Origin of the sequence: Arcobacter vandammei, from assembly GCF_016106035.1 — a bacterium.
GTDB lineage: Bacteria > Campylobacterota > Campylobacteria > Campylobacterales > Arcobacteraceae > Aliarcobacter > Aliarcobacter vandammei.
The window spans coordinates 1-57,671 of the sequence record NZ_JADKPZ010000011.1; the positions used below are offsets into that span (position 1 = coordinate 1).

Annotated in this window: 54 protein-coding genes, 8 tRNA genes and 1 pseudogene (1 of these 63 running past the window's edge); 27 read left to right on the top strand and 36 right to left on the bottom strand. The window is 28.8% G+C overall.

The annotated features are described in order from the left end of the window. Window positions 1-647: IS630 family transposase (locus tag IQC44_RS07135; protein WP_198305661.1), on the top strand; the 647-nt coding region annotated here is incomplete at its 5' end. Between the two features lie 179 nt (window positions 648-826). Here the strand turns inward: IQC44_RS07135 and lepA are convergent. Then, window positions 827-2,614: a translation elongation factor 4 gene (lepA, locus tag IQC44_RS07140; protein ID WP_198305662.1), complete on the bottom strand. Its 1,788-nt coding sequence runs from the start codon at window positions 2,612-2,614 to the stop codon at window positions 827-829. 140 nt (window positions 2,615-2,754) lie between these two features. Here lepA and IQC44_RS07145 point away from each other — a divergent pair, with 140 nt between their 5' ends. From IQC44_RS07145 to IQC44_RS07185, 9 genes are all read left to right on the top strand, one after another. Further along, a complete protein-coding gene (locus IQC44_RS07145) occupies window positions 2,755-5,277 on the top strand; it encodes a heavy metal translocating P-type ATPase (RefSeq protein ID WP_198305663.1) in 2,523 nt (840 codons plus the stop codon). 74 nt (window positions 5,278-5,351) lie between these two features. Then, complete coding sequence (locus IQC44_RS07150; protein ID WP_198305664.1) at window positions 5,352-7,934, top strand: ATP-dependent Clp protease ATP-binding subunit; 2,583 nt, start codon at window positions 5,352-5,354, stop codon at window positions 7,932-7,934. 73 nt (window positions 7,935-8,007) lie between these two features. Beyond that, a complete protein-coding gene (gene rpmH, locus IQC44_RS07155) occupies window positions 8,008-8,142 on the top strand; it encodes a 50S ribosomal protein L34 (RefSeq protein WP_024775877.1) in 135 nt (44 codons plus the stop codon). Next, the gene (gene rnpA, locus IQC44_RS11770) at window positions 8,130-8,465 is read left to right on the top strand and encodes a ribonuclease P protein component (RefSeq protein ID WP_198305747.1); all 336 of its coding nucleotides are present in this window, start codon (window positions 8,130-8,132) and stop codon (window positions 8,463-8,465) included. Before rpmH ends, rnpA begins: the two co-directional genes overlap by 13 nt. Next, the gene (gene yidD, locus IQC44_RS07165) at window positions 8,462-8,788 is read left to right on the top strand and encodes a membrane protein insertion efficiency factor YidD (RefSeq protein ID WP_198305665.1); all 327 of its coding nucleotides are present in this window, start codon (window positions 8,462-8,464) and stop codon (window positions 8,786-8,788) included. The genes rnpA and yidD overlap by 4 nt, the downstream gene beginning before the upstream one ends. Beyond that, window positions 8,785-10,365, top strand: a complete 1,581-nt coding sequence (gene yidC, locus IQC44_RS07170) for a membrane protein insertase YidC (protein WP_198305666.1) — start codon at window positions 8,785-8,787, stop codon at window positions 10,363-10,365. Before yidD ends, yidC begins: the two co-directional genes overlap by 4 nt. 18 nt (window positions 10,366-10,383) lie before the next feature. Then, a complete protein-coding gene (locus tag IQC44_RS07175; RefSeq protein ID WP_198305667.1) occupies window positions 10,384-11,253 on the top strand; it encodes a Jag N-terminal domain-containing protein in 870 nt (289 codons plus the stop codon). Further along, entirely contained in the window at window positions 11,228-12,598 is a 1,371-nt protein-coding gene (mnmE, locus tag IQC44_RS07180; protein WP_420837847.1) for a tRNA uridine-5-carboxymethylaminomethyl(34) synthesis GTPase MnmE, read from the top strand. Before IQC44_RS07175 ends, mnmE begins: the two co-directional genes overlap by 26 nt. Window positions 12,599-12,623: 25 nt before the next feature. Continuing rightward, window positions 12,624-13,034: a hypothetical protein gene (locus IQC44_RS07185; RefSeq protein WP_198305668.1), complete on the top strand. Its 411-nt coding sequence runs from the start codon at window positions 12,624-12,626 to the stop codon at window positions 13,032-13,034. A gap of 1 nt (window position 13,035) precedes the next feature. On the opposite strand, the gene IQC44_RS07190 is transcribed toward IQC44_RS07185, so the two are convergent. The 4 genes from IQC44_RS07190 to IQC44_RS07205 form a co-directional block, all read right to left on the bottom strand. Beyond that, a complete protein-coding gene (locus tag IQC44_RS07190) occupies window positions 13,036-13,521 on the bottom strand; it encodes a SixA phosphatase family protein (RefSeq protein ID WP_198305669.1) in 486 nt (161 codons plus the stop codon). 128 nt (window positions 13,522-13,649) lie between these two features. Then, on the bottom strand, window positions 13,650-14,711 hold the full coding sequence (locus IQC44_RS07195) for an OmpA family protein (RefSeq protein WP_198305670.1): 1,062 nt from the start codon (window positions 14,709-14,711) through the stop codon (window positions 13,650-13,652). Between the two features lie 144 nt (window positions 14,712-14,855). Beyond that, complete coding sequence (locus IQC44_RS07200; protein ID WP_198305671.1) at window positions 14,856-15,881, bottom strand: OmpA family protein; 1,026 nt, start codon at window positions 15,879-15,881, stop codon at window positions 14,856-14,858. A gap of 77 nt (window positions 15,882-15,958) precedes the next feature. Then, window positions 15,959-16,891 carry a ribose-phosphate pyrophosphokinase gene (locus IQC44_RS07205; protein ID WP_198305672.1) on the bottom strand — a complete coding sequence of 311 codons (933 nt, stop codon included), beginning with the start codon at window positions 16,889-16,891 and terminating at the stop codon, window positions 15,959-15,961. Between the two features lie 184 nt (window positions 16,892-17,075). Here IQC44_RS07205 and IQC44_RS07210 point away from each other — a divergent pair, with 184 nt between their 5' ends. Next, entirely contained in the window at window positions 17,076-18,221 is a 1,146-nt protein-coding gene (locus IQC44_RS07210) for an Opr family porin (protein ID WP_198305673.1), read from the top strand. A gap of 29 nt (window positions 18,222-18,250) precedes the next feature. Here IQC44_RS07210 and mnmA (IQC44_RS07215) read toward each other — a convergent pair whose 3' ends face one another. Genes mnmA (IQC44_RS07215) through IQC44_RS07230 form a run of 4 tightly spaced genes read right to left on the bottom strand, consistent with a single transcriptional unit; the run spans window position 18,251 to window position 21,984 of the window. Then, the gene (gene mnmA, locus IQC44_RS07215; RefSeq protein WP_198305674.1) at window positions 18,251-19,288 is read right to left on the bottom strand and encodes a tRNA 2-thiouridine(34) synthase MnmA; all 1,038 of its coding nucleotides are present in this window, start codon (window positions 19,286-19,288) and stop codon (window positions 18,251-18,253) included. An 8-nt stretch (window positions 19,289-19,296) separates the two neighbouring features. After that, on the bottom strand, window positions 19,297-20,436 hold the full coding sequence (gene mnmA / locus IQC44_RS07220; protein ID WP_228286286.1) for a tRNA 2-thiouridine(34) synthase MnmA: 1,140 nt from the start codon (window positions 20,434-20,436) through the stop codon (window positions 19,297-19,299). Beyond that, a complete protein-coding gene (folK, locus tag IQC44_RS07225; protein WP_198305676.1) occupies window positions 20,433-20,939 on the bottom strand; it encodes a 2-amino-4-hydroxy-6-hydroxymethyldihydropteridine diphosphokinase in 507 nt (168 codons plus the stop codon). The genes mnmA (IQC44_RS07220) and folK overlap by 4 nt, the downstream gene beginning before the upstream one ends. 19 nt (window positions 20,940-20,958) lie before the next feature. After that, the gene (locus IQC44_RS07230) at window positions 20,959-21,984 is read right to left on the bottom strand and encodes a M24 family metallopeptidase (protein WP_198305677.1); all 1,026 of its coding nucleotides are present in this window, start codon (window positions 21,982-21,984) and stop codon (window positions 20,959-20,961) included. A 76-nt stretch (window positions 21,985-22,060) separates the two neighbouring features. Between IQC44_RS07230 and aroQ the strand changes: the two genes are divergently transcribed. The 4 genes from aroQ to IQC44_RS07250 are packed head-to-tail and all read left to right on the top strand — an operon-like array spanning window position 22,061 to window position 24,909. Next, a complete protein-coding gene (gene aroQ, locus IQC44_RS07235) occupies window positions 22,061-22,537 on the top strand; it encodes a type II 3-dehydroquinate dehydratase (protein WP_198305678.1) in 477 nt (158 codons plus the stop codon). Window positions 22,538-22,539: 2 nt separating this feature from the next. Continuing rightward, entirely contained in the window at window positions 22,540-23,769 is a 1,230-nt protein-coding gene (gene mqnF, locus IQC44_RS07240; RefSeq protein ID WP_198305679.1) for an aminofutalosine deaminase family hydrolase, read from the top strand. Continuing rightward, window positions 23,762-24,646 (top strand): signal peptide peptidase SppA, encoded by an 885-nt coding sequence (gene sppA / locus IQC44_RS07245; RefSeq protein ID WP_198305680.1) that lies wholly within the window; start codon window positions 23,762-23,764, stop codon window positions 24,644-24,646. Before mqnF ends, sppA begins: the two co-directional genes overlap by 8 nt. Window positions 24,647-24,663: 17 nt before the next feature. Continuing rightward, window positions 24,664-24,909 carry a hypothetical protein gene (locus IQC44_RS07250; protein WP_198305681.1) on the top strand — a complete coding sequence of 82 codons (246 nt, stop codon included), beginning with the start codon at window positions 24,664-24,666 and terminating at the stop codon, window positions 24,907-24,909. A 35-nt stretch (window positions 24,910-24,944) separates the two neighbouring features. On the opposite strand, the gene IQC44_RS07255 is transcribed toward IQC44_RS07250, so the two are convergent. The 25 genes from IQC44_RS07255 to IQC44_RS07375 all read right to left on the bottom strand — a co-directional run bounded on the left by IQC44_RS07255 (window position 24,945) and on the right by IQC44_RS07375 (window position 45,093). Beyond that, window positions 24,945-26,153: an acetate/propionate family kinase gene (locus IQC44_RS07255; protein ID WP_198305682.1), complete on the bottom strand. Its 1,209-nt coding sequence runs from the start codon at window positions 26,151-26,153 to the stop codon at window positions 24,945-24,947. Between the two features lie 25 nt (window positions 26,154-26,178). After that, window positions 26,179-27,174 carry a phosphate acetyltransferase gene (pta, locus tag IQC44_RS07260; protein ID WP_198305683.1) on the bottom strand — a complete coding sequence of 332 codons (996 nt, stop codon included), beginning with the start codon at window positions 27,172-27,174 and terminating at the stop codon, window positions 26,179-26,181. Between the two features lie 250 nt (window positions 27,175-27,424). Then, window positions 27,425-28,615, bottom strand: coding sequence for an acetate/propionate family kinase (locus IQC44_RS07265; protein WP_198305684.1), 1,191 nt, complete (start codon window positions 28,613-28,615; stop codon window positions 27,425-27,427). Window positions 28,616-28,692: 77 nt separating this feature from the next. Beyond that, window positions 28,693-29,316 carry a 3'-5' exonuclease gene (locus tag IQC44_RS07270; RefSeq protein WP_198305685.1) on the bottom strand — a complete coding sequence of 208 codons (624 nt, stop codon included), beginning with the start codon at window positions 29,314-29,316 and terminating at the stop codon, window positions 28,693-28,695. After that, window positions 29,309-31,150: a putative nucleotidyltransferase substrate binding domain-containing protein gene (locus tag IQC44_RS07275; protein WP_198305686.1), complete on the bottom strand. Its 1,842-nt coding sequence runs from the start codon at window positions 31,148-31,150 to the stop codon at window positions 29,309-29,311. Before IQC44_RS07275 ends, IQC44_RS07270 begins: the two co-directional genes overlap by 8 nt. A 51-nt stretch (window positions 31,151-31,201) precedes the next feature. Next, the gene (locus tag IQC44_RS07280; protein WP_198305687.1) at window positions 31,202-32,869 is read right to left on the bottom strand and encodes a cation acetate symporter; all 1,668 of its coding nucleotides are present in this window, start codon (window positions 32,867-32,869) and stop codon (window positions 31,202-31,204) included. Then, window positions 32,869-33,186 (bottom strand): DUF485 domain-containing protein, encoded by a 318-nt coding sequence (locus IQC44_RS07285; protein WP_198305688.1) that lies wholly within the window; start codon window positions 33,184-33,186, stop codon window positions 32,869-32,871. Before IQC44_RS07285 ends, IQC44_RS07280 begins: the two co-directional genes overlap by 1 nt. Before the next feature lie 234 nt (window positions 33,187-33,420). Beyond that, on the bottom strand, window positions 33,421-35,064 hold the full coding sequence (locus tag IQC44_RS07290) for a cation acetate symporter (protein WP_198305689.1): 1,644 nt from the start codon (window positions 35,062-35,064) through the stop codon (window positions 33,421-33,423). Further along, window positions 35,064-35,375, bottom strand: coding sequence for a DUF485 domain-containing protein (locus tag IQC44_RS07295; RefSeq protein ID WP_228286287.1), 312 nt, complete (start codon window positions 35,373-35,375; stop codon window positions 35,064-35,066). Before IQC44_RS07295 ends, IQC44_RS07290 begins: the two co-directional genes overlap by 1 nt. 138 nt (window positions 35,376-35,513) lie before the next feature. Further along, the gene (locus IQC44_RS07300; protein ID WP_198305691.1) at window positions 35,514-36,122 is read right to left on the bottom strand and encodes a 3'-5' exonuclease; all 609 of its coding nucleotides are present in this window, start codon (window positions 36,120-36,122) and stop codon (window positions 35,514-35,516) included. Continuing rightward, the gene (locus IQC44_RS07305; protein ID WP_198305692.1) at window positions 36,122-37,939 is read right to left on the bottom strand and encodes a DUF294 nucleotidyltransferase-like domain-containing protein; all 1,818 of its coding nucleotides are present in this window, start codon (window positions 37,937-37,939) and stop codon (window positions 36,122-36,124) included. The genes IQC44_RS07300 and IQC44_RS07305 overlap by 1 nt, the downstream gene beginning before the upstream one ends. Next, entirely contained in the window at window positions 37,936-39,672 is a 1,737-nt protein-coding gene (locus tag IQC44_RS07310; RefSeq protein WP_198305693.1) for a VC_2705 family sodium/solute symporter, read from the bottom strand. The genes IQC44_RS07305 and IQC44_RS07310 overlap by 4 nt, the downstream gene beginning before the upstream one ends. 2 nt (window positions 39,673-39,674) lie before the next feature. Further along, window positions 39,675-39,935, bottom strand: a complete 261-nt coding sequence (locus IQC44_RS07315) for a sodium/substrate symporter small subunit (RefSeq protein ID WP_198305694.1) — start codon at window positions 39,933-39,935, stop codon at window positions 39,675-39,677. A 75-nt stretch (window positions 39,936-40,010) separates the two neighbouring features. Continuing rightward, the gene (locus IQC44_RS07320) at window positions 40,011-40,673 is read right to left on the bottom strand and encodes a response regulator transcription factor (RefSeq protein WP_198305695.1); all 663 of its coding nucleotides are present in this window, start codon (window positions 40,671-40,673) and stop codon (window positions 40,011-40,013) included. Then, window positions 40,654-42,237: a sensor histidine kinase gene (locus IQC44_RS07325; protein WP_198305696.1), complete on the bottom strand. Its 1,584-nt coding sequence runs from the start codon at window positions 42,235-42,237 to the stop codon at window positions 40,654-40,656. Before IQC44_RS07325 ends, IQC44_RS07320 begins: the two co-directional genes overlap by 20 nt. A 73-nt stretch (window positions 42,238-42,310) precedes the next feature. After that, window positions 42,311-42,387, bottom strand: a tRNA-Asp gene (locus tag IQC44_RS07330). Window positions 42,388-42,400: 13 nt separating this feature from the next. After that, window positions 42,401-42,476: transfer RNA gene (locus tag IQC44_RS07335), tRNA-Val, on the bottom strand. Window positions 42,477-42,502: 26 nt separating this feature from the next. Beyond that, window positions 42,503-42,577, bottom strand: a tRNA-Glu gene (locus IQC44_RS07340). Window positions 42,578-42,597: 20 nt separating this feature from the next. Continuing rightward, window positions 42,598-42,673 (bottom strand) — tRNA-Lys (locus tag IQC44_RS07345). An 18-nt stretch (window positions 42,674-42,691) separates the two neighbouring features. Further along, window positions 42,692-42,768 (bottom strand) — tRNA-Asp (locus tag IQC44_RS07350). A gap of 13 nt (window positions 42,769-42,781) precedes the next feature. Continuing rightward, window positions 42,782-42,857 (bottom strand) — tRNA-Val (locus IQC44_RS07355). Between the two features lie 22 nt (window positions 42,858-42,879). Next, a tRNA-Glu gene (locus tag IQC44_RS07360) sits at window positions 42,880-42,954 on the bottom strand. Between the two features lie 19 nt (window positions 42,955-42,973). Beyond that, window positions 42,974-43,049 (bottom strand) — tRNA-Lys (locus tag IQC44_RS07365). 55 nt (window positions 43,050-43,104) lie between these two features. Next, on the bottom strand, window positions 43,105-43,611 hold the full coding sequence (locus IQC44_RS07370) for a CinA family protein (protein ID WP_198305697.1): 507 nt from the start codon (window positions 43,609-43,611) through the stop codon (window positions 43,105-43,107). A 123-nt stretch (window positions 43,612-43,734) separates the two neighbouring features. Further along, entirely contained in the window at window positions 43,735-45,093 is a 1,359-nt protein-coding gene (locus IQC44_RS07375) for an FAD-dependent oxidoreductase (RefSeq protein ID WP_198305698.1), read from the bottom strand. A 181-nt stretch (window positions 45,094-45,274) separates the two neighbouring features. Here IQC44_RS07375 and ileS point away from each other — a divergent pair, with 181 nt between their 5' ends. The 5 genes from ileS to IQC44_RS07400 all read left to right on the top strand — a co-directional run bounded on the left by ileS (window position 45,275) and on the right by IQC44_RS07400 (window position 50,806). Next, window positions 45,275-48,004, top strand: coding sequence for an isoleucine--tRNA ligase (gene ileS, locus IQC44_RS07380; protein ID WP_198305699.1), 2,730 nt, complete (start codon window positions 45,275-45,277; stop codon window positions 48,002-48,004). A gap of 115 nt (window positions 48,005-48,119) precedes the next feature. Continuing rightward, window positions 48,120-48,395, top strand: a complete 276-nt coding sequence (locus IQC44_RS07385) for a NifU family protein (protein WP_198305700.1) — start codon at window positions 48,120-48,122, stop codon at window positions 48,393-48,395. Window position 48,396: 1 nt separating this feature from the next. After that, window positions 48,397-48,993, top strand: a complete 597-nt coding sequence (locus IQC44_RS07390) for a hypothetical protein (protein WP_198305701.1) — start codon at window positions 48,397-48,399, stop codon at window positions 48,991-48,993. Next, on the top strand, window positions 48,971-50,263 hold the full coding sequence (locus IQC44_RS07395) for a UDP-N-acetylmuramoyl-L-alanyl-D-glutamate--2,6-diaminopimelate ligase (protein WP_198305702.1): 1,293 nt from the start codon (window positions 48,971-48,973) through the stop codon (window positions 50,261-50,263). Before IQC44_RS07390 ends, IQC44_RS07395 begins: the two co-directional genes overlap by 23 nt. An 87-nt stretch (window positions 50,264-50,350) precedes the next feature. Beyond that, a complete protein-coding gene (locus IQC44_RS07400) occupies window positions 50,351-50,806 on the top strand; it encodes a DsrE family protein (RefSeq protein ID WP_198305703.1) in 456 nt (151 codons plus the stop codon). Between the two features lie 16 nt (window positions 50,807-50,822). Here IQC44_RS07400 and IQC44_RS07405 read toward each other — a convergent pair whose 3' ends face one another. Together IQC44_RS07405 and IQC44_RS07410 are read right to left on the bottom strand one after the other, a co-directional pair. Further along, window positions 50,823-51,449, bottom strand: a complete 627-nt coding sequence (locus tag IQC44_RS07405) for a Crp/Fnr family transcriptional regulator (protein ID WP_198305704.1) — start codon at window positions 51,447-51,449, stop codon at window positions 50,823-50,825. Continuing rightward, window positions 51,415-51,888, bottom strand: coding sequence for a cupin domain-containing protein (locus tag IQC44_RS07410; protein ID WP_198305705.1), 474 nt, complete (start codon window positions 51,886-51,888; stop codon window positions 51,415-51,417). Before IQC44_RS07410 ends, IQC44_RS07405 begins: the two co-directional genes overlap by 35 nt. 125 nt (window positions 51,889-52,013) lie before the next feature. Here IQC44_RS07410 and IQC44_RS07415 point away from each other — a divergent pair. From IQC44_RS07415 to IQC44_RS07445, 7 genes and pseudogenes are all read left to right on the top strand, one after another. After that, window positions 52,014-52,861, top strand: a pseudogene (locus IQC44_RS07415) (biotin synthase). A 234-nt stretch (window positions 52,862-53,095) separates the two neighbouring features. Next, window positions 53,096-53,398, top strand: a complete 303-nt coding sequence (locus tag IQC44_RS07420) for a hypothetical protein (RefSeq protein ID WP_198305706.1) — start codon at window positions 53,096-53,098, stop codon at window positions 53,396-53,398. Between the two features lie 27 nt (window positions 53,399-53,425). Continuing rightward, window positions 53,426-54,292 carry a DMT family transporter gene (locus IQC44_RS07425; RefSeq protein WP_198305707.1) on the top strand — a complete coding sequence of 289 codons (867 nt, stop codon included), beginning with the start codon at window positions 53,426-53,428 and terminating at the stop codon, window positions 54,290-54,292. 196 nt (window positions 54,293-54,488) lie between these two features. Next, the gene (rpsB, locus tag IQC44_RS07430; protein ID WP_198305708.1) at window positions 54,489-55,286 is read left to right on the top strand and encodes a 30S ribosomal protein S2; all 798 of its coding nucleotides are present in this window, start codon (window positions 54,489-54,491) and stop codon (window positions 55,284-55,286) included. Beyond that, window positions 55,286-56,329 (top strand): translation elongation factor Ts, encoded by a 1,044-nt coding sequence (tsf, locus tag IQC44_RS07435; RefSeq protein ID WP_198305709.1) that lies wholly within the window; start codon window positions 55,286-55,288, stop codon window positions 56,327-56,329. Before rpsB ends, tsf begins: the two co-directional genes overlap by 1 nt. Before the next feature lie 39 nt (window positions 56,330-56,368). Continuing rightward, complete coding sequence (locus IQC44_RS07440; RefSeq protein ID WP_198305710.1) at window positions 56,369-57,052, top strand: ABC transporter ATP-binding protein; 684 nt, start codon at window positions 56,369-56,371, stop codon at window positions 57,050-57,052. Continuing rightward, on the top strand, window positions 57,046-57,671 hold the 5' portion of the coding sequence (locus IQC44_RS07445) for a hypothetical protein (RefSeq protein ID WP_198305711.1). It continues 211 nt past the right edge of the window; only the first 626 of its 837 coding nucleotides appear in the window; it begins with the start codon at window positions 57,046-57,048; its stop codon lies off the right edge, out of view. The genes IQC44_RS07440 and IQC44_RS07445 overlap by 7 nt, the downstream gene beginning before the upstream one ends.

The window sequence follows — 57,671 nt, forward strand, 5'->3', positions numbered from 1 at the left end:
TTACTTCAAAGAAACCAATTAAAAGAGCATATGAAAGAAAAGATAGTGTTACAAAAACTTGGCTAGAGAATGAGTATCCCAAAATTAAAAAAGAAGCTAAAACTGAAAATGCTGATATTTGGTGGGCAGATGAGACAGCTTGTCAATCTTTACCAAATAATCTTACAGGATATGCACCAATAGGAACTCATAATAAACCAATTCTTGAACATACTGCTAAAAAGTTTAAAGTAAATATGATTAGTGCTATTACAAATACTGGTAAATCAATGTTTAGCTTGTATGATGAATCTATCAATATTGATAGATTTATAGACTTTTGTAAGAAAATAATAGAGTCGAATAATGGTAAAAAAGTATATCTTATAGTTGATAACCTAAGAGTACATCATGCAAAACTTGTAAAAGCTTGGGAAGAAGAGAATGCAAAATATATTAGACTCTTTTATCTTCCAGCATACTCACCAGATTATAACCCAGATGAATATTTGAATCAAGATTATAAACAAACTACAAACAGAAATAATGTTCCAAAAGATAAAGAACACTTGCGAAGAAATACAGAAAAGTATATGTTATCTTTACAAAATAATCCACAAAAAGTAGCTAATTTTTTTAAACATCCAAAGGTTAAATATGCAAGTTAAAATTCAGATTATTTATTAGGGGAGTAATAATATCGTAAAAAATGAGATAGAAAATAGAGTAATTGATGAAAAATATATTGATAAAGTAGAGATACTAAAAAAACTATTAGATATTTTAAACAAATAAAAACAAATCCCACTTTGCTTTATGGGATTTGTATCAAAATTTAAGAATAAAGTTAGATTTTCAATACAGCCATAAAAGCCTCTTGTGGAACATTTACTTTTCCAATAGCTTTCATTCTTTTTTTACCAGCTTTTTGTTTTTCAAGAAGTTTTCTTTTTCTTGTAATATCTCCACCATAACATTTTGCAGTTACATTTTTTCCCATAGATTTTACAGTTTCTCTTGCAATTATTGTGCTTCCAATACTAGCTTGTACTGCAACTTCAAAAAGTTGTCGTGGAATTAGTTCTTTTAGGGCTTTTACAAACTCTCTACCTCTTGAAACAGCCCTATCTTCAGGCACTATGATTGATAAAGCATCAACTATATCTCCTGCAACTCTAACATCAAGTTTTTTTAAATTCCCTGGTCTAAATCCCACAGGTTCATAATCAAAAGAGGCATAACCTTTTGTTGTAGATTTTAACTTATCATAAAAATCCATTACAATTTCATTCATAGGAATATCATATTCAAGAAGAACTCTTGCCCCTAAATAATCCATTTTTAACTGAATTCCTCTTTTGTCGTTTAGAAGTTTTATAACATTTCCTAAAAACTCATCAGGCACTAAAATTGTAGCTTTTACATAAGGCTCAAAAATCGTATCTATATAGTTTGGTTCTGGAAGCTCACTTGGATTTTGGATTATAATTTGTTCGCCATCTCTTTTTAAAACTTCATAAACAACAGTTGGTGCAGTTGCAATTAAATCTAAATCAAACTCTCTTTCTAGTCTTTCTTTTATAACTTCCATATGAAGCATTCCTAAAAAACCAGTTCTAAATCCACTTCCAAGAGCTAAAGAGCTTTCAGGCTCAAAAGAGATAGATGAGTCATTTAATTTTAATTTATTTAAAGCTTCTCTTAAATCTTCAAATTTATCTGTTTCTATTGGATAAAGTCCTGCAAAAACAAATGGTTTTGCAGGTTCAAAACCATCTATTACTTCACTTGTTGGATTTTTTGCATCTGTCATTGTATCTCCAACGGCTATTCCATCAAGAGTTTTTAATCCAAGAACTACTATTCCTATCTCTCCTGTTTTTATTTCAAGAGTATCTTGCCTTTTTATTGGGTGTGGGTACATTAAGCTTAAAACTTGATGTTCCACTTTTGTATTCATCATTCTTAAAGTTTGACCTTTTTTTATACTTCCGTCATAAACTCGCACAAGTGCCAAAGCACCTAAGTAGTTATCAAACCACGAGTCATAAATAAGTGCTTTTGTTGGAGCAGTTTCATCTCCAATGGGTGCTGGAACTCTTTTTATAATTGATTCTATTAAATCTTTTACACCCAAACCTGTTTTTGCAGAGATTAAATTGTGTTCTGTACAATCAAGCCCTATAGCCTCTTCAACTTCTCCTAAAACTCGCATAGGATCTGCACTTGGTAAATCTATTTTATTTACAACTGGAAGAAGTTCTAAGTCATTATCCATTGCAATATAAACATTTGCAATAGTTTGTGCTTCAACCCCTTGAGTTGAATCAACTATAAGCAAAGCTCCTTCAGATGATGCTAAAGAACGGCTAACTTCATAAGAAAAATCTACGTGACCTGGAGTATCAATAAGATTTAAAACATATTTTTCCCCATCTAAAGTGTAGTTTAATCTTACACTTTGAGCCTTTATTGTAATTCCTCGCTCTTTTTCTATATCCATATTATCCATAACTTGTGAAGTCATTTCTCTATCACTTATTGCTCCACACTCTTGAATAATTCTATCTGCTAAAGTTGATTTTCCGTGATCAATATGTGCAATAATACTAAAGTTTCTAATATTTTTTTGCAAGTTGTTTTCCTAATTTTTGTTTGTTGTTTTTCTAAAATAGTGCGATTATATCTAAAAAAGTGTAATTTTTGATTAAAGGTTTATTTGTAATTAATTTAGCTAGGTTATGATTTCAAATATTTTATATTTAGGAATATTTTATGAAAGCCCAAAAATTTGATATAAAAGGTATGACTTGTAGTGCTTGTTCAAATGCTGTTGATAGGACTATAAAAAAGCTTGAAGGTGTAAGTGAAGTCAATGTAAATTTATTAAACAATAGTATGAGTATAAAGTACGATGAGAACTTATTAAATGATGAAAATATTATAGAAGCTGTACAAAATGCTGGTTATGTTGCCTCTTTGCAAGAAGAGAAAAAATCTAAAGTAGAGAAAAAAGAAAATATCGCACTTTTAGAGATAAATGAGTTAAAACAAAGGTTATTTGTATCTTTAATCTTTGCTTTGCCACTTTTTTATATCTCTATGGGACATATGCTAAATTGGGCTATGCCACACTTTTTCTTAGGGGCAAAAAATGGTATGACTTTTGCTTTTACTCAATTTTTACTAGCTCTTCCAATAGTTTTTATAAATAGAAAGTTTTATACTATTGGTTTTAAAACACTATTTAAAGGCTCTCCAAATATGGACTCTTTAATAGCTATTGGTACAGGTGCTGCCATGCTTTATGGAGTTTACTCAATTTATAAAATCTCTTACGGTTTTTCAATAGAAGATTTAGAGCTAGTAAATAGTTTTGCTATGGATTTGTATTTTGAGAGTGCTACTATTGTTTTAACTTTAATCACATTTGGAAAATATCTTGAAGCAAAAGCAAAAGGAAAAACAAGTGAAGCTATAAATAAGCTTTTAGATTTAAGCCCAAAAAAAGCAACATTAATCAAAGATGGAAAAGAGCTTGAAGTAGCTATTGAAGATTTAAAAGTAGGGGATATTATAAATGTTCGCCCAGGGGAGAGTATTGCAACTGATGGAGTTATAGTAAAAGGTTCTACAAATATAGATGAATCAATGCTCACAGGTGAGAGTTTGCCAGTTAGTAAAACTATAAATGATAGTGTAATTGGTGCAAGTATAAATAAAAATGGCTCAATAGAGTTTAAAGTTACAAAAGTTGGAAGCGATACTGTTATTTCTCAAATTATTAAGCTAGTTGAAGAGGCAAGTTCATCTAAAGCTCCTATATCAAAACTTGCAGATAAGATTAGCTCTATTTTTGTGCCAACAGTTATAGTTATAGCTATTATTAGTGCTATTGTTTGGCTATCTTTGGGAGCAACCTTTGAGTTTGCCTTAAGTATTGCAATTGCTGTTTTAGTAATATCTTGTCCGTGTGCTTTAGGACTTGCAACTCCAACTGCTATTATGGTAGCAACAGGAAGAGGAGCAGCAAATGGAATTTTGATAAAAAATGCACAAGTTTTAGAAAATAGCCATAAAATAGATACAGTTGTACTTGATAAAACGGGAACTATAACAAAAGGAGAACCAGAGCTAACAAATATTGTGCCAGAGAGTGAAATCTCAAAAGATGATTTACTTCAAATTGCCTTTTCTTTGGAGAAAAACTCTGAACACCCACTTGCAAATGCGATTATAAAAAAAGCAGAAGAGCTAGGATTAAAAAGATTAGAAATTGAAGATTTCAAAGCTTTAAATGGACTAGGAATTGAAGCAAAAATAGATAATAAAATCTACTATATAGGAAATAAAAAGCTACTAGATAGTAAAAATATAGATTTAAAAGAGTTTGAAAAAGAGTCTATAAATTTTGCAAATAGTGGAAAAACTCCAATTTTTGTAGCTTCAAGTGAGAAAATTTTGGGACTTATTGCAATTAGTGATAGTATAAAACCTACAAGCCAAAGAGCTATAAGAGAGCTTGAAAAAAAAGGCTTAGAAGTAATTATGCTAACAGGAGATAATACAAAAACAGCAAATGCTATTGCAAAAGAGCTAAATATTAAAAAAGTTTTTGCAGAAGTTTTACCACAAGATAAAGATAGAGTGATACTTGAACTTCAACAAAGTGGCAAAAAAGTTGCTTTTGTAGGAGATGGAATAAATGATGCAGCAGCATTGGTAAGGGCTGATGTTGGAATTGCAATTGGAGCTGGAACTGATATTGCAATAGAAAGTGCAAATATAGTTTTAGTAAAGAGTGATTTACTAGATGTTTTAACAGCAATTGAGCTAAGTAGTGCAACTATAAAAAATATAAAACAGAACCTATTTTGGGCATTTTTCTATAATATTTTAGGAATACCACTTGCTGCTGGTATTTTTTATAGCTTTTTAGGATGGAAACTAAGCCCTATGTTTGCTGGAGCTGCTATGAGTTTAAGTAGTGTAACAGTAGTTTTAAATGCCTTAAGATTGAGATTTTTTAAACCCTCTATAGTTAAAGTAAATAAAGATTTAAATATAATTGAAGGCAAAATTATAAAGGATAAGAATATGACAAAAAATTTAAAAGTAGATGGAATGAGTTGCGGACATTGTAGTGGAAGAGTTGAAAAAGCTTTAAAAACTATTGAAGGTATAACAAATGTAGAGATTGATTTAGCTACAAAAGATGTAAAAATCGAGATGTCAAAAGAGATTGATGAGCAAGTTTTAGTTGATGCTATAACTAATGCTGGATATGATGTAATATAAAAATATTTTTAGACTTGACAAAGGATGACTAAAGTTATATAATTTCATTAGCAGTTAAATATAAGGAGTGCTAAATGAATGATAATAATATTTTTGAACAGATGACAAACCAGCTAAGAGAGACTATTGATTCAAGTCTGAACTTAGCCTTACATAATAAAAACCAAGAAGTTGAAGTAGTTCACCTTCTTTGGGCAATGCTTACAAATACAAATTCAGTTTTAAACCAACTACTAAATAAAATGAGTGTAAACAAAGCAGCCATTGAGCTTGAAGCAAAATCAAAAGCACAAAGTCTGCCAACTGTTAGCAGTGTTACAAAAGAGAATATAAAAGTATCAAGAAATCTTTATGAGAGTTTTCAAAAAGCAGCTGGTCAGATGGCTAGTTTAGGAGATAAATTTATTGCAATTGACTCTTGGCTTATTGCAAATTTTGATAATCCTACAATTAAAGAGATTTTAGGAAAATATATAGATTTAAATGAAGCAAAAAAAGAGCTTGAAGCTTTAAGAGCTGGAAAAACTATAGATAATCAAAGTGCAGATGATAATCTTGAAGCTTTAAATAAATATGGAATTGATTTAAATAAATCTGCAATTGATGGAAAGCTAGATCCCGTTATTGGAAGAGATGAGCAGATAAATAGAATGATGCAAATTCTAATAAGAAAAACAAAAAATAATCCAATACTTCTAGGAGAACCAGGGACTGGAAAAACTGCAATTGCTGAAGGACTAGCTCAAAGAATTGTAAATAAAGATGTGCCTCTAAGTCTTCAAAACAAAAGAGTAATTGCACTTGATATGAGTGCATTAATTGCTGGTGCAAAGTATAGAGGAGAGTTTGAAGATAGATTAAAATCTGTAATTGATGAGGTAAAACAAGCTGGAAATATAATTTTATTTATAGATGAGATTCATACAATAATAGGTGCAGGTGCAAGTGAAGGTTCTATGGATGCTGCGAATATATTAAAACCAAGTCTGGCACGTGGTGAACTTCATACAATTGGAGCAACAACTTTAAAAGAGTATAGAAAATACTTTGAAAAAGATACTGCAATGCAAAGAAGATTTCAGCCTGTAAATGTAAATGAACCATCAGTAAATGAAGCTTTACAAATTTTACGAGGAATAAAAGAGAAACTAGAGACTCACCACAATGTAACAATAAATGATAGTGCATTAATTGCTGCTGCAAAACTATCAAATAGATATATAAGTGATAGATTTTTACCAGATAAAGCAATAGATTTAATAGATGAAGCAGCTGCTGAACTAAAAATGCAAATAGAGAGCGAACCAACAGCACTTTCAACAATAAAAAGAGAGATACAGACTTTGCAAGTGGAAAAAGAGGCTTTAAAAATGGAGAAAAACCAAAAAAATGAAGCAAGAATTGGTGAAATTGAAAAAGAGTTAGCAAATAAAAATGAAGAGAAACAAAATCTTGAAGCACAGTTTGAGAATGAAAAAGAGACATTTAATAAAGAGAGCATCTTAAAAGCAAAAATTGATGAGCTAAAAACAAAAGCAAATATAGCAAAACGAGAATCAAAATTTGAAGAAGCTGCAAAAATAGAGTATGGAGAAATTCCAGAAATTGAAAAACAAATAAGTGAAAATGCAGCAAAATGGGCACTTATGCAAAAAGAGGGAACACTTTTAAGAAATAGTGTTGATGAAGATAGTATTGCTTCAATTGTAAGCAGATGGACAGGAATTCCAGTAAACAAAATGCTTGATAGTGAAAAACAAAAAGTTTTAAAAGTTGAAGAGGTTTTAAAACAAGATGTTATAGGACAGGATGAAGCAATAAAAGCTATAAGTAGAGCCATCAAAAGAAATAAAGCAGGACTTAGTGAAACAAACCGACCAATAGGAAGTTTTCTATTTTTAGGACCAACTGGAGTTGGAAAGACTGAGAGTGCTAAAACTTTAGCAAAGTTTTTGTTTGATGATGAAAAAAGCTTGATTAGATTTGATATGAGTGAATATATGGAAAAACATTCAGTTTCAAGACTTGTAGGTGCAGCTCCTGGGTATGTAGGATATGAAGAGGGTGGACAATTAACAGAAGCAGTGCGAAGAAAACCATATAGTGTAATACTATTTGATGAAGTTGAAAAAGCACACACAGATGTATTTAATATTCTTTTGCAAGTGCTTGATGATGGAAGATTAACAGATAACAAAGGTGTAACAGTTGATTTCAAAAACACTATTATAATACTTACTTCAAATATTGGAAGTAGTAAAATAATTGAAATAAGTGACAAAGAACAAAGAAGAAAAGCAGTTCTTGATGACTTAAAAGGACATTTTAGACCTGAATTTTTAAATAGACTTGATGATATTATCATCTTTGAACAGTTAAATCTTGAAGCTATTACAAATATTGTAGATATTTTATTTAACAATATTAAGAAAAAACTAATAGATAAAGGAATTGAAATATCTTTAACAAAAGAGGCAAAAGAGTATATAGCAAAAGTTGGGTTTGACCCAGTTTATGGAGCAAGACCACTAAAAAGAGCTATATATGAAGAGATTGAAGATAGATTAGCAATTTTAATTCTTGAAGATAAAATAAAAGAAAATAGCAAAGTAGAGTTTTATTTAGATGATAATGAGATAAATGTAAGAATTTCTTAAAAATATAAAGAGAGTTTAAGTAAGATTTTTATACAATCCACAACTTATTTAGAAATTTTGAGGAAAAATTAAGATGAAAAGAACGTATCAACCACACAACACTCCTAAAAAAAGAACTCACGGGTTCAGAGTAAGAATGGCTACTAAAAACGGTAGAAGAGTAATCAATGCAAGAAGAGCTAAAGGTAGAAAAAGATTAGCTGTTTAAGTAAAGACTATAGACTTAATAGTCAAAAAGATTTTAGTAGGATATATAAAAGCGGCAAAAATTGGCATACTGCTAGTTTTGTCGCTTTTTTTATTCCAAATTCTACACTTAAAATTGCATTTGTTGCATCTAAGAAATTAGGTAATGCAGTAGATAGAAATAGAGCAAAAAGAAGATTAAGAGCAGGGCTTTTAGGATTTGAAGATAAATTTATTTCTGGACATTATGTTTTTGTAGCAAAGCAAACTCTTGAAAATAGAAATTTTTTAGAATTACAAAAAGATTTCAATTTCGCACTAAAAAGACTAGAGCTTCTTAAATGAAGCAAATAATAAAAAAAATAATCAGATTTTATCAAAAATATTTATCAGTTATCTCTTATGGTTCTTGTAGATATTATCCAACTTGTTCGCAATATGCTTTATGGCAATTTGATAATAATGGAGTTTTTAAGGCTTTTTATTTTACAATATTACGCATTTTAAAGTGTAATCAACTTTTTGCTGGTGGATTTGATTATCCTCTTATTAAAAAGCTTGAAAAAAGAAATATCAATTATAAAAAAATTAAAATAATATATTGGTATATCCCAGTAGAAAATGGGAAGTATTTAGTAGTAAAAAACAGGGAGTGGAAAGATAAATGAGCAACTACAATCAAAATAATGGTTTACAAAAACGAATGATATTAATGACCGTATTGGTTTTTGTATTTTTTATAGCTTATGAATTTTTGGTATTAAAGCCAAAACAACAGGAGAAAATGGCACTTGCAAAAATAGAGCAAGAGGCAAAACAAAATGCTGCACCAGAAGTTAATACAACTGTTACAACAAGTAATGAAACGTCTTTAAATGCACCAGTTGTTAGTAATAGTGCAATTATTGCAAAAATCAAAACTCAAAGTAATATTATTGAGATAGATAACTTAGGAAGAGTTTCTCAAGTTACTCTGCTTGAAGAGAAATATAAAAATGATAAAGGTGAGCAGATTAAGCTTTTTGACCCAAATCAGCTAAGACCTTTAGAGACAAGATTTGCTGATACTTCAGTAAATGAAGAGGCATTTAAAGTAAATGTAGTTGCAAGTAGTAGTGAAGTTGATGCTAGTGGTTCTGCTCAAGAGTTAGTTTTAACACAAACTTTAACAAATACAGTTTTAACTAAAAAATTCACTTTTTATCCAGATGGACATTATGATTTAAGTGTAAGTTCTACAAATAACAAACAATTTTTTATAACAAATGGATTTAGACCAAATGTTCTTGCTGATATGTATGCAGTTCACGGATTTATTGCGAAATTAAATGATGGAACATTAGAAACAATTGAAGATAGCGATTTAAAAAATAACAAAGATTTTGTAGGTTTAAAATTTATTTCAAATTTTGATAGATATTATACAACTACTATCTATAATTTTGAGAAATCTTTGGCAGTTACTTTAATGCCAGATAATTCAAACAATCCTCAAGCATTTATTCATGGAAATTCAGATATTAATTTTAGTGGATTTATGGGACCAAAAAATCATAATGATTTAAAAGCTTTAAATCCTGAATTAATTGATGTTATTGATTATGGTTGGTTTACATTTATTGCTAAACCTATGTTCTCTTTATTACAATTTATCCAAGGCTATGTTGGAAACTGGGGTTGGACTATTGTTATTCTTACAATTTTAATTAAACTTGTACTTTATCCATTGTCATACAAAGGTATGATGAGTATGCAAAAGCTTAAAGAACTTGCACCAAAAATGAAAGAGATTCAAGCAAAATATAAAGATGACAAGCAAAAACAATCTATGCATATGATGGAACTTTATAAAAAACATGGTGCTAATCCAATGGGTGGATGTTTACCACTTCTTTTACAAATTCCAGTTTTCTTTGCTATATATAGAGTTTTAATTAATGCAATTGAGTTAAAAGGTGCAGAGTGGATTTTATGGATTCAAGATTTAGCTGAGATGGATCCATGGTTTGTATTACCTATTTTAATGGGTGCAACAATGTTTATTCAACAAAAAATTACACCAAATGCAATGCAAGATGAATTACAAAAGAAAATTTTCCAATTATTACCAATTATTTTCACATTCTTCTTCTTGTGGTTCCCTGCAGGTCTTACTTTATACTGGTTTGTAAATAATGTATTTACTATTGCTCAACAATATGTTATAAATAAAATGTTTGAGAAAAAAAGAGTTGCAAAAAACTAATCAAAATAGGAAGAGTTTATGAAAAAGTTTGAAGCAGATAGTTTAGAATTAGTTTATGATTTGGCAAAAAAAGAGTTTGAATGCTCGATTACAGAACTTGTAATCGAGGTAATTCAACAACCAACAAATGGATTTTTAGGTTTTGGGAAAAAGAAAGCCATTATTTGTGCATACAAACAGGAAAAATCTAATTCAAGTCAAAAAGATAGTGAAACTAGAACTTATAAAAATAAAGATGTAAAAATAGAAGATGTAACATCAAAAATAGAAAATTCTAAAATTGATGATAAAGTTTCTATTGAAGAAGAGCCTAAAGAAACATTAGTAAATGTTCCAAAAGTTGAATCAAAAGAGCAAATTTTTGATAATTTTTATGGCGAAGAAAAAAATGAAGTATCAAAAATTTTTATCAAAAAAGATAAAGATATAGTTTTAAAAGAGGTAAAAGAGGGATTAAATCTTCTTTTTGACAAATCTTGTTTTAATCTTGAAGATATAAAAGTTAGCTTTTATGATGACGAGACACTTTTTATAGAGTTTTTAGGAGAAGACTCAGCTCTTTTAATAGGGAAAGAGGGATATAGATATAAAGCACTATCATATATCTTATTTAATTGGATAAATGATAAATATGGCTTAATGTTAAGACTTGAAGTTGCAGAGTTTTTGAAAAATCAGGAGTTAGCAGTTTCTTCTTATTTAGAGCCTGTAATAGAACTTATTAAAGAAAAAGGCACTTTTAAAACAAAGCCTTTAGATGGTATTTTAGTTCATATTGCACTAAAAAGATTAAGAGAAGAGTTCCCTTTGAAATATGTTGCTGTTAAAACAAATATAAAAGGTGAAAAATATGTACTTGTAAATGAGTACAAAACAAGAGAAAATTAACTTGAATTTTGATGATACTATTGTTGCAATTGCAACAGCAAATGGAATAGGTTCAGTTTCAATAGTAAGAGTTTCAGGAGCAAAAGCTCTTGAAATTGCTCAAAAAATATCAAAAAAATCTACAATAAACCCAAGATATGTAACACTTTCATATTTACATAATATAAATGATGAATTAATTGATGAGGCTTTAGTAATCTATTATAAATCACCATTTTCATTTACAGGTGAAGATGTTGTTGAATTTCAAGTTCATGGTGGAGTTGCGATTTCAAATATGATAGTTGATGTTGCTTTATCTTATGGTGCAAGGATGGCAACAGCTGGAGAGTTTTCAAAAAGAGCTTTTTTAAATAATAAAATGGATTTAAGTAAAGCAGAAGCAATTTCAAAAATAATTGAAGCAAGAAGTGAAGATAGTGTGAAATTACTAGCACGTCAGTTAAAAGGTGAGTTAAAAGATTTTGTAGAAGATATTAGAGAAGATTTACTTTTTATGTTGGCTTATACAGAAGTTTCTATTGATTATGCAGAAGAAGATTTACCAACAGATATATTTGAAAAAATTGAAGAAAAAATAAATAAAATAGAAGAAAAACTGGAAAATACTCTAAGTGCAAGTAAAAGAAGAGAAGGTATGATAGAAGGCTTTAAAGTTGCTATTGTTGGAAAGCCAAATGTTGGAAAATCAAGTCTTCTAAATAAGCTTTTAAACTATGATAGAGCAATTATCTCTGATATTGCAGGAACTACTAGAGATACTATTGAAGAGAGTATTAAAATAGGAACTCATATAATCAAAATAGTTGATACAGCAGGAATTAGAGAAGATACAAGTGATGTTATTGAACAAATTGGAATTGAGAAATCTATAAAAGCTATTTCTGAAGCTGATATTATAGTAGCTTTATTTGATAATAGTAAGAAACTTGATAGTGAAGATAGAAAAATACTAGAGCTTTTAAATAGTGCTGAAAATAAAAAAATAATCAAAGTTTTAAATAAATGTGATTTAGAAAATAGCTTTGAAAAAGATATTTTAGAAGATTTTATTGAATTATCAACAAAAGATAATATAAATCTGCTTATAAGAAAAATAGAAAATATTTTAGATGAAAATACAAGTAGTGATGAGCTAACTTTGGTTTCAAAAAGACAAGTTTTAAGTGTAAAAGAGTGTTTAGAAAACATAAAAATGGCAAAAAATCCACTATATAGTGGTGAATTAGAGTTCTTTGCACACCATATAAGAGAAGCTTTATATGAAATTTCACAAATTACACGACCTTATGAAAATGATGAAATGCTTGATGTTATGTTTGGCGAATTTTGTCTAGGAAAATAAAATAGGTAAATAAGAGGAAATAGAGATGAAAAAAATTTTAGTTTTAGTTCTACTTTTAGTATCTACAAATCTTTTTGCAGATAAATGGGATGAATTTTTAAAAGATAGTGGTTTTCCAAAAAAAGTAGTTGATGATGGAAGCTTAGTTACTGGAAAAATACTAGATGCAACAGTAAGCTATCAAATAAAAAACGTTGATGGAATAAAAGGAAACTTTGAAAACAGTGATAGTGCAAAAGTAATTATTAAAAATAAAAAAGGTGAAATACTAAGCACGGATAAGTTTCTGAATGTAGCAGAACTTAGAACTTGGGGAAGAGAAAACTTTTTTGAGATTTTTTCTTTTGTAATTGGAGATAGAAAACTTGATGCAAAAACTATAAATGAACTTACAGCTTTGGCTCAAGTTGCCTTAACTAACAAAAATATAAGATAGGCTATATATCACTAGATTTTATATAGCTTACCATTTTTGCATTTGACTTATCAATATCAATCCAGCTATTACAATCAAAATCTATTTGCATAACAGCCCCTTCTTCAAATTTCTCTTTAAATCCAACAAGAGTAACAGCAAGAGCAGTTAATGAAGGGTTATGTCCAACTATAAGCATAGTATCAACAGTATCATAAGTATATGTAATAGTCTCTATTAACTCATTTACAAAAGCCATATATAAAACTTCATTTAACATAATAGTTTTATTGTAGTTTAGCTCTTTTGCAAAAATTTCAGCAGTATGTTTTGTTCTTACAGCTGGACTTGCAACAATTAAATCTATTTGATGTTTATTATTTGATAAATGCTTTGCCATTTTATTTGCTTTTTCTATGCCATCTTGTGTTAATTCAATGTCATAATCATATTCGTTCAAAGCTTCTCTATCTTTTGTTGTGTGCCTTACTATGAAAACTCTTTTCATTTTTTCCCTACTTTTAAAGAATTTAGAATTGTTCTTGATTATTATATATAATTTTTGTGAATTTTATTATTAATTATTTATTGAGAGTGTATAAAATAACTGTATATATACAGTTATTTTATAAAAAGTTATTGATTTATATAACCAACAACTCTTCTATTTTGTGCTCTTCCTTCTTCTGTATCATTTGAAGCAATAGGTTGCGATTCTCCAAATCCTACAGATTCTAAAGAGTATTTATCAACACCTTTAGCAACTAAAGCTTTTACAACAGAAGCAGCTCTTTTTTCAGATAATTTTTGGTTATAAGAATCGCTACCTTTTGAATCTGTATGAGCTTCAATTCTAGCTTCAAAAGCTCTATTTTGATTCATAATATTAGCAAAATTTGTAATAATTGAATCATATTGTGATTTTACATCAGATTTATTATAATCAAAATTGATTTTTAAATCTATAGTTTCAACACAACCATCACTATTAACTTTAACACCTGGGCTTGTATTTGGGCATTTGTCTAAATTATTTGGAACTCCATCTCTATCATCATCATTTGACCAATCTTTTTCTTGAATAGGTTCTTGAACTTCAATTACTTCTTTAGCAGGAGTATTCTCTATTACAGGAACTTTTGCTTCAATTGGCTCATAAGATTTTTTACCTAAAGGCATACCTAGACCTAAAGTATACATAAAGTCATTTTGACCTTCTCTAGTTGCATAAATATGTCTTACATCACCTTTAATTGCCATTCCATAATTAGGAATATCATATCTTAAACCAACTCCATAATTAAGTAATGCAGAGTCTTTATGTTTTAAAATAGGATTTGTAACATCTTGATAACCAGCACCAACAAATCCATATGCAGCAAAGTTTTCAGTAATATCAAATCTCTTAATAGCATTTAAAAGAAATTTATTAACATGAGTTGTTTTACTTGAGTCTAAATATTTAAGAATATCACTTCTTATGTACATTAACTCTATTTGATTTATAAAATCTGTATCAAAGTTTTTAGCTAATGATATACCAAGATTAGCATAGTGGTCATTTTTTACTCCAGCCTTACTATCAGTTAATATACCAGAGGCAAAAGGTGTAACTTCATAGCTATATGTTTTACTTGGATCATGTGCCGCAAATAGTGAAGCTACACATAAAACAGTTGAAAGTGCTATTTTTTTCATAAATTTTCCTTACATAAAATAATTTAGATAATTATAACTTAAAAATAATATAAATAATATTAAATATTAAATAAATTTGATAAAAAAAAAGGTTTGAGAATATTTCTCAAACCTTTTTAGAAGAAATTATAGATAAAACTATAATTATTTAACCATTACAGCCTGTACTCTTCTATTTTCAGCTCTACCTTCAGCTGTTTCATTAGAAGCAACTGGTTTAGATTTACCATAACCAACAGCTTTTAATCTATCTTTTTCAACACCTAAACCATTTAAAGCTTTAACAACAGAAGCTGCTCTTCTTTCAGATAGTTTTTGGTTGTAAGCAACACTTCCAACAGAGTCAGTGTGTCCTTCAATATCAGCTTTTAATCTTTTATCTACATTCATAACTTTTGCAAATTCGTGAATTCTTGTGCTATAAATATCTTTAATATCAGATTTATTTGTATCGAAATTAACATTTAAGTTAATTAAAGTAATACATCCAACAGAGTCTACTTTTGCACCTCTTGGAGTATCTGGACATTGGTCTAATCTATCAATAACACCATCACCATCTGTATCTTTATCAACAGGAGCTGGAACTACAGGAGCTGGAGTTTCTTGAACAGGAGCAACAACTGGAGCAGCTTTTGTTCTTTCACCAAATGGAACAGCAAGACCTAAAGTATATAATAAAGTGTTATCTCCATAGTTGAAGTTAATTAAATGTCTAACATCAAATTTAACTGCTAAACTATCAATTAATTGGTATTTAAGACCAAGACCATAGTTACCGAATCCACCATCTTTTTGGTGTTTACTAATTTCGCTATCAAAGAATTCAACTCCAAGACCTGCTAAAGCATAAGCTGTTAAATCATCAGTTAAAGCATAATTTTTAACAAAGTTTCCAAATACTCTTGTAATTGAAGTATCACCTGAATAACCATTTTTTGCATCAAGGTCTTTAATTGATCTTAAGAAACCTAATTCAAATTGATCAATAATTGAATCTTCTTGGTTGAAACCTAAAGCTAAACCAGCATTTACATAATTTTTTTCTAAATTATGGTTACCTTCACCTAAACCACCACCAATTAATGGAGTAATTTCGTATTTATAATCACTATTAGCAGCTAATACTAAAGAAGCACAAGCAAGTGTTGATAATAATATTTTTTTCATTTGTTTTCCTTTTTAGAAATATAATCGGCAAAATTATATCATATATTTATTAATCTTTTATTAATTAAATTATAAATTTAACTATTAAATATTGAATTTACAGATTCGTTATTATGAATTCTTCTAATAGCTTCACCTATAATAGTTGAAGCTGTTAGCACAGTAATTTTTTTAGCATCTTTTTTTGTAGGAATAGTATCTGAAATTACTAATTCATCTAAAACTCCATTTGCAACTCTATCATAAGCAGGTCCACTTAAAACACCGTGAGTACAACATGCCATTACACTTGAAGCTCCTTTTTCTTTTAAAACTTCAGCAGCTTTTACTAAAGTTCCAGCAGTATCAACCATATCATCAACTAAAATTACATCTTTACCTTTTACATCTCCAATTATATTCATAACTTGAGACTCATTTGCTTTTTCTCTTTTTTTATCAACTATTACTAAATCATATCCAAGTTTATCGGCATATTGTCTAGCACGTGCTACTCCTCCAATGTCTGGACTTGCAATAATTGGATTTTTTAAGTTTTTACTTTTTATATAGTTTACAAATAAAATAGAACCAAAAAGGTTATCAGCAGGAATATTGAAAAATCCTTGAATTTGAGCAGCATGTAAATCTATAGTTACAACTCTATTAATTCCAGCTTTTTCAAGTAAATCAGCAACTAATTTTGCAGAAATAGGCACTCTAGGAGCTGCTTTTCTATCTTGTCTTGCGTATCCGTAATATGGAATAACTGCATTTATTGATTTTGCACTTGATCGTTTAAGTGCATCTACCATTATTAAAAGTTCCATTAAATTGTCATTTGTTGGAGCACAAGTTGGTTGGATTATATAAACATCTTGACCTCTTACACTTTGAGTAATTTGAACAGATATTTCTCCATCACTAAATTTATTTAATGTAGCATCTGATACACCCATACCTAAATAATCACCAACTTTTTTTGCAAATTGGGGATTTGCACTTCCACTAAAGAGTTTAAAAGTAGACATAAAAATTCCTCTAAATTTATTGATTTTTTTAATCTAAAATTCTAGCAAAAAAGAGCTTAATAAAAATTTCTGAATATTAACGAAATATTAACAGAAATTAATAAGTATTTAAGAAAATTATGAATAAAATTTTGTTCAAAATTAAAAATGATGATATTTATTATCATTATCTACAAGGATTAAAATGAAAAAATTAAGTATAACAGTTTGTACTTTAATGCTATCAAGTACACTATTTGCTGATTCTTTAACTATTGATGATGCTTTTAAAAATGGTTCAGTTGAAGGAACTATTGCTCTTTATGGTCAAAAAGTAAAGTTAAAAGAGCAAGACCCAGCTAATGGAATAAGAAATTCAGCTTATGGAAATGGACATTTAGGTATTGCTTATTCAACAGACTCTTTTTATGGCTTTAATGCAAAAGTTGAAGCAAAAGGAAATGTAAAACTTGGTGAACAGCATAAACATGATTGGAAAGAGAATGCCCCTTTTGAAAATAGTGCTTTAATTACTCAAGCATATTTACAATATGAACTAGATAATGTTATTTCTATTAAAGCTGGAAGATATGAAGGTGAATATGAGTGGCTAACTGATTATCAACAAGGAGCAGTTGTGGAAATTTTACCAATTCCTGATACTACTGTATCTTTAGCATTTTCAAATAGAAAAGCTGAATCAGGAATTGATACAAGTGAAGACTTTCATAAACCAAATGATTTAAATAAAGGTATTTATGTAGTTGATATTAAAAATGAGAGTTTAGAGGGATTGGAAATAAATCCTTACTACTACCAAATTCCAGATGCAGTAAAATTCTATGGTTTAAAAACTTCTTACAATTTAGAACATTTTGGAGCTATTGCACAATATGCAAAAAGTAGCTTAACTAATGAATATAAAACTAATAATAGTTTAGAAAATGGTTATATAGCACACTTTGAGTTAAATGGTAATTTTGAAGATTTGACTTCAGCAGTTGGTTTAATAAAAACAAGTAAAAAAGGTGGAGCTGATATTATAACTTCTTATGGAGATAATATTTCACCATTTGAAGATGGAAACTATGTTTATGATGTAGATGCTAGAACATATTATATAGGAGCAAGTTACTCTATTGCGGGAGTTGATTTAGGTGCTTTATATGGTGTTACAAAATATAGTGATGGAACTGATAAATTTAAAGAAAAAGAGCTTAATTTAAGTGTTTCTTATGGAATTACTGATAGTTTAAGTACTTCTTTGGTGTGGGTAAATGTAAATGCTGATGAAAATATTGGCGATACAGACTATAATAAATATTTAGCAGCTGTTGAATATAGCTTTTAATTTTAAGAAAGAGATTTTCTCTTTCTTAACTATTTTGAACTCTCTATAAATGCACTTCCTATAACTTTATCGTCATCATAAAAAACTGCTAACTGCCCACAAGCAACTCCAAAAGCTGGTTCTTTTAGGTTAATAAAGGCTTTGTTATCTACTATTTTAACATCACATGGTATTGTAGAACTTCTATATCTTAGTTTCACTCCACATGAAAACTCTTTGTTGTCAATATACATATTTAAGCTATTAGCTAAAACTTCATTTATCTCTAAAGCTTGTTTTTTACCTACAACAATAGTGTTGTTTTTTGGATTTAATTTTGTTACAAAGTGTGGTTCTTGAGCCCCTTTTACTGTAAATCCTCTTCTTTTTCCTATTGTATAGTGTGCATAACCTTTATGCTTTCCTACAATATTTCCATCTTCATCTAAAACATCACCTTCAATATCAATGTTTGAGTGTTTTTTAATAACATCTGTATAAACAGTCTCTACAAAGCATATCTCTTGCGACTCATTTTTTTCTGTGATTCTTTTATATGCTACATCAATTTTTTCACCCATTTTTATAATGTCCTCTTTTTTAAATGAGTTTAAAGGAAACATCATAAAAGGAAGGGCTTCTTTTGGAACTTGAGAGAGAAAATAGCTTTGATCTTTTGTAATATCATCTGCAACATAAAAAAAGTTTCCATCAGTTTTTACATAGTGTCCAGTTGCTAAAAAACTAGCACCTTGGCTTTTTGCAAAATCCATCATAGCCCCAAATTTTATATTTTTGTTACATTTTACACAAGGATTTGGAGTAGAGCCTTCTAAATATGAGTTTACAAAATAGTTATAAATCTCTTTTGTAAATTTTTCTGTTAAATCTAAAATATGGTATTTTATATCCAAAAATTTTGAAATATCTTCAATATATTTTAGATTATTTTCGTGGTATCCATCTGTTCTGTTATGAAGTTTTAGATAAACACCTTCAACTTGAAACCCCTGTTGTTGTAGCATATATGCCGTAACTGAAGAGTCAATTCCACCACTTAAGCCAACCATTACTTTTGTTTTTTTCATTTTAAACCTTATTTATAGTAAGAGATAAATCCACCACCAAGGCAATAATCACCTGAATATAAAACTAAACTTTGACCTAAAGTTACAGCTCTTTGAGGAACATCAAATTCAACTACAATTTTTTCATCATTTACTTCAATTACTGTACAAGCTTGTTTTTGTTGCCTATATCTTACTTGTGCCATTAATTTATCGCCAACTTTAGGCAGAGTTCCTAATACAAAGTGCATCTGTTTTGCTTCAACAATTTTACTCATAAGTAATGGATGATTTGTATCTTGAACTATTGTTAAAGTATTATTTACTACATCTTTTGCTGCTACAAACCAAGGTTTGTGAGTATTGTTTTCACTTTCATTGTTTTTAATTCCACCAAGCCCAATACCTTTTCTTTGACCCAGTGTATAGCAAACTAAGCCCTTATGTTTTCCTAAAATTTTTCCGTTTTCATCTATAATATCGCCTGGAATTGCTTTTAAGTGTTGAGTGATAAACTCATCAAATTTTTGATTACCAATAAAACAAATTCCTGTACTATCTTTTTTATCGCTAACTGGAAGATTATTAGCTCTTGCAATTTCTCTAACCTCTTTTTTTGTTAAATCCCCAAGAGGAAACATAGCATGTGAAAGCTGTTCGCTTGAAAGTGCATGTAAAAAATAGCTTTGATCTTTTGAACTATCTTTTGGAGTATCTAGCACAAAATGGTCATTGTATTTTGCAATTTTTGCATAATGTCCAGTTGCAATCATATCTGCACCCATATTTTTTGCTTCATTTAAAAATACATTAAATTTTATTTCTCTATTACATAAAATATCTGGATTTGGTGTTAAACCTTTTTCTAGCCCTTCCAAAAATACATCAAAAACTTTATTTCTATACTCTTTTACAAAATCTTTTCCAATTACTTCAATTCCAATTAAAGCACCAACTTTTTTTGCATCTTCAAACTCTATACGATTTGGACACTGGCTTCCTTTTATACCATATTCCCAATTTCGCATAAATAACCCAACAACATCGTAACCTTGTTGTTTTAACAATAGTGCTGTAACAGATGAATCAACTCCACCTGACATACCTACAACTACTTTTTTATTTTTATTCATTTCTTTTACCTTTAAAAACTTTAAAACTTTTTTCAAAACTGTACTTGCATCAATTTAGTTTTTTGCATATATTTTAAAGGAATAATCACGGACTCTCTGTTTGCCCAGTTTTTATGTGGAATAATTAAGTTTTGTTTATTGATTTTTCTATTATCAAAAAAAATAATATCTATATCCAAGGTTCTAGGCGCATCTTGAAAGGATCGCTTTCTTCCGAATTTTTTTTCATAACTTTGCATTGCTCTTAGAAGTGAACAAGGGCAAAGATCTGTTTTGAATGCTATTATACCATTTAAAAAATCACTTTGTTCTAAAAAACCAAAGGGTGGATTTTTTAATAGTGGTGATGACATAAGCAAAGAAAATCTTTTATCTTTACTCAAAGATAAGATTAATTTATCAAAGATTTTTTCTGTATTTCCTACATTGCCCCCAATTCCAATAGTTATAGTGTGTTTATAATTTGAGTTATCATTAAACTTTTTTGGAAAATTGCTAGTATAAAAAAGTGTTAAATCTTTGGATAGTTTTTTTTTCAAATTTCTCTCTTCTTTATATTTAAAGTATTACAGCTTTACCATTTTGTATTGCAACTGTATCCTCAATTCTAACACCAAACTCATCTGGCAGATAAATACCTGGTTCTATAGTAAAAACCATATTCTCTTCAATAATTAACTCATTTTTTGTATTTATATTTGGAAACTCATGAATATCAAGCCCAACACCATGACCTGTGCTATGTACAAAATATTTTCCATATCCAGCTTTGTCTATATAATCTCTAGCAATTTTATCAACTTCAAGTGCTCTCATACCAGCTCTTGCTTCTTTTATAGCTTTTTCTTGTGCTTTTAAAACTATATCGTAGATTTTTTGATGCTTCTTATTTTTAAATTTTTGCTCTCTTTTGAAAGTGAAATTGTCAAAATCAGCCACACTTGTACAAGTTCTATCAGAGCAATATCTTTTATATTTAATTCCAGCATCAACTAAAAGTAAATTATTTTTATTTAATTTTTTATTTGTTGGAAGTGCATGAGGTTTTGCTGCATTTTCATTTATTGCCACAATTGCTTCAAAAGATATACTATATTTTGCTTTTTGGCTCATGGCTTTGTAGTTTTGGAAAAATAGCTCTTTTTCGCTCTTTTTTTCTCCAAATTTTTTGATATATTTTGCAAAATTATCAAATCCATCACGACCAAGCTGGGCTGCTTTTTTTAGTAGTTTAATCTCATCATCACTTTTTATAATTCGTTTTGTTTTTGAAAAATTTGGCTCTTCTACAAATTCGGTTTCTAAATTTTCAACAAGATTTTTAAAGTTTGCATAAGAGAAATCAAAAGGATCAAAAACAAGTTTTTTGATTTTATTGCTTAGAAGCAACTCTTTTGCACTTACTATTAAATCAGAGCTTTCTAGCACTGTGCAGTTTTTTGCATACTCTTTTGCTTCAATTGTATATCTTGCATCGGTTATAAAAAACTTTTCACTTCCTAGACTCAAAAAAATAACATTATCACAAGAGAAATTTGCCTCATAATATACTGCATTTTCATTTTTTAAAATATAATTTTCCACTTAAATTGCCTTTTTTTAGATGCTTTAACAAAAATTTTAATATAATCTTACCAAAATTAATTAAAAGGAAAATAATATGAAAATAGCAGTTATCCAAGGACCAAACTTAAATATGCTTGGAATTAGAGAACAACATATATATGGTGGTATAACTTTGGAGCAAATTCATGCTCAACTTCAAAATGCAGCTGAGCAAAATGGAGTTGAATTAGAGATTTTTCAATCAAACTTTGAGGGTGAAATAGTTGATAGAATTCAAGAGTGTTTAGGAACAGTTGATGGAATTATGATAAATCCAGCAGCTTATTCACACACTTCAATAGCAATTAGAGATGCTTTAGCAGCTGTTAATATGCCAGTTGTTGAAGTTCATATTTCAAATATTTATAGAAGAGAAGATTTTAGACAAAAAAGTGTTACAGCAGGTGCTAGTACAGGTGTAATTACTGGATTTGGTGGATTTGGTTATCATATGGGGTTAATTGCTTTAATGCAAATGATTGGTGAGTTAAGAGCTTTGAATGAAGCAAGAAATGCTCAAACTGCTGAATAAAAATGAAAATAATTACTGCATCTTATGTTTTAACATTTGATGAAGACTTTAGCATCATAGAAAATGGTGCTATTGTTTTTAATGAAAAAATTATCGAAGTTGCAACTTTAGAATATATCAAAGAAAAATACCCAAATATTGAAATCTTGGAGTTAGAAGAAAACTCTGTTTTAATGCCAGGATTGATAAACTCACACATTCACCTAGAGTTTAGTGCAAACAAAACCTCTTTAAAATATGCAAACTTCTACTCGTGGTTAAACTCTGTTATAAAACATAGAGAAAATTTAATCGAAAAAGCTACAAGTTCTTTGATAGAACAAGAGTTAAAAAAGATTTTAAAAACAGGAACTACAACTATTGGAGCAATTTCGTCATACTCTTTTGATTTAGATGCACTTGTAAAAAGCCCTATAAACAAACTATTTTTTTGTGAAGTAATAGGTTCAAAAGCTGATATGATAGATACACTTTTTACTGATTTTAAATCAAGACTTGATCAAGCTAAAAAACATAATAGTAAAAACTTTGAAGTTGGTATTGCTATTCATTCACCATATTCTGTGCATCCATTTTTAATAAGAGAAGTTTTAAATATTGCAAAAAGTGAAAACTTAAGCGTTAGTTCACACTTTATGGAGTCAAAAGAGGAAAAAGAGTGGCTAAATAAAGATGAGGGAAGTTTTGTAGAGTTTTTTAAAAACTTTTTAAATCAAACAAAAGCTACGGCTAAACCGCTAGAGTTTTTAAATCTTTTTAAAAATGTAGAAAAGCTATCATTTACTCACTGTGTAGAAGCCAATAGTGAAGAGTTTGAAAAAATAAAAGAGCTAAATGCCACGATAAACCACTGTGCTGTTTCAAATAGGTTTTTAAATAATACAAGGCTAGATATAGAAAAACTTTCGGATATTTCGTTTAGTATTGGAACAGATGGGCTTAGTTCAAATAACTCTTTATCGATGTTTGATGAGTTAAGAAGTGCTTTAAATATTCATTATGAGAAAAATATTATAAAGTTCTCAAAAACTTTATTAAATGCTGCAACTAATGGTGGAGCGAAAGCTTTGGGATATGAAAAAAGTAAAGGAAAAATATCTAGTGGATTTGATGCTGATTTGATTTGTTTTAAACTTCCAGCAAAAATTGAAGATATAGAAGATATTTATATGCATATAATTTTACATACGAAATATGTAGATAAAAGCATAATAGGAGGAGAGTTTGTTTGAGTTTTTTAGAAAACTATTTTCGCCAATTACAGCTATTTTGGATTTTATTACAAAATATTTTAAAACTATAGTTTTTTTAACAATAGTCTATTTTGTTTTTTTTAGTTCTCCAAATGAAGATGGTTTAACAAAAGAGTTTGCCAATCTTCAAAAAATTGAACTAAATGGTGCAATTATGGATGTAAGCAAGGTTTTAAGTGATATTGAAAAAGCAAAAAAAGATGAAAATATAAAAGGTGTTTTATTTGTAGTTGATAGCCCAGGTGGTGCTGTTTCACCTTCAGTTGAAGTTGCATACGCAATTAAAGAGCTAAAAGAGCTTAAACCAGTTGTTACATATGCAAGTGGAACGATTGCAAGTGGAAGCTACTATGCTTCAATTTGGTCAGATAAGATTATAGCAAATCCTGGAAGTATGGTTGGGTCTATTGGGGTTATTATGCAAGGATTTGAAGCTAGTGAACTAATGGAAAAAATAGGTCTTAGTGTACAAACCGTAAAAGCTGGAAAATATAAAGAAAGTGGAACTCCTACAAGAAAATGGACAGCTTACGAAGAAGAGCAGTTAAAAAGTGTGATAAATGATACATATAATATGTTTGTAAACGATGTAGCAAGTGCTAGAAAACTAAAAGTTGAAAATCACACAAGTTTTGCAGATGCAAGAATATTTACTTCAAAACAGGCAAAAGAAGTAGGGCTTATTGATGAGGTTGCAACTTTAAGCTATGCAAAACAAACTATTATAGAACTATCAAAAGTTGAAAAAGCTGTTTGGAAAAAAGAGGATAAGTTTGAGAAATTTATGGATAAATTTTTAAGTGAAGTAATCTCAAAAGTTGTTATAAATTTTTCAAGTAGCTTAAAAGCAATATAATTTTAAAGGAGTATAAAATGAAAGATTTAATTTTAAATATAGGTGAAAAAGTATTAAATATTTTTGTAATTATTGGAATAATAGCTGTAGTTATTAGTGGGTTATCTATGGGGTTTAGTGGTATTTTTGTAATATTAATAGGTATAGTTTCTATTATTATGACTACATTTTTACTATATTTACTAATTGATATAAGAGATAAAAGTGCAAAAACAAATGAACTACTAAGTAAGATTTTAGAAGAGAAAAATAAAGATTTATAATTTTAAAAGGCAAGAAGCCTTTTAAAATTTGAAGATTATTTTCTTCTGCTTCCACCTGAAACTATATTATAAGTATCATTTGCTATTACATACTCTTCTTGAGTAGGAATTACAAAAATTCTAGCTGGTGAAGCATTTGTAGAGATGTCTCTTGGTTCACTTGATCTTTTGTTATTTTTAGTTGGATCTATTACTAGTCCCATTGCATCAAGTCCTGCACAAACTTTCTCTCTAATAAGTGAAGCATTTTCACCAATTCCACCTGTAAAACAAAGTGCATCAATACCATTTAGTGCTGCAACATAAGCTCCAACATAAGATTTGATTTTATATGCAACCATATCAACAGCAAGTCTGCATCTATCATCACCTTGATTCATACCATCTAAAACTTCTCTTAAATCTGATGATTTTCCAGAAACACCTAAAATACCTGATTTTTTATTCATTAAATCAAGAGCTTCATCAATAGTAATATCCTCTTGTTTCATCATATATTGAATAGCTCCAGCTCCAATATCTCCAACTCTAGTTCCCATCATAAGCCCTTGAACAGGAGTTAATCCCATAGAAGTATCTATACATTTTCCGTCAAATACAGCTGAAACTGAAGATCCATTTCCTAAGTGGCAAACTATAATTCTAGTATTGTGTTTTTTCTCTAACATTGCTCTTGCTTCATTTGAAACAAAGTAGTGGCTTGTTCCGTGGAAACCATATTTTCTAATACCATGTTTTACATATTGGTCATATGGCAATGCATACATATAAGCATAATCAGGCATTGTTTGGTGGAATGCTGTATCAAATACACCAACATTTGGTTTTCCAGGCATTAATTTTTGGCAAATCTCAATTCCTAAGATATTTGCAGGATTATGTAGTGGTGCTAGAGGAGATAATCTTTTCATAGCATCTACAACTTCAGGTGTGATTAAAACTGAACTAGCAAACTCTTCTCCACCGTGAACAGTTCTATGTCCAATAGCTTCAATATCATTTACAGAATCAATAACTTTTCCTTCTCCACTTGTAAGTGTAGTTAAAACAGCTTCAATAGCCTCTGTATGAGTTGGCATTGGAATATTCATAACAAGTTTTTTCCCATCACCATATTCATGTTTTAAAACACCGTCTATTCCAATTCTTTCACAAAGACCACTTGCAAAAACTTTTTTAATAACTGGATTCATTAATTGATATTTTACTGAAGAACTTCCTGCATTTAATACGAAAACTAACATATTTTTCCCTTTTATTTAGATTTAATTATTTTATTTGTGTTGCTGTAATAGCTACTAAGTTTGAAATATCTTCAACTGAACAACCTCTTGAAAGGTCATTTACTGGTTTATTTAAACCTTGGATAATTGGTCCATGAGCTTCTGCATTTGCAAATCTTTGAACAAGTTTATATCCAATATTTCCTGCTTGTAAATCAGGGAATACTAAAATATTTGCTTTTCCAGCCACTTTTGAGTTCGGTGCTTTTTTTACACCAATAGATTCAACGATTGCTGCATCTGCTTGAAGTTCTCCATCAAATTGGAAATCTACATTTCTTGAAGTTAATATTTCACAAGCTTTTGTAACTTTATCAACTAATGGATGAGCAGCACTCCCTTTTGTTGAGAAACTAAGCATTGCAACTCTAGGTTCAAGTCCTACTACACTAGCTGCTGTTGCTGCTGTTGCACTTGCAATATCAGCTAATTGTTCACTTGTTGGTTCAGGAATTACTGCACAATCTGCAAATAAAATTAGACCATTGTCTCCAAATTTACCATCAGCTGTTTCCATAACAAAAGCTGAAGAAACTGTATTTATTCCAGGAGCTGTTTTAATTACTTGAATAGCAGCTCTTAAAACATCAGAAGTTGGAGAGTTAGAACCAGCAACTAAACCGTCAGCATCTCCTAGTCTAACCATCATACAACCAAAAAATCTTGGCTCATTTAACATAATTTCTTTAGCTTCTTCTCTTGAAAGATTTTTACTTTTTCTAAGTTCAACTAATTCATCAATATATTTTTCGATATTATCAAATTTTTTTGGATCTATAATTGTTGCACCATCTATTTTTGCACCACATTTTGCTGCATCTGCCTTAATTGTATCTTCATTTCCAATTAAGATAACCTTTGCTGTTTTATCATTTAAAACTTGCTCAGTAGCTTTTAAAACTCTTTCATCCTCAGATTCAGGAAGAACGATTGCTCTTAAATTTTCTTTAGCTTTACTTTTTATACTATCAATTAAACCCATTTTGGTAAATTTTCCTTTCTAAAATTAAACTTTCAGCAAGGATTATAATTAAGAACAGTAGCAACAAAGTAGCAAGAAAAAAGTGATTTTTTAACTAAAAGAACTATTTTTTGGGATTTAATTAGGAAAAATATAAATATTCAATGATTTAATTAAGTATTTAAGACATAAATTGAATATAAATTGCAATATGTACATTTTTTGTACATATTGCTCAATTTTTAAAAAGATTTATTTTTGTAACAGTTTACTATTTTCTTACAAGTCTATCTGTATCATTTGCAATAACAAGCTCTTCATTTGTAGGAATTACATAGATTTTTGTTTTAGAGTTTTTACTATTTATTTCTCTATTTCCTTTTGCTCTTGTAGCATTTTTAGTTTTATCTATTTCAATTCCCATAAACTCTAAACCTTCACAAACTTTTTCTCTAATTAAATCAGAGTTTTCTCCAATTCCAGCAGTAAAACAAATAGCATCAACGCCGTGCATAAGACCTGCATAAGAACATAGATATTTTTTAATTCTATCACATAGCATAGTTATTGCTATTTGTGATCTTTTATCCCCATCATTTGAAGCTTTTATAACTTCTCTTAAATCAGAACTAATTCCAGAAACACCTAATATTCCAGATTTTTTGTTTAAATAATCTAAAATTTGAGTATGGCTTAAATTCTTTTTCTCCATTAAATATGGAATAACACCTGCATCTATATCTCCACTTCTAGTACCCATTACAAGCCCTTCAAGTGGTGTTAATCCCATAGATGTAGCAATTGATTGTCCATCTTTAACAGCACAAACAGATGAACCATTTCCTAAGTGACAAACTATAACTTTGCTATCTTTTTTATTTAAAATTTTTATAGCTTCTTGTGAAACATAGTAGTGGCTTGTTCCGTGAAATCCATATTTTCTTAAGTGATGCTCTGTGTAGTCTGCATAAGGAACTGCATATAAAAAGTTTTCTATTGGCATTGTTTGGTGAAATGCTGTATCAAAAGTTACAACATTTGGAACTTTTGGCATTAGCTCTTTACAAATTTTTACACCCATAATATTTGCAGGGTTATGAAGTGGTGCAAGTGGAATTAAATCTTCAATTTTTTTGATAACTTCATCATCAACTAAAACAGACTCTTTAAAATGTTCTCCACCATGAACAACTCTATGTCCAATAGCTTTAATTTCATCAATAGAGTTGATAACCTTTGTTTCATCGTTTGTAAGAATTCTTAAAACTAACTCAATAGCCTCTTTATGTGTAGGAATTGGTAGTTCAAAAGTTATTTTTTTATTTTCACCAATTTCATGTTTTAAAATTCCATCTATTCCAATTCTTTCAACTAAACCACTAGCTTTTAGCTCTTTTGATTTTGTATCTATTAGTTGATATTTTAGTGAAGATGAACCAGCATTTAGTACGAAAACTAACATTCTTATCCTTTAGCTTAATTTGATATTAAAATTTTTAATTAATTTTTTGAAATAATATCAAATTAATACTTAAGAGATTACTTAATTTTTACATTTGGTGTATTTTTTAGCTTTAGAAAAATCATAGAAGTCATTAAAGCATCGTTAAAAGAGTCATGAATTCCAAAAGCAGGAATCTCAAGTTCTTGTAAAATAGTATTAAATCTTAAATCAATAAAGCCTTGAGGAATTAACTCTATTTTAAAATCATGGTAAATTTCAGATACTTCAAGAGTTTTATTTGGAAGATTTATTCCAATTTTTGGTTTTAGATATTTATTTACCATTTTTATATCAAAATCTAAAAAATATCCAACTAAAGTTCTATTTCCTATAAAATCTAAAAATTCTAAAATAACATCATCTATATCTAAAGCATCTTCTAAATCGCACTCTCTTATATGATGAACTTTAATAGAGTTCTCATTTAAAGAGCAAAATTTTGGTTTTACATATCGTACAAATCTTTTACTTGAAACTATTGTATTGTTTTTTATTAAAACAGCACCAATAGAAACTATATCATCAATCTCAGGATTAAGCCCTGTTGTTTCACAATCAAAACAGATAAACTCATCTTTTATTGGCTCATCAAAAAGATAAGAGTAATTTTCATCTTTTAATGATTTTTTATTAAAATAGTTTTTTATATTTCTAAACATAGTTAAGCTTAAAGTGGAATTCTAGCTGTTTTTTAAGTCTATTTACAATTTTAAAAGAGTCTTTTAATAAATCTTTTTCCATTGTATTTAACTTATTTGGATTTATATAGTTATCTATTTTTTCATTTATATCAAGTTTTTCTAAATTTGATTTTAATTTTAAACTAGTCAAAAAATTAAATGCCATAATAAGCTCTTTTGCAGTCTCTTTCTCAAAAAAACCTAAGTCAGCCATAGCATTTATTCTTTTTATTGTATTTGTATTTAAAATTTTATTTTGTAGGCTCAAAGCTCTTATTCCTTGAACTAATATAAAAATTCCACCTCTTTTTATATCTATCTCATCTTTATGATTTTCATCTTTGTTGTTAAATACAAAACCATCAAAGAAACCTAAAGGAACATCAAAACTATTAATTACTTTTGCAAAATTTGAATAAAAACTTTGTGAATTTGAAGAGATTTTAAATAAATAAGCTTTTAATTCTTTTATCATATTTATATCTCCTGATACACAAAGTGCATCATAAAATATTGCAATATTCATAAAATGATCTCCACTTGGTTCATTTATCCATTTATAAATCAAATCTTTAAAATCTTTCTGTTTTCTACACCAATAAGGATTTGAAACCATAATATTTCCTTCACATCTAGGAAAGCCAAAATCTACCAAAGTTTCAGTGAAATTATGTGTAAATTCTCTTAATTTTTCATCACTAATTGTGCAATCATCAGAGATTATTAAAGCATTATCTTGATCTGTTCTTAAAATTTGTTCAGCTCTTCCTTCGCTTCCCATAACAACTAAACAAGATTTATCAATTAATTCTGTTGGTGCTAAAAGTTTGTAAAGTTTATCAAGAAGTTTTTTGTTTAATTGATTTATTAATTTTGAGATAAACTCAATTTTTACACCTTTTGCATTTAGTGATTTTATAATTTTTATAAATGAGTGTGAAGCCTCTTTTAACTCTTCTAGTGTTTCAGCTTTTATTATTTGATTTGAAACGGCAAAAGTATTTGTAGCAAAGAAAGATGATAATGATATTTGGTCTAGTATTCCACAAATTTTTCCTTCATCATTATTTACAACAACTCTTTTTAAGCCATATTTTGCCATTTGAAGTTGAGCATTAAATAAAAAATCATCTTCATTTATATAAATTAGTCCCTTAGATGCAATTTTTACAACCTCTTCATCAAAACTCATTCTGTTTAAAATAACCTTTTGTCTAAAATCTGAATCAGTTACAATATACATCTCTCCATCTTCATCTTTTAGAAGTAAAGTTGGGATTTTTTCTTGCTTTATTACTTTTGCAGCTTCATAAATAGAAGTTTTACTATCAACTATTACAGCTTTATGAACTGTTGCATCTTTTACTTTTGCAATCATAATATTTGCCATATCTTTGTTTTTTTCGTGCAAGATATTGTTGTTTAACTTATCAGAAATTGATTGAAAGAAGTAGTTTTCAAGCTGTTGATTTTGGCTTAAAATAGACATAAATAGCTCTCTTGGAAGAGTATAACATATACTTTCTTGAGCAGTAACAAAGCTATTTTTAGAGAAATTTTTAATTAAAGAAGCTGAGTCAAAAATCTCATTTTTTGAATAAACAGCTAAAACTTCATCTTCACTTTTTTCTTGAATTAATCCTTTTAGAATAAAATATAAATATTGTGGTTCAGTATGTGAATTTTGAACTACAGTACCCTCTTTGAAATATACAATATCTAAGGCTTCAGCAATATCATCTAATTCATTTAATGTAAGATTTTCAAAAGGATGAATAGAAGATATAAATTTTTTTTGTTCTTGTAAGCTCATATTTTCTCCTAAAAAGATTATAAAATAAAGGACTTTAAGCCCTTTATTTTGTTAGTGTGAAACAGCTCCAGCTGATCCAATTCCTGTATTTGCTCTAATATTTTGAGCTCTAAATTTAGCTCTATCATTTTTTGCTCTTTGTGAGTTATCAGTAATACTAAATAACCAAATACCAACAAATGCAACTGTAACAGAGAATAGTGCAGGGTGTGCATATGGGAAAATAGCTTCTTTATTTCCTAAAATTTGTACCCAAACATTTGGTCCTAGAATTACAAGTGCAACAGCAGTAAATAATCCCATAAATCCACCAATAAATGCCCCTCTTGTTGTAAGTTTAGACCAATAAATTGATAAGAATAGAATAGGGAAGTTAGCAGATGCTGCAATTCCAAATGCCAATCCAACCATATATGCAATATTTTGTGATTCAAATGCAATTCCTAAAACTACACCTATAATTCCAATTATAATAACAGTAATTTTAGATATTTTAACAACTTTTTCATCACTTGCATTTGGATTTATAACATTTGCATAAATATCGTGAGAAATAGCACTAGCACCTGCAAGTGTAAGACCTGATACAACTGCTAAAATTGTAGCAAAAGCAACAGCAGATATAAATCCTAAGAAAGCATTTCCACCTAACATATGTGATAAGTGAACAGATGCCATATTAGATCCACCAAATAAAGCTCCACCAGCCATATATGCTTTTGCATCAACAAAGTATTGAGCACCTGCATCTGTATTTAAAAAGGCAATTGCTCCAAATCCAACAATAGTAATAATTACCCAGAAATATGCTACAAATCCAGTTGCATAAACTACAGATTTTCTAGCTTCTTTTGCATTTCCAACTGTAAAGAATCTCATAAGAACGTGAGGTAAACCAGCAGTTCCAAGCATTAAAGCCATTCCAAGAGAAATAGCAGAGATAGGATCAGATAAGAATCCACCTGGTTTTAAAATATCTTCACCTTTATTATGATTCTCAACAGCTTGAACAGCAAGTGCTTCAAAGTTAAAGTTAAAGTGCCATAAAACCATAATAGCCATAAATGAAACTCCAGATAGAAGTAATACAGCTTTAATAATTTGTACCCAAGTTGTTGCTAACATTCCACCAAAAGTTACATAAATAATCATTAAAGCTCCAACTAAGAATACAGCATAGATATACTCCATTCCAAAAAGAATTTGAATTAGTTTTCCAGCTCCAACCATTTGAGCAATTAGATATAAAACAACAACTGAAAGTGAACCAAATGCAGCTAAAGTTCTAATCTCTTTTTGACCTAATCTATATGCAGCAATATCAGCAAAAGTAAATTTACCTAAGTTTCTTAATTTTTCTGCCATAAAGAATAGAATAATTGGCCAACCAACTAAAAATGAAACGGCATAGATAACTCCATCATAACCATTCATATAAATAAGTCCAGAAACTCCAAGGAATGCAGCAGCACTCATATAATCTCCAGCAATTGCTAAACCATTTTGAAAACCTGTAATTCCTCCACCAGCAGTATAGAAATCATTTGCAGATTTTGTTTTTCTTGCAGCCCAAAAAGTAATTCCTAAAGTACCAGCAATAAATACAAAAAACATAATAATTGCAGGTAAATTTAAATCTCTTTTCCCTTCAAAAGTTGCATCACCTGCAGCAAATGCCCATAATGCAAAAATAGATAATAGTGCTAAAACTCTTAACATTATAATAAATCCTTTACATCTCTTTTTATTTGGTTAGTTAAATCTTCAAACTCTGTATTTGCTCTTCTTACATAGATTAAAGTTGTAATAAAACTAATAACCAAAATAGCTAATGCAATTGGAAATGCAATTGTTGTAACATATCCTTCTGCAACTTTTGCTGAAAATAGCTCTTTGTTAAAAGCAATAATAGTTATGTAAGAATAAAACATAACTAAAACAAAAATTCCAAGTTTCAATGAAAAGCTATTTCTTTTTGAAACTAACTCTTTATATTTTGGATTTTCTTCAATCCTATCAACTAATTTCTCGTTCATTCTCCGACCTTTTTTTGACTTTTTGTAATTAAAAAAATAATTAACAAAAGATAAACAATTATACTTAGTTATTGGAATTTTACGAAGAATTAAACAAAAAATGGATTTAAAAATTGTAGAAAAATTGTAGAATAGTAACAGAAAAATAATATTTTAATTATTAAAATTAATTATATTTCTTAAGATTAAATTTATAAAAAATTACTAAAGAGATTTCTCTCTTTAGTAAAGGTTTTAGTGATCAACAGCTCCGTCAGCTCCGATACCAGTTTCAGCTCTAATTCTTTGAGCTTCAAATCCTGATTTGTCTTCAGTTGCTCTTGCTGAACTATCAGTAATCGAGAAGAACCAGATACTAATAAATGCAGCAGTAATCGAGAATAATGCAGGTTGTGTATAAGGGAATATTGCCGCTTCAAAGTGGAATATATCAACCCATACAGTTTTACTTAATACAACTAGAACGATAGCTGTAAGAAGACCAATGAATCCACCAATAAATGCTCCTCTAGTAGTCAATTTAGACCAGTAGATTGAAAGAATTAAGATTGGGAAGTTAGCAGATGCTGCAATAGCGAATGCTAGACCAACCATGAATGCAATGTTTTGGTTTTCAAATGCAAATCCTAAAAGAATAGCAACAATACCAATAACTAAAACAGTTCTTTTTGAAACTTTCATCTCTTCAGCATCTGTAGCTTGACCTTTTCTAATAACGATTGCATATAAATCGTGTGCAATAGAGTTAGAAGCAGCAAGTGTAAGACCAGCAACAACCGCTAAGATTGTAGCAAATGAAACAGCTGCAATAAATCCTAAGAAAATATCTCCACCAACAGCTTGTGATAAGTGAACAGCTGCCATATTAGCTCCACCAATGATACCTTTAAAGTCAATTACACCATCTTTAAAGTAAACAGCACCTTCGCTTAATAAGAAAACAACAGCACCTAAACCAACAACTCCAATGATTAAGTAGAAGTAACCAATGAATGCAGTTGCCCAAACAACAGATTTTCTAGCTTCTCTTGCATTTCCAACTGTAAAGAATCTCATAAGAATATGAGGTAAACCAGCAGTTCCTAGCATTAAAGCAAGTCCTAAAGAAACAGCAGAAACTGGATCAGATACGAATGGACCTGGTTTTAAAATAGCATCACCTTTTGGGTGCATACTTACAGCTTCAGCTGCTAAGTTACCAAATGAGAAACCATAGTGAGAAAGTACCATTATAGCAATGAATGTTACTCCTGATAAAAGTAATACAGCTTTAATAATTTGTACCCATGTAGTAGCAAGCATTCCACCAAATGTTACGTAAACAATCATTAATGCACCAACTATTACAACAGACCAAGCGTAAGGAATATGGAATAATAATTCAATTAATTTTCCAGCTCCAACCATTTGAGCAATTAAGTAGAAAGTAACAACTGTTAAAGAACCAAATGCAGCAAGAATTCTGATTTTTTGCTCATCTAATCTATATGCAGCAATATCTGTAAAGTTGAATTTACCTAAATTTCTTAATTTTTCAGCCATTAAGAAAAGAATAATTGGCCAACCAACAAGGAAACCAATAGCATAAATCATACCATCAAATCCGTGTAAGAAAATCATTCCAGAAATACCTAAGAATGAAGCAGCACTCATATAATCTCCAGCAATTGCTAGACCATTTTGGAATCCTGAAATTCCTCCACCTGCTGTATAGAAATCTTGTGCAGATTTTGTTTTACTAGCAGCCCATTTTGTAATACCCATAGTAGCAACTATGAATACAAAGAACATAATAACAGCAGGAATATTCACTGCTCCACCATCAGATGCAAATAGTGCTAATGATGATAATCCTAATAAAGATAGTATTTTTAACATTATAAAATATCCTTTACATCATTTTTAATAGAAGTTTCTAAGTCTTCAAACTCACCATTTGCTCTTACAACATAAATTACAGTTGTAATAAAAGCAATTAAGATGATTGTTACAGCAATAGGCCATGCAACAGTCATAACTTCACCAACTTTTGTAGCGAAAAACTCTTTATTAAATGCGATAGTTAATACGAAACCGTAGTAAATTACCAACATAAAGATTGCTAATTTAATAGCAAAAGAACTTCTTTTTGAAATAAGTTCTTTGTATTTAGGATTAGCTTTAATCCTTTCTACTAATTCTTTATTCATTTTTTCTCCTAAAATAAGATTCATTGAAATAGTAAAATATCTTAGTTGCAAAAACATAGCATTTTAAAAAATAATGAAAAAAAAGTGAAATAATTGTAGAAATAGCGATAAAATCGCTATTTTAAGTGAGAAAAATATTTATTTTGAAATCTCTTTTAGCTTTAAAAACATCATAGCAGTCATAATTGCATCATTTAAAGCATCATGTTTTCCTAAAAAAGGAATATTTAAATATTTCATAATAGTATCAAATTTAAGGTCTAAGAAACCATTGTTTGCTATTTTTTTTCTATGGTCATAATATATTCCAGATACTTCAATAGCTTGATTTGGAAGTTTTACACCAATAATTTTTTTTGTATATTTAGAAATCATTGCCATATCAAAATCTATATAGTAACCAACTATTGGTCGAGGTCCTATAAAGTTAAGAAGCTGAAAAATTGCAATTTCTGGTTCAAGAGCATTTTCTAAGTCAGTTTGTCTTAAATGGTGAATTTTTATTGATTCAGGGTTTATTAACTTTGATGGTTTAACAAAAATATTAAATGTTTGTCTCATTAATATCTTATTGTCTTTTATTAAAACAGCACCAATAGAGAGTATTTCATCATTCTTTGGATTAAGTCCAGTTGTTTCACAATCAAGACTTACATACTCATTTGGTGGTGGAACATCAAATAAAGTTTCAAATCTTTTGCTTTTTAGCTTTTTCTTCTCTAAATTTCGTAAAATATTCTTAAACATTAGTAAATCTTATCTAGTTTAAATATATAAGAGATGAAGTTTTTAAATTCTGTTACTATTTTTAAACTCTCTTTTAAAAGGTCTCTCTCTATTTTTCCTAAGGCATTTGTATCAATATTATTTGAAATCTCTTTTCCATTATTTATTGAATCAAGATGATGTTTTAATCTTAGAGTATTTACTATTTCAAATGCTTCAATTAACTCTGCTGCCATATTTTTTTCAATAATTTTTCTATCTTCAAGTATTTTAATTCTTTTAACTGTTGTTGTCTCTTTTATTTTCTCTTTTAAGCTTAAGCTTCTAATTCCTTGAACTATTGGGAAAATTGCAGCTTTTTTAATATTTATTAGATTATTTTTTCCAATAAAGCTTGATATTGCAGTTGGTGTTTCAAATGCAGTTGTTGATTTTGCAAAATATGCTAAGAATAAATCATTTTGAACTTTATTAAATAGATGCTCTTTTAATATAATTAAAAGTTCTTTATCTCCAGCAACAGCAAATGAGTCAATAAATATTGCTAAATCTAAGTAGCCTTTCATATCAGGGCTATTTATCCATCTTGCAATATCGTGCTTGAACTCAGTAAAACTTTTGCACCAAGCTGGATTTGAAACCATAATATTCCCTTTACAAGGTGGGTAACCTAACTCTATTAAATTTTCAGTAATTTGTTGCATAAATGGTCTATATTGTTCAACATCTACACCATCTTTTACAATTAAAGCATTATCTTGATCTGTTTTTATTATCTGTTCATTTCTTCCTTCACTTCCCATTACTATTAAACAAGCACTCTCTTGAAGTTCATTTGGTAAAACAAGGCTATATAATTTTTGATAAACTTTTGTATTTAATTGACCAATTAAACTTGAAATATGGTGAATTTTTACACCTTTTGCTTGAAGGCTTGTAATAATTTCAAGAAAATCTTTACTTGCATTTTTTAAATCTTGAACATTTTTCGCATTTTTTATTTTTGATTCAATAACATAAGTATGATTTGCAAAGTGTGATAAAATATCGATTTGTTCAAGTATTCCAACCATTTCTCCATTGTTATTTACAACACCAACTCTTTTTATATTTCTTTTTACTAAAATAGTTAAAGCTTCAAATAAGTAGTCATCTTGTTTGATTGTAAGAAGTGGAAAAATAGCAATATCTTTTACAGCTATATCTAAATCTCTACCTTGTAAAAGTACCTTTACTTTCAAAAGAGAATCTGTAATAATTCCATAACCTAGCTCTTTACTTTTTATGATAATTGTAGAAGTTTTAAATTGCATAGATTTTTCAATTGCATCTATTAATTTTGTATCTTCATCTACAATACAGGCTTCGTGTATTAAGGTATCTTGAACTTTTGCTATCATAAAAGAAGATAATTCAGATGTGTACTCTTTGTCTTTTAGTGTTTGGATTTTATTAACTAAATCTTTTAGGAAAAAATCTTTGAATTCTTGATTTTTTTCCATCAAAGATAAAAAAGCTTTTTTATCTATTTCATAACAAATAAGCTCTTCGTGAACTTTGAAAGTATGTTCACACTTCCCATAAATTAAAGAGTTTGAATCAAAAGAGTCTTCACTTTGATAATCCATAATTAGATTATTCTCTTTTGAATATTCAAATACAGAACCTTTTATAATTAAAAAAAATGTATCAGGAATCTTATTTGGACTAATTAATACAGTATCTTTTGGATAATAAGCTATATCCATATGTTGAAGGCACATTGACATTTGGCTAGGGCTTAAGTGTCCAAATGGATGAATATTTGATAAAAATATCTCTTGGTCTTGAATGCTCATAAAATTTCCTTTATCTCTGGAGTTCTTAAGTTATCAATTAAAATAACGACTTCCTCTGGTACTTTTGATGTAAATTTTGAAACGATAATAGAAATAAAAATATTTAATATAGCTCCAACAACACCAATTCCTATAGGCATAATACCAAATAAATATTTATCATAAGAGTAAAGATCATTTTCTATAAAACAAAAATAGATTATATATACTAAAATAAACAATAAAGATACTATTAAACCAGAAATTGCTCCCTCTTTTGTAATATTTTTACTAAATATCCCAAGAACAATTGTAGGAAAAAGAGTCCCTGCTAAAATAGTAAAGGATATTGTAATTGTCTCTATTATAGAGTAATTTGGTATTGTAAAAAATGTAGCTAGAGAGATAATAGCTAAAAGAAATATTTTTGAGAAAATCTTATATCTTTTTGTGTTATAAGCTATATCTTTCTCTTCAAAGAAGATAAGTATAGAGTTTGTACTAATTAAGATTAATCCAGTCATAGTTGATAAGGCTGCTGCTAAAGCACCAGCTAAAATTAGAGCAACAGTCCAGTTTGGAAGATTTGCTATTTCTGGATTAATCAAAGTTTGAATATCTGGATTTATATAAAGTTCGTTTGAAGAAGAGTTATTTATTTGTATTTTACTATCTTGATTTTTGTCAGTAAATTCAACTTCTTTTATATTTTGCCAAATATCAAGCCATTTCCCATTGTTATCTAATCCATTTGGATGTTTTATTTCTCCATTTATAAAGGCTTCATATTCAACATTTTGAGTATGTTTGATACTGTTTATTTTTGATAATGCACCTAAAGGTGACATTGCTGTATAAATTATAGCAATAAAAACCAAAGCCCAAAAAGCTGATTTTCTTGTATCATTTACACTTGGAGTCGATATAAACTTCACTAAAATATGAGGTAAGGCTGCAACTCCTAACATAAGTGATAATGAAATTGTAAAAATATCAAGAAGTCCAAGAGCTTTTGTATAGGAAAATCCGTAATCTTCTAAACTACTATCTAAAACATGAAGTAAATAGCTTCCTTGCTCTATTGTTTTAATTCCTGAATCAAAAATAAAATTTGTTTTTGAAAATAGAGCAAGTTGAGGAATAAAACCATTTGTAAGCTCTAAAGATAGAAATATTATAGGAGTTATAAATGCAAATAAAATAATCATATATTGTGCAATTTGAGTATAAGTAACTTGTCTTATTCCACCAAAAAGTGAATATAAAAAGGCAACAAAAATTGCAACAACAAGGGCTATATCTTTATCTATTTGAAAAATTCTTGAAAATACTATTCCAATACCTTTAATTTGTGCAGAGATATAAATAAAAGAGACAATAATTATAATAAAAATTGTCAAATTTCTAGCAAATTTTGAGTAGTATCTAGCTTCTATAAATTCACTTAAATGAAACTTTCCAAATTTTCTTAAATAAGGAACAATTAAAAGAGCTAAAAGTACAAATCCACCAGTAAAACCCATAATATATGCTGAACCAGAAAAACCTAAAAGAGATATTGTTCCAGCAAGTGCTACAAAAGTAACAGCACTTATAAAATCAACTGCAATTGAAACACCATTTACTACAGGACTAAAAGAGTTTTTTGCAATATAAAAATCTTTTGTTGAACTAGATTTTGTCCATAAAGCAAGACCAAAATATATTGTAAATGATACACCAACTAGAAGATAAATTAAAGATTGAAGTTCCATTATTACTCGCTTATAGAGTATTTTTGTTCAATTTTAGATATTTTTCTGATATAGATAAAAATAATAAGAATAAAAAAGAGTATTGAACCTTGATTTGCTAAAAAGAATCCAAATTTTACACCAAAGAATTCAAATTGATTTAGGAAATTTGCTCCAAAAATAGCAAGTCCAAAAGTGATAATTGCCCAAGCAAGTAACAATTTTGCAATAAGTAAAAGATTCTCTTTCCAGTATTGTTGTGCAAAACTTTGCTCTTTGTTCACTAATAGCTCCTAATAAAAATATAAGATTATATTGTTTTTTAGTAGCAAAAACATAGCAAAGAGCTATGTTTTTATTTAAGCAGAGTAGTATCTATCTATTTTATATCCAAGACCTCTAATATTTTTTATAAAATCCTCTTTTAAAGATTTTTTTAGCCTTGAAATTTCAGCTCTAATTGTAGGATTGTCAATATTTTCAGCATCCCAAACATCAACTCTAAATCTTTCAAAATCTACAATCATATTTATATTTAAAGCTAAAATATGAATAATTTCAAGTTGTTTTTTTGTAAGATTTTGTGGTTCTCCATTGAAATATAGAGTTTGTTTATCTTTTGAGTAAGAGTAATTTTCAGAAAATCTAATATGACTTGTATTATTTTGCTCTTTTTTTAGAATTTGATTTATTTTAATTCCTAGTTCACCTAGATGAAAAGGTTTTTTTAAATACTCTCTAGCTCCCAAATTATATGCTTTTGTAATATCTTCTATATCAATTTGAGCAGAAATAAAAATTGTTGGAATATGAATCTTTCTAAGATTTAGTTCATTTAAAATTGAAAAACCATCTATATTTGGTACATTTACATCAAGTATTAATAAATCATAACTTTTTTCAATATTATTTAAAACTTCTGCTCCATCCATAAAGCTTTCAACCATATGCCCAATTCCCCTTAAATATTCGCTAATAGCACTATTTAACATTAATTCATCTTCAAGAAGTAATATCTTCATTTATTTTAAACCTATATATAAATTTTGTCTCTTTTGTGTCAGATTGAATATCGATTATAACTAAATTCTTATCACAAATCTCTTTTACGATTTTTAAACCTAAACCAAAACCACCTCGAGCTTGATTTTCTCTATAAAAATCATCAAAGATTTTATCTACACTCTCAATTTGTTTTGAGTTTGTTGTCACACTAAACTCTATTTCATCATCACTTAAATAAATAAGTTTAACAAAAATAGGAGACTTACTAAATGAGTATTTTACAGCATTAGATAGATTATTATCTATAACTCTTTGAAGTTCTGTTTGATTAAACTTTAAATAAACATCATCTTCAATATTTTTTATAAAATATAGAGAGTTTGATTTTACAATCTCTTCAAAGAAGTCCATTCTATCTTTTAATACTTTTGAAAATTCTATATACTCTTTTTCATAAATTACTCTATTTTTTTTGATTAAGTATGATAAATCATCATAAATATATTGAATTGTTTTTGAACCAGATTCTATATTTGTAATATAGTTATTGTCTGGAATTTTCATTTTTAATAGGTCTATATTTGTTCGTATAATTGCTAAAGGAGTATTTATTTCATGAACAGAGTTTTTTAAAAACTGCTTTTGAGATTCTACAAGATTAGATAGCTCTTTTGTTTTTTCATTAACTTTTGTTTCCAAATTTTTATTTAACTCTTCAAGCATTGAACTTTTTAGCTTCATATTTGTCATAGCATCATTTGCATAATTTGCAATTACTTTAAATTCACCAAAAATAATTCTACTTTGATTTATTGGGTCATTATTTTTTTGAGACTCTTTGAAATAATTTCCTATCTCTTTTACATCATTTACAATTAAAATAGTTGCATTTTTGTAGATAAATATAGAGTATAAAATAAGTAAAATTGTAAGGGAAGTTATTTGAAGAGTATAGTTTGAAATCTTTTTGTTATACTCTTCTTCTTTTTGTTTTATTAATCTATCAATTTCATCAAGATAAACACCTTTTCCTAATGTCCAAGCCCATTTATTATAGGAATTTACATAAGATAGCTTATTTGTCTCTTTTGAAGCTTCTGGTTTTGTCCAAAAGTAGTTTACATAACCACCATTTTCATTTTTTGATTCATTTATTAACTCTAAAATTGGAAATTTACCTATTGAATCTTTAAAATTCAAAAAATTCTTACCAATATTTAGTTTTTCATTTGAACTTAATATTACATTTCCATCAAAATCATAAATAAAAATATACTCATTTGGATTGTCGCTTAATTTAAGTTGGTTTATTGCTAAAATAACATCTTTTTTAATATCTTCTTCAGATTTTAAATCTATATTTTGTTTGTAATAGTAATCGATAAATTTAATTACATAATCAACATGATTTTTAAGTAGAGCTTTTTGATTATTTGTATAATCTGTTTTTAATGTATGAATTTTTTCTTGTAGCTCTTCGTGAGCATTGTTTATAATTGTAAAGGTGAAAAATGAGATTAGTATTATAATAAAAACTATACTATAAACTATTAAGTGATATAGACTTTTTGCTTTTAACATTTAAACCTGCGACTTTTTAATAATATAAGATAATAATAGCTAGATTTTTATAATAAAGAAGTTATATGAAAAATGGCGCGGCCAACGAGACTCGAACTCGCGACCTCCTGCGTGACAGGCAGGCATTCTAACCAACTAAACTATGGCCGCACCTTTTAAATAATGGTGGTCGATATAAGACTCGAACTTATGACATCTACCTTGTAAGGGTAGCGCTCTACCAACTGAGCTAATCGACCAAAGGGGAAAGTTGTATAATTGACCTTGGTGACCCCTAGGGGATTCGAACCCCTGTGGCATGGATGAAAACCATGAATCCTAACCGTTAGATGAAGGGGCCAAGTTATACAACAATAAAAGTGGTGACCCGTGATGGATTCGAACCATCGGCCTCCTCATTAAAAGTGAGATGCTCTACCGACTGAGCTAACGAGTCAAAAACAAAAAAGAAAAATGGCGCGGCCAACGAGACTCGAACTCGCGACCTCCTGCGTGACAGGCAGGCATTCTAACCAACTAAACTATGGCCGCACCTTTTAATTTATGGTGGTCGATGCAAGACTCGAACTTGCGACATCTACCTTGTAAGGGTAGCGCTCTACCAACTGAGCTAATCGACCATTAAAGTTACATATTTGACCTTGGTGACCCCTAGGGGATTCGAACCCCTGTGGCATGGATGAAAACCATGAATCCTAACCGTTAGATGAAGGGGCCAAGTATGTAACAATAAAAGTGGTGACCCGTGATGGATTCGAACCATCGGCCTCCTCATTAAAAGTGAGATGCTCTACCGACTGAGCTAACGAGTCATTTCCGTTTTAAGTGTTTTACTTAAATTGGACTGGAATTATAGTGCAAAATATTTTAATTGTCAAGAGTTTTTTTGATAAATTTCAAAATTTCTTTCAAAGATTGTTTTGCAGCTTGTTCTTGCACCTCTTCTCTTGAACCTTTAAAGTGGTGTATATCTACCATTTTACGGGCTTTATTATCAGAAATTCCAATTACAACTGTACCAACAGGTTTATTTATTGTTCCACCATTTGGTCCTGCAATTCCAGAGATTGCAATAGCAAAATCTGCTTCAAATTTAGAAATAGCACCATCAAGCATCTCATTTACAACTTCAATACTAACAGCTCCAAACTTTTCTAAAGTCTCATTTTTTACATTTAACTCTTGATTTTTAATCTTATTTGAATAAGTTACAATACTACCATTAAAAATATCACTGCTTCCACTAATTTTTGTAATCATACTTGCAACTAATCCACCTGTGCAAGATTCTGCTGTTGTGATTGATTTATTGTGTTTTCGTAAAAGTTCTTGAAGTTCTATCATATTGTTTGTAGAAAATATATTATCGTACATAAAATTCCTAAATAGTTTAAAATATAGTTTAAAGGATTTTAGAAAAAAGTATATAAAATAGAGATAAATTTAAATGATAGTTTTTAAAAGAATGTTTTTAGAAGAGTAAAACTCCTCTAAAAATTATTTATCATCTGTAAAGTCAGCTAAGAATTGATCTTCGTAGAAAGTTTTACCTAAATAGCTAGTTACTAGTTTAATATCTCTTTCTGCATTTCCTAAACAAGAAGTTGCCCCTGGAGATGGAGTCATATTAAATATAATTCCTTTTTCTTCAGTAATAGAAGCTTCACCAAGCATAAGTTTTTGCTCTTTTTTATTTAGTACTTGTGGTCTTACTCCACCAAATCCTTTTGCATATTCAATATCTTCAACACTTAATGATGGTACAATTTTTTGTGCATCTTTAACAAATAGTTTTTTATTAATTCCAGGTACTTCAAATAAGAAGTTTTTAAAGATATAGTTTCTAATATCACTATCTTTTAATAAATCCCAGAAAATTTTTATAATATTTCCATCTAAGTTTAGAGTTTTTAAGCATTGGAATAAAGATTTTCCACCTTTGTATCTCTCAAGAACTAAAAGTGCAAGAGCTGTTGGTCCAAATCTTGTTTTTCCATCACATAAAATATCTGGATCTCCATGAAGTGCAGCAAATGGAAGTTTATCATTTTGTACCATATAAACTTTTCCATTTAAATATGTACCATTTGTAATATAGAATGATCCAGCCATAGAAAGTGATCCCATATATTTACCATATCCCATTTTATGAGCTAAATATAGTGAGTGAGCTCCAGCATTTACAACAACAAAATCAGCTGTATAAACTGTTCCATTTTTTGTAGTTAATTTGAATTTATCACCAATTTTTTCTATCTCATCAACTTCAGAATTAAAATATACATCAGTTATTTTTTCTGTATTTGCATTTTGTCCAGCTTTTACAAGCTCTTTTGTCATTGCACCAAAATCAACAGTTGTATATTGATCATTTGTACCCATAGCAACAATTGGTTCTGGTCTATCTTTTGTTCTTTCTTTATCTGCATAAACTAAAAGTGGCTCTTTCTCTCTTAACGCCTCTTTATCCCAAAGCTCTAAATATGGGAAAATTTCTTTAAATTTATTATATCTATCTGTAATAAATTGTACTTCTTTTTCTCCAACTCCTAAAGCCATTTTTTGATGTTTGAACATAATTTTATCTTGTAAATCATACATAAGATTGAATTTCTCAATCATTTTTGCTGTTCTTTTTGTAATTTTTGCTTTATCAAAAGTATAGTTTGTCTCAATATCCCCAACGTGGATTGTTTGAGAGTTACTTGTTCCTTTAGAGTTTAAAGTTGCAAGTGCCTCATACTTTTCAAGTAAACAAATACTATTAACATCAGAATATTTTGCTAATTCAAAGAATAAAGCAGCTCCTGAAATTCCTCCACCAACAATTACGACTTCATAGTGTTTTTCGCTCATTTTCCTATCCTATATTTTTTTTGTCAAAATTTGGCAAAGATTTTAGCATATAAATTTTTAAATGTTATATAAATTATTAGATTTATATATTATTTTAAGCTATTAAATTAAGAATTTAAACAAATTTAGATAGAATAATTGCTTAAAATATAGTTACAAATAACAAAACTAAGGTGATATAATGGATTATAAAGATAGTTTACTTCTTCCAAAAACAGATTTTCCAATGAGAGGAAATCTTCCAAACAATGAGCCACAAAGATATAAAAAGTGGGATGAACAAAGTGTTTATGAAAAGATGAAACAAAATAGAGTAGGGTGTCAAACTTTTACTCTTCATGATGGACCTCCATATGCAAATGGAAATACTCATATAGGTCATGCTCTAAATAAAATTTTGAAAGATATGATAAATAAATTTCACTATTTTGATGGAAAATCTATTAGATATGTTCCAGGTTGGGATTGTCATGGTCTTCCAATTGAACAAAAAGTTGAAGAGAAAATAGGAAGTGAAAAGAAAAAAACTATTGCAAAATCAAAACTAAGAGAGCTTTGTAGGGAACATGCAAGTAAATTTGTAGATATTCAAAGAGATGAGTTTAAAGCTCTTGGAGTAATTGCTGATTGGGAAAACCCATATTTAACAATGGATTTTAAATTTGAAGCAAATATATATAGAGAACTTTGCTCTATTGCAAAGCAAGGGCTACTTGTTCAAAGAAGTAAACCAGTTTATTGGTCATGGGCAGCTCAAACAGCACTAGCTGAAGCTGAAGTTGAGTATGAAGATAAAACTTCACCATCAATTTATGTTGCATTTAAACTTCAAGATATGGATGCTAGTATTATTATTTGGACTACAACTCCTTGGACACTTCCTGCAAATCAAGCAATTGCTTTAAATAAAGATGAAGAGTATGTAATAACTAGTGATAAATTTATAGTTGCTAAGAAACTTTACAACTATTTGTGTGAGCAAGAGGTTATAAAAGGAACTATAGTTGAAACTATTGATGTTTTAAAACTAGAAAATACAAATGCTACAAATCCATTAAATGGTAGAAATTCAAGAATTATTTTTGGTGAGCATGTTTTAATGGATAGTGGTTCAGGAGCAGTTCATACAGCTCCAGGGCACGGGGAAGATGACTACAAAGTATCTTTAAAATATGGTATTGAAGTAATAATGCCTGTTGATGCTTATGGAAAATATGATGAAACAATAGTAAGAGAAAAGCTTTTTAAAGATTGTAATAAATATCTTGGTTTAAATGTATTTAAAGCAAATGATTTAATTTTAGAAGAGTTAGGATCTGCATTATTAAAAAGAGTTGATATAAGACACTCATATCCACACTGCTGGAGAACTCACACACCAATTATTTTTAGAGCTACAAAACAGTGGTTTATCTCTATTGATGATAAATATGGAAAGAAAAACAAAACTTTAAGAGAAAATGCACTTGAAGTTGTAGAAAATCTTAAATTCTATCCAGAATGGGGAAGAAATAGATTAAAAGCAATGCTAGATGGAAGACCTGATTGGTGTATTTCAAGACAAAGAGACTGGGGAGTGCCAATAGCATTTTTTAGGAATAAAAAAACAGATGAGATAATTTTTGATGAAAAGGTTTTAAACTTTACAGCTATGATTTTTGAAAAACATGGTTGTGATGCTTGGTATGATTTAGAGATAAAAGATTTATTATATCCAGCAAGTGGATTAAATCCTGATGATTTAGAGAAAACTTTAGATATTTTAGATGTTTGGTTTGATAGTGGAAGTACACAAAATGCAGTTTTAAGAAGTGGAAACTATGATGCAGGAACTTTCCCTGCTGATATGTATCTTGAAGGAAGTGACCAACATAGAGGTTGGTTTCAATCTTCACTTTTAACAACTCTTGCAAGTAGCGAAATTGCACCTTATAAATCAATTTTGACTCACGGTTTTACTGTAGATGAAAAAGGTGAAAAAATGAGTAAGAGTAAAGGAAATGTTGTAGCTCCTGATAAAGTTCTAAAAGAGTATGGAAGTGAGATTTTAAGAGTTTGGGTTGCTATGAGTGATTATCAAAGTGATCTGAAAATCTCTGATAATATCTTAAAGCAAAATGCAGAACTTTATAGAAAAATAAGAAACACAGCAAGATTTTTACTAGCAAACATTGATGGACTTGAAGAAATTGTTGATATTTCAAAAATGGGAGTTTTGGATAAATGGATTTTAAATAAAGCAAAAAGAGTTTTTGATGAGATTGAAGATAGCTTCAAAGTTTATGAGTTCTCAAAAGGATTAAATAAACTAAATAACTTCTTAGTAGCTGATTTAAGTGGTGTTTATCTTGATGTTTGTAAAGATAGATTATATTGTGATGATAAAAACGATATTCATAGAGTTGCGTCACAAAGTGCCATGGCAATGATTACAAAAAAATTAATAGGAACTCTTGCTTGTATTTTAACATATACAATGGATGAGTTACTAGATTTTGCACCACAAATAATAAAAGGTGAGGCAAAAGATATTTTTGATTTTGAAAAATTTGATTTGCCAGAAGTTAAATCAGATATAAATGATGAATTATTTATAGAAGCAAAAGAGAAATTCTCTGAAATTAAAGATAGTTTAAGTAAAGAAAAGATAATTAAATCTACACTAGAGTTAGAAATTGTTACTTCAAATGAAGAATTTTTAGCTTTAGATGAGGTTGAATCAAGTGATTGGTTCTTAGTAAGTAAGGTTTCAAATACTACTTTAAATAGCGAGATTTTAGGAAGTTTCAAAATAGAAGATTCAGAGTTTAAAGTATTTAAGGCAAGTGGATGCAAATGTCCTAGATGCTGGAAATATACTTCAACAAAAGAAGACTCTTTATGTACTAGATGCGAAGAAGTAGTTAAATAATGTTTGAAAATGAAGTTACTCTTACATTTATATTCCAAACAATAGCTGTGATTTTAGTATTTACAGCTATAGGAGTATTTTTTGTAAAAAAGTATGAGAAAAAAAGGTAGATATTATGTTTCCATTTAGTGATGAGGATTTACAAGAACCTGTAAGTAGTATTATAAAAACAAAAATCTCTCCAATGTTGGCAAGGGATGGAGGAGCTATAGAGCTACTTGAAATTAAAAATTCTAAAGTTTATATACAGTTAAAAGGTGCTTGTGTTGGCTGTAGTGCAAGTGGAAGTACTTTAAAATATATAGTTGAAAAAGAGTTAAAAAGTGCAATTCATCCAGAACTAAAAATAGTAAATGTTCCTATTGGAAAAACTGATTATTTAGAGGATTAAATTGATAAACGAAAATAGAGTACTAGAAGAGGCAAACTCACTATTTGTTCAAAAAAATTTTAAAGAAGCACTTTTTTATTACTCTTTATTAATAAATAATTTTCCAGAGAATAAAGAGTATCCAATGTATGCTCTTTTTTGTGATATATCTTTAGAAGATGAGAGTAAAGCACTATCTTTGTTTGATTATTTTTCAATATTAAAAAATGAAGATTTAGAAGAAGCAATAAAAGAGATAAAAGAGATAATTGATGCTTATGATGGCGATATTGAAAAGATGATGAATCTACTTGAAGATATTGCAACTCAAAATATAAATAGCCTAGAAGCAATAAATTATAATGATTTCCAAAAAACGGTAGAGCAAAGAGGGTCTTTTAAACTTGCTTTTGAAGATATTATGTTCTCTACAAAAGTCGCTATTGATAATAGAGAAGATTTTTATGATTTTGTTACAAAATTGATAGACAATGGCTTTGATAACACAGCTTATGGTTATCTTGATGGATTTAATGAGTATTTTAATTTTGATAAAGAGATAGTAAAACTATACAAAAAACTAGAAGAGAAACAAAATGAAGCTAAACATAAACGGTAGAATATTTACAGATAACACAAATGAATTAGAAAATGATTCATTGTTTGTGGTTTCAAAGCAAAATGAGAAGTTTAAAGATATTGCAATTAATGGTGGTTTTGAACTTGTTCATTCAAGTGAACTTAAATACTATTTAAATATGAGTAGTATTAAAATCATTGGAATTACAGGAACAAATGGAAAAACAACAACAGCAGCAGCTATTTACTCTATTTTACTAGATTTAGGTTATAAGGTTGCTCTTCAAGGAACAAGAGGATTTTTTATAAATGGTGTTCAAGAAGAGGAGTACTCTTTAACAACTCCTGTTCAGTTAGGCAATTTTATAAATATTCAAAAAGCTATTCTTAAAAAATGTGATTTTTTTGTAATGGAAGTAAGCTCTCATGCAATTGAGCAAAATAGAATTGAAGGTTTAGATTTTGCTTTAAAAATTCATACAAATATCACTAGAGACCATTTAGATTATCACAATACAATAGAAGAGTATATAAGTGTTAAAAACTCATTTTTAAGTGATGAGAGCCTGAAGCTTATAAATATTGATGATAAAGTTGTGAAATTCAATCCAAAAAATGCTTACACTTACTCTTTGGATAAGTTTTCAAGCTTTAAAGTTGATGCTTACTCTTTTAATAAAGGTATGCATGTGATGTTTAATTACAATAAAACTCCTTATACTTTTTCATCTATGATGATGGGAATTTTTAATATTTATAATCTAATGGCAAGTGTAGCTGCTGTATCTTTGGTAACAAACAAGAATTTAGAAGAGATTTGTAAAGCTTTAGAAAATTTTGGAGGAGTTAGTGGAAGAATGGAGATTATAAGTGTTGATCCACTGGTAATCGTAGATTTTGCACACACTCCAGATGGAATGGATGAAGTTTTAAAAAGCTTTCCACAAAAAGATATAATTTGTGTTTTTGGTGCAGGTGGAAATAGAGATAGAGAAAAACGACCACTTATGGGAAAAGTTGCTGCTAGATACTCTAAACATATTATTGTTACAAGTGATAATCCAAGATTTGAAGATCCTGATTTGATTGTAAATGATATTGTTGCAGGTATTCCAGAAAATATCTCTTTTGAAGTAGAAGTAAATAGAAAAGAGGCTATAAAAAAAGCAATATTATTGGCAAAAAATGAAAATAGTGTAGTTTTAATTCTTGGAAAAGGTGATGAAGCAACACAAATAATTTATGATCAAAAACTTCCTTTTTCTGATAAAGAAGAGGTTTTAAAACTTTTAGAGTTTAGAAAAAATTAAAAATCGCTCTTTTTGTGCTACTTATGTAGCATACAATTTTGATAATTTTTTAGTAAAATAGAAGCTAAACTTAAAAAAGGAGAGAAAATGAGATTAAAATTAATATTTATCTCAATTTTTGTTTTAAGTTTTTCTTTATTTGCTGATAATTTGGCAATAAAAGAGAACTATTACGGAAAACAAAAAGCAGTTTATGACATAAACTATAGTGGCGGAGAGAACAACAAAGAGTTTTTTAAAGTTCTAAGAAATGTAAAAAACCATGTAAAAGCTGTTGGACAAGAGAATATCGAACTAAAAGTTATTTTAACAGGTGATGCACTTGATATGCTAACAACTGCAAATACAAATATACAACTTCAATCACAAATAGAGGAGTTAAAAATGCAAAATGTTAAATTTTTGGTTTGCAACAATACTTTAGTTGGAAGAAAAATAGATTATAAAACTTTGTATGATGTAACAGAAAATGATATTGTACCATCAGCAAATGCTGAACTTTCTCATCTTCAATCTCAAGGTTTTTCATATCATAAACCTTAAAAAGATAAAAATCACTCTATAAAATGGTGATTTTTCCACGAGATAGTTTTATAATATCTCTATTTTTTAAATCTTGTAAAACTCTATTTATAACAGTTCTTGAAGTTCCTAATTGTAAAGCTATCTCTTTATTTGTAATATTTATCTCTTTTGTATTAAAAGATTTTAAAAACTCCAAAATCCTGCTATCAAGCCTTTTAAATTTTATATCTTCTATTAAGGTAGTTAAAGATGAATATCTTAAGGTAAAAAGAGAAAAAATCATCTTTTGATAAGATGGAGAGTGAATTATTAGATTTTGTATAGTTTCTGTTGGGATTAAATACCCTTTTATTTCACTCAAAGCCTCGGCAGTTGCGACAGCTTTTGTTTGAGATATAGCACTAGCAATATTTACAATACACTGCTCACCTTGACAAAAATCATATAGTGGAATCTCATCATTTGTATTTGCACTAACAGAAAGCTTGATATTTCCCTCAAGTAGATATAAAATATCTTTACAAATATCCCCTTCATAAAACAAAATTGTCCCTTTTGGAATCTCCACATATTTGGATTTTGATTTTATCTCTTCAACAATTTTTTCATCTAATTCACTAAAAAAATCAAAATTCTCCACCCCAATGTTTATGCGGAACAAAAACTCCACCTTTTGGCCATTTTACCAAAGCTGTGCTTTCATAAAGTGGCATTACTTCTAAATTTCCATAACCTTGCATCCAAGAAGCTAAATTTGTATCAATTATTATTTTCTCATCATTGTAAAGATAGTTTATTTTTCTAAAAATTGTACAAGATTTTTTAGCTTTTACAAAACTCTCATCCTCTTTTGGAAATTTTAGATAAGTTCCTGCTTCAAACTCTCCAAACTCATTTGTATAAACTCCATCCAAAACAAAAATCTCTACACTATTTATTTTGGAATCTGGATTTAAAGTAAAGTTTTCTTCTATTTTGATTATTGCTGTTTCTTTCTCTTCATCGCTTGAGAGTATTTTTTTTAAACTTCCAGCATTGTATTTTTGCCAGATTAAATTATTTGTATCTATAAAAACTTTTATATCATTATTTGCATTCATTTTTTATCTCTTAAATTTTTTAATGAAATTATAATAATATTTAGCAAATTTGTGTGCAACTTATGTAGCAGACAATAAACTCTTTTATCTATATAATCGAAAATTTTATAAGAAAGGTGATTTTTATGAGTTTAGAAAAAGAGGTTTTTTTGTGTGCTATATCAAATATTGAAAGTGGAACTTGTAACGAGGATTGTAAATTTTGTACTCAAAGTGTAAAAAATGATATAAAAATTAGTAGATACAAAAGAAAAGAGATAAAAGATGTTGTAGAAGAAGCAAAAAATGCAAAGCAGCATAAAGCACAAGAGTTTTGTTTGGTAACTGCTGGACAGAAATTAACAAATAGTAAACTTGAATATGTATTATCTTTAGTAAATGCTATTAAAAAAGAAAATTTAGATTTAAAGATAAGTGCTTGTAATGGTTTGGCAACTTTAGAGCAGTTAAAGGAGCTAAAAAAAGCTGGAGTTGAAGTATATAATCACAATTTAGAAGCTTCAAAAGAGTTTTACCATAATCTTTGCACTACTCATAAATGGGAAGAGAGATACCAAACTTGTTTAAATGTTAAAGAAGCAGGACTTAATCTTGCTTGTGGTGGAATATTTGGAGTTGGAGAGAGTAGAGAAGATAGAATATCTTTATTTAATTCTATAAAATCTTTAGAACCAATGGTAGTTCCTTTAAACTTTTTTCACCATACACAAAATTTACCAATAGTTAAAAATGAGTTATCAAAATCTGAGGCATTTACTATAATCAAAACTGCAAGAGATATTATTGATAGTGCCAAGGTTGTTATGATTGGTGGTGGAAGAGAGAGAGTATGTTTGAAGAGAGACAATATGAAGTTTTCGAATATGGTGCAAACTCTTTTATCATTGGAGATTATTTAACAACTTTTGGAGAGAATGCAAAAAAAGATTTAATTGCTTTGGAAAAATTAAACTATAAAATTTCTGCTTTGTGATACATCTGTAGTTTACTTAAAAATTATAATTTTATAAAATTTTACAATCTAGCAAAAATATAAGGCTAGAAAATCAAACTAAGGATTTGATAGTGTAGAAAATGCTTCAAATTACCTAAAAAGTGAACTTTTTTAAAATGATGTTGTAAGAGAGTTATCTTCTCTTTTAGAAACTTCTATAGAAATTAGAATATATAAAGTAGCTTAAAATATATCCCAGTTTTGGGATATATTTTGATAGAAAGGGTTATTATAAATAGATTTAAAGTAAAGAGAATAGAGTTATTAAAAACAGCTAAGAATAGTGATATTGTAAAATATAAACTATATACAGAGAAAAAAAAAGTAATATTAAATATCTCTAAAAAAGATTTTGAAAAAATAACAATACTGAAATACATAAAATGTCCTTTTTTTATATTAAGTTATGCGAATATAGATAATGAGATAAAAATTGGTAATAGTTTTGAAATTTCAAGTGATGACTTAACTTTAAATTTAGAGTGTGAAACCTCTTGTGGATTAAATCAAAAATAAATGTATAATATCTACAAAAGGAATTATATGAAAAGTTTTAATTTGGATTTTAAACTTATAGGGTTACTTCTTTTAGTTTTAATATTTTTTGCTTCAAACTCAATCTTGGCACGAATGGCTATTTCTACACAAAATATTGATGCTTTTACTTTCACCTTTTTACGAACAATCTCAGCTATGTTTGTACTTTTAATACTATTTTTTTACAAAAATAAGAATTTAAAAATATCACTAAAAACAAACTATCTTGGTGGTTTTATGTTTTTTTTATATGCAATTTGTTTTTCATACTCATATATAAATATGTTTGCAGGTGTTGGAACTTTGATTTTATTTGCAGTTGTACAACTAACTATGATTATTTTGGCTTTGTTTTTTAATGAAAAATTAACTCTTAATAAAATTATTGGAATAAGCATAGCTTTAGGTGGTTTAGTCTATCTTTTATATCCAAAAGATGATTTTACAATTTCATATTTTCATACTTTTTTGATGTTTTTATCAGGAGCTGGTTGGGCAGTTTTTAGTGTAATTGGTAAAAAATCACAAAATGCAACTTTAAATGCAACAGATAGTTTTATCAAAGCAACTATTTTTACTATAATTTTTGCTATTTTTTATCTAACTTTTTTTGAAAATAATTTTAAAATAGACTTAGCAACTTCTTTTATGGCAATACTTTCAGGTTCAATAACAACTGCTTTTGGAGTTTTTTTATGGTATTTTATTTTACCAAAAATAGAGATTATGACTGCAAGCATAGTTCAGTTAATAGTTCCAATATTGGCTATAATTTTAAGTGTTATATTTCTTGGTGAAGTTCTTACTTTTGAACTTGTTGTATCAACTTTTATAATTCTTTTAGGAATATTTTTGGCTTTATATAGAAGATGAAAATATGATTAAACAAAAATTAAATATACTTTAGATAAAATCACAGCTCTATTTTTTAAAACAAATTCGCTTTAAAACTTAGAACCTCACATGTATCAATCCTTGTACGGGTTGTAGCAAAGAGATTTGCTATTAAGGGATACAGAGGCTAAACCCTATACAAAAATACAACAAATTAATTCAAGGAGAATTACTCATGGTTACAATGAAAGACCTATTAGAGTGTGGTGTACACTTCGGACACCAAACAAGAAGATGGAATCCAAAAATGAAAAAATTCATTTTCGGTGTTAGAAAAAATATCTATATTATAGATTTACAAAAAACATTAAGATATTTCAGATATACATACAATGTTGTAAGAGATAGAGCAGCTGAAGGTCAAACAATGATTTTTGTTGGTACTAAAAAACAAGCTAGTGAAACTATCAAAAAAGCTGCAGAGAGTTGTGGAATGCCATATGTAAACCACAGATGGTTAGGTGGAATGCTTACAAACTTTGGAACAATCAAAAAATCAATTAGAAAATTAGAAATTATTAAAAAAATGAGAGAAGAAGGGCAATTAGACCTTTTAACTAAAAAAGAAGCTTTAATGCTTACTAGAAAAGAAGAAAAATTAGAGTTATATCTTGGTGGTATCAAAGATATGAATAAACTTCCAGATATGATGTTTGTTCTTGATGCCGTTAAAGAAAAAATTGCAATTGCTGAAGCTAGAAGATTAGGAATTACAGTTGTTGCTCCTTTAGATACAAACTGCGACCCTGATGTTGTTGATTTACCAATTCCAGGAAATGATGATGCTATTAGATCAATTCATTTATTCTGCAACGAAATGGCTGCAGCTATGAATGAAGGAAAAGCAGCATTAGCTGATGCAAATGGAGAAGAAGTAGTTGAGCCTATTTCTCAAGCAGAAAAAGATGAGCTTTTAGCTGAAGCAGTTGCTGAAGGTGAAGATCTTAACTTTGGAGAAGGAGAAGAAGCGTAATGGCAGTAACTCCACAACTAATTAAAGAGTTAAGAGAATTAACTGGTGCAGGAATGATGGATTGTAAAAATGCATTAAATGAAACTAGTGGTGATATCGATAAAGCGGTTCAAGCTTTAAGAGAAGCTGGGCTTGGAAAAGCTGCTAAAAAAGCTGGAAATGTAGCTGCTGAAGGTTTAGTTGCTATCGAGATTAATGCTGATAATACAAAAGCTGTTATTTTAGAGTTAAACTCTCAAACAGACTTCGTTGCAAAAAATGAGAACTTTATTAATTTAACAAAAGAGATTACTTCTCATGCTTTAGCAAATGGAATTAAAGATGCTGGTACTTTAAATTCTTCAACTATTGCTGGACAAGACTTTCCTACATTTTTAGCAGAAAAAATTGCAACTATTGGTGAAAATTTAGTTGCTAGAAAATTAGAAAGTATTGAAGGTCAAGTTGTAAATGGTTATGTTCACGTAACTGGAAGAACAGGAGTTATTTTAGCTGCTTCTTGTGATGCTGCTGTAAAAGATAAAGCTTCTGAACTTTTGAAAAAAATAGCAATGCATGCAAGTGCTATGAAACCAACAGTTATTTCATACAAAGATTTAGATCCAGCTTTTGTTGAGAGTGAAAATAGAGCTATTAGAGCTGAAATTGAAGCTGAAAATGAAGAGTTAGTAAGATTAAAAAAACCTCTTAAAAAAATTCCAGAGTTTGTTTCTAAGTCTCAATTAACAGAAGAAGCTATTGCAACTGCAAAAGCAAGATTTGAAGATGAGTTAAGAGCAGCTGGAAAACCTGAAAAAATTTGGGCAAATATTATTCCTGGACAAATTGAGAGATTTATCGTTGATAATACTCAATTAGATGGAAGATTTGCTCTTTTATCTCAAGCTTATGTAATGAATGATAAACAAACAGTTGAACAAGCAATTGCAGAAGTTGATGCTTCAATTAAAATTACATCTTATGTAAGATTTGAACTTGGTGAAGGAATCGAGAGAAAAGAAGAAGATTTCGCAGCTGAAGTTGCAAAACAAATGGGTAAATAATTTATAGTTTATAAAAAACTATTATAAAAAGGATATGCAATGAGTGAAAATTTTAACAATAGTCCACTCCTTGCATCCACACTTCTTGAAGCAAAAAATCTATCACATAATTTTGATTATGAACTTTTTAAAAATATCAATTTGAGCTTACAAAAAAAAGAGTCTATTGCGATAATAGGAACAAGTGGAAGCGGAAAATCAACACTTTTAAATATTTTATCTTCACTTTTAAAGCCAACAACTGGAAATGTTGTTTTTCAAAGTAAAGATTTATACTCTTTAAAACAAAATGAACTTCTAAAAATTAGAAGAGATGATTTTGGAATTATTTTCCAAGCTCACTATTTGTTTCGTGGTTTTAGTGCTATTGAAAATTTGAATATTGCTACACTTTTAAGCCATACAGATTTTGATAATAAGCTTTTAAAAGAGCTAAATATTGATCATGTTATAAATCAAGGTGTTGGAGAACTTAGTGGTGGTCAGCAACAAAGACTTTCTATTGCTAGAATTTTGATGAAAAAACCAAAGATAATATTTGCAGATGAACCAACTGGAAATTTAGATAAAGAGACTGCAAAAGTAGTTATTAATACACTTTTTAGATATATACAAGAAAATGATGCAGGGCTTATTTTGGTAACTCATGAAGAGGAGTTAGCTTTTAAATGCGATAAAGTTTATAAATTAATTGATTTAAAACTAGTGGAGCTAAAATGCTAAAAAAAGTTCTTTTAATTTGTGATACAACTATAATTGAGCATATTTTTGCACTAGTTTGTAAAAAAATGGATATAGATTTAACTATACAAAAATCTACAATTGTAAATGAAGAGTATGATTTTATAGTTGTTGATCAAGCTTTTATAGATGATAATTTTAACCACTATAAGCAATATACTAAAAGATTAGGAGCTATATCTTCAGAAGAGCTATCTTTTAGTAAGGCAAGAGATTTTATTATTCCTAGACCATTTTTACCTACAAAATTAGAAACAATATTAAAAGAACAAATCGAAACACTATATGATGATGAACTAAATTATAGTAGAAGAGAACAAAAATATAATAGCCTTGAAGAGGAAGATAAAACCTTTATTATTCAAAAAAATAGTATTGATAATAAGTCTATATTTTCAAATCCAAAAGTTATTGATGAAGATAGTAGTGAAGATGAATTTGCTTTTATTGATGAGAGTTTAGTAAATATTTCTTCATTAAATAATGGTGGTATTCTTGATAACAATGAGCTTAGTAAAATAAATCATATTTTAAAAGAGGAGCAAATTCAAAATGAAATAGAGCTTGAGAAAAATGATTGGAAAGATATATCTTCAATTAT

Excerpts from the sequence above, each read along its gene's own strand:
- IQC44_RS07145 (WP_198305663.1), top strand. The coding sequence starts at position 2,755 with ATGAAAGCCCAAAAATTTGATATAAAAGGTATGACTTGTAGTGCTTGT.
- IQC44_RS07150 (WP_198305664.1), top strand. The coding sequence starts at position 5,352 with ATGAATGATAATAATATTTTTGAACAGATGACAAACCAGCTAAGAGAG.
- rpmH (WP_024775877.1), top strand. The coding sequence starts at position 8,008 with ATGAAAAGAACGTATCAACCACACAACACTCCTAAAAAAAGAACTCAC.
- yidD (WP_198305665.1), top strand. The coding sequence starts at position 8,462 with ATGAAGCAAATAATAAAAAAAATAATCAGATTTTATCAAAAATATTTA.
- yidC (WP_198305666.1), top strand. The coding sequence starts at position 8,785 with ATGAGCAACTACAATCAAAATAATGGTTTACAAAAACGAATGATATTA.
- IQC44_RS07175 (WP_198305667.1), top strand. The coding sequence starts at position 10,384 with ATGAAAAAGTTTGAAGCAGATAGTTTAGAATTAGTTTATGATTTGGCA.
- mnmE (WP_420837847.1), top strand. The coding sequence starts at position 11,228 with ATGAGTACAAAACAAGAGAAAATTAACTTGAATTTTGATGATACTATT.
- IQC44_RS07185 (WP_198305668.1), top strand. The coding sequence starts at position 12,624 with ATGAAAAAAATTTTAGTTTTAGTTCTACTTTTAGTATCTACAAATCTT.
- IQC44_RS07190 (WP_198305669.1), bottom strand. The coding sequence starts at position 13,521 with ATGAAAAGAGTTTTCATAGTAAGGCACACAACAAAAGATAGAGAAGCT.
- IQC44_RS07195 (WP_198305670.1), bottom strand. The coding sequence starts at position 14,711 with ATGAAAAAAATAGCACTTTCAACTGTTTTATGTGTAGCTTCACTATTT.
- IQC44_RS07200 (WP_198305671.1), bottom strand. The coding sequence starts at position 15,881 with ATGAAAAAAATATTATTATCAACACTTGCTTGTGCTTCTTTAGTATTA.
- IQC44_RS07205 (WP_198305672.1), bottom strand. The coding sequence starts at position 16,891 with ATGTCTACTTTTAAACTCTTTAGTGGAAGTGCAAATCCCCAATTTGCA.
- IQC44_RS07210 (WP_198305673.1), top strand. The coding sequence starts at position 17,076 with ATGAAAAAATTAAGTATAACAGTTTGTACTTTAATGCTATCAAGTACA.
- mnmA (WP_198305674.1), bottom strand. The coding sequence starts at position 19,288 with ATGAAAAAAACAAAAGTAATGGTTGGCTTAAGTGGTGGAATTGACTCT.
- aroQ (WP_198305678.1), top strand. The coding sequence starts at position 22,061 with ATGAAAATAGCAGTTATCCAAGGACCAAACTTAAATATGCTTGGAATT.
- mqnF (WP_198305679.1), top strand. The coding sequence starts at position 22,540 with ATGAAAATAATTACTGCATCTTATGTTTTAACATTTGATGAAGACTTT.
- IQC44_RS07250 (WP_198305681.1), top strand. The coding sequence starts at position 24,664 with ATGAAAGATTTAATTTTAAATATAGGTGAAAAAGTATTAAATATTTTT.
- IQC44_RS07255 (WP_198305682.1), bottom strand. The coding sequence starts at position 26,153 with ATGTTAGTTTTCGTATTAAATGCAGGAAGTTCTTCAGTAAAATATCAA.
- pta (WP_198305683.1), bottom strand. The coding sequence starts at position 27,174 with ATGGGTTTAATTGATAGTATAAAAAGTAAAGCTAAAGAAAATTTAAGA.
- IQC44_RS07265 (WP_198305684.1), bottom strand. The coding sequence starts at position 28,615 with ATGTTAGTTTTCGTACTAAATGCTGGTTCATCTTCACTAAAATATCAA.
- IQC44_RS07270 (WP_198305685.1), bottom strand. The coding sequence starts at position 29,316 with ATGTTTAGAAATATAAAAAACTATTTTAATAAAAAATCATTAAAAGAT.
- IQC44_RS07275 (WP_198305686.1), bottom strand. The coding sequence starts at position 31,150 with ATGAGCTTACAAGAACAAAAAAAATTTATATCTTCTATTCATCCTTTT.
- IQC44_RS07280 (WP_198305687.1), bottom strand. The coding sequence starts at position 32,869 with ATGTTAAGAGTTTTAGCACTATTATCTATTTTTGCATTATGGGCATTT.
- IQC44_RS07285 (WP_198305688.1), bottom strand. The coding sequence starts at position 33,186 with ATGAACGAGAAATTAGTTGATAGGATTGAAGAAAATCCAAAATATAAA.
- IQC44_RS07290 (WP_198305689.1), bottom strand. The coding sequence starts at position 35,064 with ATGTTAAAAATACTATCTTTATTAGGATTATCATCATTAGCACTATTT.
- IQC44_RS07295 (WP_228286287.1), bottom strand. The coding sequence starts at position 35,375 with ATGAATAAAGAATTAGTAGAAAGGATTAAAGCTAATCCTAAATACAAA.
- IQC44_RS07300 (WP_198305691.1), bottom strand. The coding sequence starts at position 36,122 with ATGTTTAAGAATATTTTACGAAATTTAGAGAAGAAAAAGCTAAAAAGC.
- IQC44_RS07305 (WP_198305692.1), bottom strand. The coding sequence starts at position 37,939 with ATGAGCATTCAAGACCAAGAGATATTTTTATCAAATATTCATCCATTT.
- IQC44_RS07310 (WP_198305693.1), bottom strand. The coding sequence starts at position 39,672 with ATGGAACTTCAATCTTTAATTTATCTTCTAGTTGGTGTATCATTTACA.
- IQC44_RS07320 (WP_198305695.1), bottom strand. The coding sequence starts at position 40,673 with ATGAAGATATTACTTCTTGAAGATGAATTAATGTTAAATAGTGCTATT.
- IQC44_RS07325 (WP_198305696.1), bottom strand. The coding sequence starts at position 42,237 with ATGTTAAAAGCAAAAAGTCTATATCACTTAATAGTTTATAGTATAGTT.
- IQC44_RS07370 (WP_198305697.1), bottom strand. The coding sequence starts at position 43,611 with ATGTACGATAATATATTTTCTACAAACAATATGATAGAACTTCAAGAA.
- IQC44_RS07375 (WP_198305698.1), bottom strand. The coding sequence starts at position 45,093 with ATGAGCGAAAAACACTATGAAGTCGTAATTGTTGGTGGAGGAATTTCA.
- ileS (WP_198305699.1), top strand. The coding sequence starts at position 45,275 with ATGGATTATAAAGATAGTTTACTTCTTCCAAAAACAGATTTTCCAATG.
- IQC44_RS07385 (WP_198305700.1), top strand. The coding sequence starts at position 48,120 with ATGTTTCCATTTAGTGATGAGGATTTACAAGAACCTGTAAGTAGTATT.
- IQC44_RS07395 (WP_198305702.1), top strand. The coding sequence starts at position 48,971 with ATGAAGCTAAACATAAACGGTAGAATATTTACAGATAACACAAATGAA.
- IQC44_RS07400 (WP_198305703.1), top strand. The coding sequence starts at position 50,351 with ATGAGATTAAAATTAATATTTATCTCAATTTTTGTTTTAAGTTTTTCT.
- IQC44_RS07410 (WP_198305705.1), bottom strand. The coding sequence starts at position 51,888 with ATGAATGCAAATAATGATATAAAAGTTTTTATAGATACAAATAATTTA.
- IQC44_RS07425 (WP_198305707.1), top strand. The coding sequence starts at position 53,426 with ATGAAAAGTTTTAATTTGGATTTTAAACTTATAGGGTTACTTCTTTTA.
- rpsB (WP_198305708.1), top strand. The coding sequence starts at position 54,489 with ATGGTTACAATGAAAGACCTATTAGAGTGTGGTGTACACTTCGGACAC.
- tsf (WP_198305709.1), top strand. The coding sequence starts at position 55,286 with ATGGCAGTAACTCCACAACTAATTAAAGAGTTAAGAGAATTAACTGGT.
- IQC44_RS07440 (WP_198305710.1), top strand. The coding sequence starts at position 56,369 with ATGAGTGAAAATTTTAACAATAGTCCACTCCTTGCATCCACACTTCTT.